Annotated in this window: 51 protein-coding genes (2 of these 51 cut by a window edge); 33 read left to right on the forward strand and 18 right to left on the reverse strand. The window is 55.5% G+C overall.

The genetic code is table 11. The features are described from left to right. From JQR90_RS14635 to pilG, 7 genes are all read right to left on the reverse strand, one after another. Positions 1 to 843: the 5' portion of a chemotaxis protein CheB gene (locus JQR90_RS14635; protein ID WP_010795383.1), read on the reverse strand. It extends 180 nt beyond the left edge of the window; only the first 843 of its 1,023 coding nucleotides appear in the window; its start codon is at positions 841 to 843; its stop codon lies beyond the left edge, outside the window. Beyond that, complete coding sequence (locus tag JQR90_RS14640; protein ID WP_434140081.1) at positions 836 to 7,957, reverse strand: Hpt domain-containing protein; 7,122 nt, start codon at positions 7,955 to 7,957, stop codon at positions 836 to 838. Before JQR90_RS14640 ends, JQR90_RS14635 begins: the two co-directional genes overlap by 8 nt. A 19-nt stretch (positions 7,958 to 7,976) precedes the next feature. Next, positions 7,977 to 8,861, reverse strand: a complete 885-nt coding sequence (locus JQR90_RS14645) for a CheR family methyltransferase (protein ID WP_010795385.1) — start codon at positions 8,859 to 8,861, stop codon at positions 7,977 to 7,979. A gap of 30 nt (positions 8,862 to 8,891) precedes the next feature. Beyond that, entirely contained in the window at positions 8,892 to 10,922 is a 2,031-nt protein-coding gene (locus JQR90_RS14650) for a methyl-accepting chemotaxis protein (RefSeq protein ID WP_010795386.1), read from the reverse strand. Positions 10,923 to 11,105: 183 nt separating this feature from the next. Next, on the reverse strand, positions 11,106 to 11,642 hold the full coding sequence (locus JQR90_RS14655; protein WP_010795387.1) for a chemotaxis protein CheW: 537 nt from the start codon (positions 11,640 to 11,642) through the stop codon (positions 11,106 to 11,108). A 24-nt stretch (positions 11,643 to 11,666) separates the two neighbouring features. Beyond that, the gene (gene pilH / locus JQR90_RS14660) at positions 11,667 to 12,032 is read right to left on the reverse strand and encodes a twitching motility response regulator PilH (protein ID WP_010795388.1); all 366 of its coding nucleotides are present in this window, start codon (positions 12,030 to 12,032) and stop codon (positions 11,667 to 11,669) included. Positions 12,033 to 12,071: 39 nt separating this feature from the next. Continuing rightward, positions 12,072 to 12,479 carry a twitching motility response regulator PilG gene (gene pilG, locus JQR90_RS14665; protein ID WP_010795389.1) on the reverse strand — a complete coding sequence of 136 codons (408 nt, stop codon included), beginning with the start codon at positions 12,477 to 12,479 and terminating at the stop codon, positions 12,072 to 12,074. A 229-nt stretch (positions 12,480 to 12,708) separates the two neighbouring features. On the opposite strand from pilG, the gene gshB reads away from it, so the two are divergent. The 7 genes from gshB to JQR90_RS14700 all read left to right on the forward strand — a co-directional run bounded on the left by gshB (position 12,709) and on the right by JQR90_RS14700 (position 18,554). Next, positions 12,709 to 13,671 (forward strand): glutathione synthase, encoded by a 963-nt coding sequence (gene gshB / locus JQR90_RS14670; RefSeq protein WP_010795390.1) that lies wholly within the window; start codon positions 12,709 to 12,711, stop codon positions 13,669 to 13,671. 108 nt (positions 13,672 to 13,779) lie between these two features. Continuing rightward, positions 13,780 to 14,673 carry an energy transducer TonB gene (locus JQR90_RS14675; protein ID WP_019364351.1) on the forward strand — a complete coding sequence of 298 codons (894 nt, stop codon included), beginning with the start codon at positions 13,780 to 13,782 and terminating at the stop codon, positions 14,671 to 14,673. Between the two features lie 51 nt (positions 14,674 to 14,724). Then, a complete protein-coding gene (locus JQR90_RS14680) occupies positions 14,725 to 15,294 on the forward strand; it encodes a YqgE/AlgH family protein (protein ID WP_010795392.1) in 570 nt (189 codons plus the stop codon). Then, positions 15,295 to 15,756 carry a Holliday junction resolvase RuvX gene (gene ruvX / locus JQR90_RS14685; RefSeq protein WP_019364349.1) on the forward strand — a complete coding sequence of 154 codons (462 nt, stop codon included), beginning with the start codon at positions 15,295 to 15,297 and terminating at the stop codon, positions 15,754 to 15,756. After that, complete coding sequence (gene pyrR / locus JQR90_RS14690; RefSeq protein WP_010795394.1) at positions 15,753 to 16,265, forward strand: bifunctional pyr operon transcriptional regulator/uracil phosphoribosyltransferase PyrR; 513 nt, start codon at positions 15,753 to 15,755, stop codon at positions 16,263 to 16,265. The genes ruvX and pyrR overlap by 4 nt, the downstream gene beginning before the upstream one ends. A gap of 18 nt (positions 16,266 to 16,283) precedes the next feature. Then, positions 16,284 to 17,282, forward strand: a complete 999-nt coding sequence (locus JQR90_RS14695) for an aspartate carbamoyltransferase catalytic subunit (protein ID WP_019364347.1) — start codon at positions 16,284 to 16,286, stop codon at positions 17,280 to 17,282. Then, positions 17,283 to 18,554 carry a dihydroorotase gene (locus tag JQR90_RS14700; protein WP_434140082.1) on the forward strand — a complete coding sequence of 424 codons (1,272 nt, stop codon included), beginning with the start codon at positions 17,283 to 17,285 and terminating at the stop codon, positions 18,552 to 18,554. Positions 18,555 to 18,593: 39 nt separating this feature from the next. On the opposite strand, the gene JQR90_RS14705 is transcribed toward JQR90_RS14700, so the two are convergent. Further along, complete coding sequence (locus JQR90_RS14705) at positions 18,594 to 19,010, reverse strand: NINE protein (RefSeq protein WP_010795397.1); 417 nt, start codon at positions 19,008 to 19,010, stop codon at positions 18,594 to 18,596. Positions 19,011 to 19,218: 208 nt separating this feature from the next. On the opposite strand from JQR90_RS14705, the gene JQR90_RS14710 reads away from it, so the two are divergent. The 3 genes from JQR90_RS14710 (at position 19,219) to JQR90_RS14720 (ending at position 22,617) form a co-directional block, all read left to right on the forward strand. Further along, on the forward strand, positions 19,219 to 19,887 hold the full coding sequence (locus JQR90_RS14710) for a C40 family peptidase (RefSeq protein ID WP_010795398.1): 669 nt from the start codon (positions 19,219 to 19,221) through the stop codon (positions 19,885 to 19,887). Between the two features lie 97 nt (positions 19,888 to 19,984). Continuing rightward, entirely contained in the window at positions 19,985 to 21,196 is a 1,212-nt protein-coding gene (locus JQR90_RS14715; protein ID WP_019364345.1) for a putative DNA modification/repair radical SAM protein, read from the forward strand. Positions 21,197 to 21,198: 2 nt separating this feature from the next. Continuing rightward, positions 21,199 to 22,617 (forward strand): UdgX family uracil-DNA binding protein, encoded by a 1,419-nt coding sequence (locus tag JQR90_RS14720; protein WP_434140785.1) that lies wholly within the window; start codon positions 21,199 to 21,201, stop codon positions 22,615 to 22,617. A 3-nt stretch (positions 22,618 to 22,620) separates the two neighbouring features. Here the strand turns inward: JQR90_RS14720 and JQR90_RS14725 are convergent, their stop codons facing one another. Then, entirely contained in the window at positions 22,621 to 23,760 is a 1,140-nt protein-coding gene (locus JQR90_RS14725; RefSeq protein WP_010795401.1) for a PilT/PilU family type 4a pilus ATPase, read from the reverse strand. Beyond that, positions 23,760 to 24,794: a type IV pilus twitching motility protein PilT gene (locus JQR90_RS14730; protein ID WP_010795402.1), complete on the reverse strand. Its 1,035-nt coding sequence runs from the start codon at positions 24,792 to 24,794 to the stop codon at positions 23,760 to 23,762. Before JQR90_RS14730 ends, JQR90_RS14725 begins: the two co-directional genes overlap by 1 nt. A 73-nt stretch (positions 24,795 to 24,867) precedes the next feature. Here JQR90_RS14730 and JQR90_RS14735 point away from each other — a divergent pair, with 73 nt between their 5' ends. From JQR90_RS14735 to JQR90_RS14775, 9 genes are all read left to right on the forward strand, one after another. After that, positions 24,868 to 25,572 carry a YggS family pyridoxal phosphate-dependent enzyme gene (locus JQR90_RS14735; protein WP_434140083.1) on the forward strand — a complete coding sequence of 235 codons (705 nt, stop codon included), beginning with the start codon at positions 24,868 to 24,870 and terminating at the stop codon, positions 25,570 to 25,572. Positions 25,573 to 25,583: 11 nt separating this feature from the next. Continuing rightward, entirely contained in the window at positions 25,584 to 26,402 is an 819-nt protein-coding gene (gene proC / locus JQR90_RS14740) for a pyrroline-5-carboxylate reductase (RefSeq protein WP_286787419.1), read from the forward strand. Positions 26,403 to 26,411: 9 nt separating this feature from the next. Next, the gene (locus JQR90_RS14745) at positions 26,412 to 27,044 is read left to right on the forward strand and encodes a YggT family protein (protein WP_010795405.1); all 633 of its coding nucleotides are present in this window, start codon (positions 26,412 to 26,414) and stop codon (positions 27,042 to 27,044) included. 158 nt (positions 27,045 to 27,202) lie between these two features. Then, complete coding sequence (locus JQR90_RS14750; protein WP_074824939.1) at positions 27,203 to 29,158, forward strand: dynamin family protein; 1,956 nt, start codon at positions 27,203 to 27,205, stop codon at positions 29,156 to 29,158. 106 nt (positions 29,159 to 29,264) lie between these two features. Further along, positions 29,265 to 30,404 (forward strand): homoserine O-succinyltransferase MetX, encoded by a 1,140-nt coding sequence (metX, locus tag JQR90_RS14755; protein ID WP_434140084.1) that lies wholly within the window; start codon positions 29,265 to 29,267, stop codon positions 30,402 to 30,404. A 10-nt stretch (positions 30,405 to 30,414) separates the two neighbouring features. After that, positions 30,415 to 31,014 carry a methionine biosynthesis protein MetW gene (gene metW / locus JQR90_RS14760; RefSeq protein WP_010795408.1) on the forward strand — a complete coding sequence of 200 codons (600 nt, stop codon included), beginning with the start codon at positions 30,415 to 30,417 and terminating at the stop codon, positions 31,012 to 31,014. Positions 31,015 to 31,144: 130 nt separating this feature from the next. Further along, a complete protein-coding gene (rdgB, locus tag JQR90_RS14765) occupies positions 31,145 to 31,738 on the forward strand; it encodes an RdgB/HAM1 family non-canonical purine NTP pyrophosphatase (protein WP_019364339.1) in 594 nt (197 codons plus the stop codon). Then, positions 31,735 to 32,892, forward strand: a complete 1,158-nt coding sequence (gene hemW, locus JQR90_RS14770) for a radical SAM family heme chaperone HemW (protein WP_434140085.1) — start codon at positions 31,735 to 31,737, stop codon at positions 32,890 to 32,892. The genes rdgB and hemW overlap by 4 nt, the downstream gene beginning before the upstream one ends. A 13-nt stretch (positions 32,893 to 32,905) precedes the next feature. Continuing rightward, positions 32,906 to 33,229 (forward strand): DUF3392 family protein, encoded by a 324-nt coding sequence (locus JQR90_RS14775; protein WP_122041877.1) that lies wholly within the window; start codon positions 32,906 to 32,908, stop codon positions 33,227 to 33,229. Between the two features lie 42 nt (positions 33,230 to 33,271). Here JQR90_RS14775 and trmB read toward each other — a convergent pair whose 3' ends face one another. The 4 genes from trmB to JQR90_RS14795 all read right to left on the reverse strand — a co-directional run bounded on the left by trmB (position 33,272) and on the right by JQR90_RS14795 (position 35,518). Beyond that, positions 33,272 to 33,943, reverse strand: coding sequence for a tRNA (guanosine(46)-N7)-methyltransferase TrmB (gene trmB / locus JQR90_RS14780; RefSeq protein ID WP_219653295.1), 672 nt, complete (start codon positions 33,941 to 33,943; stop codon positions 33,272 to 33,274). Positions 33,944 to 34,056: 113 nt separating this feature from the next. After that, a complete protein-coding gene (locus JQR90_RS14785; RefSeq protein WP_074824958.1) occupies positions 34,057 to 34,851 on the reverse strand; it encodes a thiazole synthase in 795 nt (264 codons plus the stop codon). 18 nt (positions 34,852 to 34,869) lie between these two features. Next, positions 34,870 to 35,070, reverse strand: a complete 201-nt coding sequence (gene thiS, locus JQR90_RS14790; RefSeq protein ID WP_010795414.1) for a sulfur carrier protein ThiS — start codon at positions 35,068 to 35,070, stop codon at positions 34,870 to 34,872. A 76-nt stretch (positions 35,071 to 35,146) separates the two neighbouring features. Continuing rightward, the gene (locus JQR90_RS14795) at positions 35,147 to 35,518 is read right to left on the reverse strand and encodes a DUF423 domain-containing protein (RefSeq protein WP_074824961.1); all 372 of its coding nucleotides are present in this window, start codon (positions 35,516 to 35,518) and stop codon (positions 35,147 to 35,149) included. Between the two features lie 67 nt (positions 35,519 to 35,585). Here JQR90_RS14795 and mtgA point away from each other — a divergent pair, with 67 nt between their 5' ends. Then, entirely contained in the window at positions 35,586 to 36,281 is a 696-nt protein-coding gene (mtgA, locus tag JQR90_RS14800; RefSeq protein WP_434140086.1) for a monofunctional biosynthetic peptidoglycan transglycosylase, read from the forward strand. Between the two features lie 34 nt (positions 36,282 to 36,315). On the opposite strand, the gene speA is transcribed toward mtgA, so the two are convergent. The 4 genes from speA to JQR90_RS14820 all read right to left on the reverse strand — a co-directional run bounded on the left by speA (position 36,316) and on the right by JQR90_RS14820 (position 41,066). Then, positions 36,316 to 38,229, reverse strand: a complete 1,914-nt coding sequence (gene speA / locus JQR90_RS14805) for an arginine decarboxylase (RefSeq protein ID WP_434140087.1) — start codon at positions 38,227 to 38,229, stop codon at positions 36,316 to 36,318. A gap of 94 nt (positions 38,230 to 38,323) precedes the next feature. Continuing rightward, positions 38,324 to 38,695 carry a translation initiation factor Sui1 gene (locus tag JQR90_RS14810; RefSeq protein ID WP_010795418.1) on the reverse strand — a complete coding sequence of 124 codons (372 nt, stop codon included), beginning with the start codon at positions 38,693 to 38,695 and terminating at the stop codon, positions 38,324 to 38,326. Positions 38,696 to 38,883: 188 nt separating this feature from the next. Beyond that, on the reverse strand, positions 38,884 to 39,873 hold the full coding sequence (locus JQR90_RS14815) for an aldo/keto reductase (protein WP_010795419.1): 990 nt from the start codon (positions 39,871 to 39,873) through the stop codon (positions 38,884 to 38,886). A 137-nt stretch (positions 39,874 to 40,010) separates the two neighbouring features. Next, the gene (locus JQR90_RS14820; protein ID WP_010795420.1) at positions 40,011 to 41,066 is read right to left on the reverse strand and encodes a DUF2333 family protein; all 1,056 of its coding nucleotides are present in this window, start codon (positions 41,064 to 41,066) and stop codon (positions 40,011 to 40,013) included. Between the two features lie 208 nt (positions 41,067 to 41,274). On the opposite strand from JQR90_RS14820, the gene JQR90_RS14825 reads away from it, so the two are divergent. From JQR90_RS14825 to urtA, 13 genes are all read left to right on the forward strand, one after another. Further along, on the forward strand, positions 41,275 to 42,903 hold the full coding sequence (locus JQR90_RS14825) for a response regulator (RefSeq protein ID WP_010795421.1): 1,629 nt from the start codon (positions 41,275 to 41,277) through the stop codon (positions 42,901 to 42,903). A gap of 90 nt (positions 42,904 to 42,993) precedes the next feature. Further along, a complete protein-coding gene (locus tag JQR90_RS14830; RefSeq protein WP_073449457.1) occupies positions 42,994 to 44,775 on the forward strand; it encodes a protein-disulfide reductase DsbD in 1,782 nt (593 codons plus the stop codon). Between the two features lie 124 nt (positions 44,776 to 44,899). Continuing rightward, positions 44,900 to 45,352 carry a type II 3-dehydroquinate dehydratase gene (aroQ, locus tag JQR90_RS14835; RefSeq protein WP_010795423.1) on the forward strand — a complete coding sequence of 151 codons (453 nt, stop codon included), beginning with the start codon at positions 44,900 to 44,902 and terminating at the stop codon, positions 45,350 to 45,352. A gap of 87 nt (positions 45,353 to 45,439) precedes the next feature. Continuing rightward, positions 45,440 to 45,895: an acetyl-CoA carboxylase biotin carboxyl carrier protein gene (gene accB, locus JQR90_RS14840; RefSeq protein ID WP_010795424.1), complete on the forward strand. Its 456-nt coding sequence runs from the start codon at positions 45,440 to 45,442 to the stop codon at positions 45,893 to 45,895. Positions 45,896 to 45,911: 16 nt separating this feature from the next. Beyond that, complete coding sequence (gene accC, locus JQR90_RS14845) at positions 45,912 to 47,258, forward strand: acetyl-CoA carboxylase biotin carboxylase subunit (RefSeq protein ID WP_010795425.1); 1,347 nt, start codon at positions 45,912 to 45,914, stop codon at positions 47,256 to 47,258. A gap of 80 nt (positions 47,259 to 47,338) precedes the next feature. Next, complete coding sequence (gene prmA, locus JQR90_RS14850; RefSeq protein ID WP_010795426.1) at positions 47,339 to 48,214, forward strand: 50S ribosomal protein L11 methyltransferase; 876 nt, start codon at positions 47,339 to 47,341, stop codon at positions 48,212 to 48,214. A 106-nt stretch (positions 48,215 to 48,320) separates the two neighbouring features. Continuing rightward, positions 48,321 to 49,598 (forward strand): DUF3426 domain-containing protein, encoded by a 1,278-nt coding sequence (locus tag JQR90_RS14855; protein ID WP_010795427.1) that lies wholly within the window; start codon positions 48,321 to 48,323, stop codon positions 49,596 to 49,598. A 178-nt stretch (positions 49,599 to 49,776) separates the two neighbouring features. Beyond that, positions 49,777 to 50,772, forward strand: coding sequence for a tRNA dihydrouridine synthase DusB (gene dusB / locus JQR90_RS14860; RefSeq protein ID WP_010795428.1), 996 nt, complete (start codon positions 49,777 to 49,779; stop codon positions 50,770 to 50,772). Next, positions 50,769 to 51,089, forward strand: a complete 321-nt coding sequence (fis, locus tag JQR90_RS14865) for a DNA-binding transcriptional regulator Fis (protein WP_010795429.1) — start codon at positions 50,769 to 50,771, stop codon at positions 51,087 to 51,089. Before dusB ends, fis begins: the two co-directional genes overlap by 4 nt. Before the next feature lie 79 nt (positions 51,090 to 51,168). After that, positions 51,169 to 52,776: a bifunctional phosphoribosylaminoimidazolecarboxamide formyltransferase/IMP cyclohydrolase gene (gene purH / locus JQR90_RS14870; protein ID WP_010795430.1), complete on the forward strand. Its 1,608-nt coding sequence runs from the start codon at positions 51,169 to 51,171 to the stop codon at positions 52,774 to 52,776. Positions 52,777 to 52,899: 123 nt separating this feature from the next. After that, positions 52,900 to 54,183, forward strand: a complete 1,284-nt coding sequence (gene purD / locus JQR90_RS14875; protein WP_286790144.1) for a phosphoribosylamine--glycine ligase — start codon at positions 52,900 to 52,902, stop codon at positions 54,181 to 54,183. 93 nt (positions 54,184 to 54,276) lie between these two features. Further along, on the forward strand, positions 54,277 to 57,030 hold the full coding sequence (locus JQR90_RS14880) for a hybrid sensor histidine kinase/response regulator (RefSeq protein WP_010795432.1): 2,754 nt from the start codon (positions 54,277 to 54,279) through the stop codon (positions 57,028 to 57,030). A 291-nt stretch (positions 57,031 to 57,321) separates the two neighbouring features. Beyond that, positions 57,322 to 57,671, forward strand: partial view of an urea ABC transporter substrate-binding protein gene (gene urtA / locus JQR90_RS14885; RefSeq protein ID WP_010795433.1) — the 5' end (the start) only. Its footprint extends 925 nt past the window's final position; 350 of the gene's 1,275 nt are visible here — the first part of the coding sequence; its start codon is at positions 57,322 to 57,324; its stop codon lies off the right edge, out of view.

Consider the following 57,671-nt stretch of genomic DNA (forward strand, 5'->3'; position numbering starts at 1 on the left):
GCTACCGTCATTACCCATGCCACTAAAAATGATCATGCCGCAACGCGAACCGAAATGTTGAGCCAGATTGAGCATCATCTGGTCGACCGAAGGCGTATAGGGCTCCGGCCATTTGCGGCTCAGGACATCCAGCTTGGAATCATTACGAAAGCTCAGCTCGTTCTGTGTTGGAACGACTATGACCTCACCACACCTGACTTCAAGTCCCGGCTGCGCAATTTGTACATGCCATTGACTGTGGCGACCTACCGCCATTGGAAGTGTCGCCTCAAAATTGGCATCGATATGCTGCGCATAAAGAAAGCCAATCGGCAGTCCGCCTGGCAAAGCGTCAAGAAAAGTCTTTACTGCATCCGGTCCGCCCAGCGATGCGGCCAACAGCCATACCTCTTTGGCAGACTCCCCCATCTGCAAGGGTGTTGAGGCCAGAGACGCTGGCAAACTCAGTCGCTCCGGACGCTCGGTATCAGCCAGAAGCGCCTGAAGGCTCGGACCAACTGCCTCGGTCGTATCACCCACCAAATGCTTCAGCTTGGTAATAAGACGGCGCTCCCAGCGCGGGAAAAGATCCGAGCTGAACTCAGGTGCCTGGCCTTCTCCAAAGAGGACAGGCGTAGAGGTATGTTCAAGCAGATCCTCCAGCACGTTGGAGTCTTCCGACTCAGCCAGATCCACCAGCCAAAGATCCGTCTCACAGGCTCGCAAGGCTTCCACATCAAGGCGCGTCGGATCGCTGTTGAATACCACCTGATAGCCGTTGCCAGCCAATACCTGTTGCAACACATACCGTTGCAACGAGGTATCAGCCAGAATGGCAACTCGAACTATTGCTTTCTCAGTCATTTACCTTGACCAACTGTTGGATGTGATTGAGAAGCTCATTTTCCTGGTACGGCTTGCCTAGGTAATGATTTACGCCAATAGTGAAAGCACGATCACGGTGCTTTTCGCCTGTGCGTGACGTAATCATGATGATAGGCAGGTCCTTGAGATGCTCATCGTGACGCACGAGTGAAGCCACCTCGAAGCCATCCATCCGCGGCATCTCGATATCAAGCAACAGGATATCGGGCTTGCGCTCCTGAAGTAGAGCAATCGCATCCACGCCATCCTTAGCGGTAATCACGTCCATCCCGCTCCGTTCAAGTAGACGGCTAGTCACCTTGCGAACCGTAACCGAGTCGTCAACCACCATAACCAGTGTCGGCCGCTCAACTTCGGTCTCCACGGCATAGTCGATCGCAATAGACAGGTCGGCCAGCGCGCCAACGGCACGAGCATAGCGGCTGCGAATCAAGGCCAGCAGGTCAAGAATCACGACTACTCGACCATCCCCTAGAATCGTAGCGCCAGAGATACCATGCACGCCGGTAAACTGTGGGCCTAGGCTCTTTACTACGATCTCTCGCGAACCGGCCAGGCTGTCGATCTGTATAGCCACGGCATGGTCATTCGAGCGCACCAAAATAACCGGCAAGGGAAGCGGTTGGTTGATCAGTTTAGGCCGTTGCCCATTTTCCAGCAGCTCACCCAAGTATTTCAGTTCATACGTCTGGCCTGCATACTCGAAGGAACGAGCACCGGCCTGATAGTAAGCCTCCAGCTCCGTCGCCGACACACGAACGATACCTTCGATTGTGTTCAGCGGAACTGCATACAGGTCCTCGCCAGAGTGCACCATCAGTGCCCGGTTGACCGACACCGTGAAGGGCAAACGGATCGAAAAGCTCGTTCCCTCTCCTGCAACCGAGTGAATGCCCATGGTTCCACCCAATTGTTTAACCTCTGAGTGGACCACGTCCATACCAACGCCGCGTCCGGAAATCTGAGTCACCTGTGCAGCGGTGGAGAAGCCCGACTCCAGGATGAACTGCATGACTTCCTGCTCGGAAAGCTCACTGCCCTCATCCATCAGGCCGCGCTCTATGGCTTTGCGACGTACTGCAGACAAATCGATACCACGGCCATCGTCAGAAAGCGTCAGCAGAATATCACCGCCCTCACGACTCAAGGAGAGGTGGATATTGCCCGTTTCGGGCTTGCCTGTTTCCTTACGTGCTTCACTGTTTTCGATGCCATGGTCTACCGCGTTACGCAGCATGTGCTCGAGCGGAGCGACAATGCGCTCCAGCACATTGCGATCCATTTCGCCTTCAGGGTTGTTTACCTCAAACTCAACCTGCTTTCCCAGCTCACCCGCCACCTGCCGAACAACGCGGCGCAGGCGTGGAACCATACGGTCGAAAGGCACCATGCGCGTACGCATCAGGCCTTCCTGAAGTTCCGTGTTGACGCGAGCCTGCTGTAATAGCAGGGTCTCCGCATCACGGTTACGGGATGCCAGTGTATTTTTCAGATCGAGCAAGTCAGACGCCGACTCGAACAAGGAGCGGGACAGCTGTTGCAGTTGCGAGTATCGGTCCATTTCCAGTGGATCGAACTCTTCATAGCCCGCACGCTCATGCTCATCCTGGTGACGGCTGAGGATCTGGGCCTGCGTTTCGGTATCCAAGCGACGTAACTGATCGCGGACCCGCTCAATGGTCGCTTCCATCTCACTGAGCGTGGCACCGATATCACTAACCTGCTGCTCGACACGACCTCGGAAAATGGAAGTCTCACCGGCCAGATTAACCAGGTTTTCGAGCAGATCAGCCGGAACGCGTACCAATTCCTGAGGAGCTCGACGGTTACTGTCTTTGCGCGCCGCTTCCTGCGCCCGTTGTACGAAAGGCAGCACCTGAACCTGATCATTGGACTCTTGCGGTGCGGCGGCCATGACAGGGGCAAGCACCTCCAGAGGTTGCTCGGGCTCGCTCACTGGTTCAGGTTCAATCGCTACAGCCAATGCAGGCATGGGCGCTGCGGTGAAATGTTCACGCAGGTCCGCAATTCGTGCCTCTAGATCAGCCAAGCCGTCACGGGCCTTGCCTTTCAACTCAACAATACGGTCCGAGGCAACGGGCCCGTTCAATGGGCTGGCGTCCCCCAGCTCCTGTTCAAGCAAGTGGGCCTGGTCACCCAGTGCGAACTGGCCTGCGAGACGAGCACCACCTTTCAAGGTATGCAGGCAGCGCAGCAGATCATCAACGGCCTCATTCGAGCCTTCGACTTCCTCCCAACGATGGAGCGCCAACTCCATATTGGTGAGCAAGTCCTCAGCCTCCTCGATAAAGATCTCCAGAATTTCGTCTTCATCGGAGTCTTCTACTTGAGCAGGCGGCAATGTAATGCTGACAGGCTGCTCCAACTGCTGATCCGTGCTGGTACGGAAAGCATGAATGGCCTCCACCAGACGCTGGCCAGACGGTACAGGTTGGCGATTACGGACACTTTCCAGCATCTCAAGCAACAGGTCGTGGCTTTGATGTAGAAGGCCAAACAAGTGCTCACTCGAACGGAGGCGTCCTGCACTCAATCCTTCGTATAGGAATTCAAGCTCATGGGCCAAATCGCTGACGGGTGTGATGTCAGCCATACGGGCACCGCCCTTGAGCGTATGCAGGTCACGCTGCAAGGCTTCCAGCTCAAAGCTGTTATGCGTATCCATCTGCCAACGTTGCAGAGAACCTGCCGCGCTTTGAAGAATATCGAAACCTTCCTCAAGGAAAATATCGATCAGTTCCTCGTCAGCCTCGTCCAGAGGCTCGAAAGGTTGAACCTCTGACGTTGACGTGTCCTCGGAATACGCAGCGTCTTCATCCTGCTCGACCTGCTGCGTCCGCTGTATACCCTGCCGATAGGCCTGAATCGCATCGACCAGGTCATCAGGCTGACTAAGCGCTTGATGATTCTGCAACTGGTCAAGCTGCTGAGCCAAGCGGTCATGACAACGCTGGAGCAGCGGTTTTAAGTCGTCACTTGGTTGGTAACGACCGTCAACAAGCCCCTCGTATAACGTCTCAAGTTCATGGGCCAAAAGGCTGATGGGCTCGATATCAGCCATCCGCGCCCCGCCCTTGAGGGTATGTAGGTCGCGCTGCAGAATCCAGAGATTGTTATGGTTGGTCGGCTCCTTGAACCAACGCTCAAGTGCCTGCCCAGCGCTATCAAGCAGGTCGACCGCCTCTTCCAGGAAGATGGCCACCATCTCGCTGTCAAGCTCATCGTCAACTGGAATAGCAGGAGCCTGTGCAACGGGCTCGGCCGTACTGATCGCAGAGGACTCGACTACCGGATCGACATCATCAGCCGACACTGCCTTAGCTTCAGTCTCAGTCTCAGTCTCAGTCTCAGTCTCAGTCTCAGTCTCAGTCTCAGTCTCAGTCTCAGTCTCAGGAGCATCCAGTTCAGCAAGAAGCAATTGCAACGCATTGATGCGCTCACCCTGAGGTGTGGCTCTAAGCCCCACGGCCAGTTGGTTAAGCATGCTGACCAAGGCTTCCTGGGAAGCCAGCACCTCCTCGAAGAACACGTCGCGATGAGGAATATGCGCACTAATGCAGGATTGATAGACCTCGCAAAGAGCTGAACTCAACGCCTCCACGTCTGAAAGCCCCGCGTTAGCGGCCCGATCAGAGAAATGAGTGAACTCAGCGGACAGCGAGGCAGCATGATGAGCATCGTCACCCGTTGCTTGCCAGCCCTCTAGCAGCCCATCGGCCTTGAGCAGGATATCCATGCTCTCGATAAGAAAATCGGAGAGGCGTTGACGATTGTGATGCGTATTCGACTCTGCCGCATCGATCGAAGCGGTCTGCTCGGATCTTTGCTCCAGCAGATCCTGCAATCGAGCCAACAAGGCATCATTATCGATAAGCTGAATATCGATATGGTCGTCACTCAATTGTCTGAGGCCGTCCTCTATCGAATACGCTGCATCCGCCAGTACCTGCTGCTCTTCAGAGCCAAACGGTGTATGGCTTGCCTTGTATTCCTTAACAACACGCTCCAACAACGAAGCAAGGTCAGCAATCGCTGAAATACCTGCCATATGAGCGCTACCCTTGAGGGTATGCAAGGCACGCAGCAGATTATCAGTAACCTGTTGAGGTACCTCAGGGTCCGCCTGTTCGAGGTATTCTGCAATTGTTGCAAGATGAGCCTCCGCCTCATTACGGAAGATATCCAGTAGCAACGGATCAACATTTTCACGCTCAGGCAGCTCTTCAAACACAGGCTCGCTTGTAACCTGTGCATCCAGCGACTTTTCGTCATCAGCTTCAAGGCTAAGCTCTGGCTCTGGCTCTGGCTCTGGCTCTGGCTCTGGCTCTGGCTCTGGCTCTGGCTCTGGCTCTTCAGCATGGTCTACAGACGTAACCGGAGCCTCGACGTCAGCATTTTCATCCTGAGAACTGGGCTCAACCTCAGAGGCAGGCTCTACCTGTTCAGAAGACTCAAACGCGTCTGGAATCGGAAGCCCGCGGGCCAGCGCATGAGCCGCCGCTGCAAGGTAATCGACATCGTTACGCTGACGCTGAGCATTCAGCTCGTACTCATCAATCAGCTGCGGCAGTAGCTGTAGGACCTCGTTTACTACATGCTGAATATCAGCAGAGGTTTCTACACTGTGGTCGATGACACGGTTGAGAAGGTTTTCAACCGCCCATGAGAGTTCGCCAATGATCAAGGCGCGCACCATGCGCCCGCTACCCTTCAGGGTATGGAAGGCTCGACGGCTCTCAGATAACGCTTCACGATCCGAGGCATTAGCCAACCAGCGGGGAATATACGTGTTAAGCGTTTCGAGCACTTCTTCTGCCTCTTCGATGAAGACTTCTCTCAAATCTTCATCGACAGGCTCCTCATCAACAGGAGGAGGAAGAATAGAGGGAGGAACTTCTTTTGCAGGCGGATTGATAGCCTGCACAGGGGAGGCCATGACATCCCCCAGATCCATATCAGTCTCTTCGCCATGACTGGGTGCAGGAGAGGTGTCAGTTGCTGTATCGATGTGTTCAGGCAACGCCTCAGCCTCAGCCTCAGCCTCAGTCGGCTGCGACGCATCCAGAGACGCGGTGGCTTCCTGCTTGTCATCCCTGGCTTCCAAGGCACCGGTAGCTGCGTCGGCAGGCAGTTCTGGCTCTGTCGAGGGCTCGTGAGAAAGCGCCTCCTCCGCTGTCGGCTCAAGTGATGTAGCGTCCTGCTGTTGGCCGTCAACACCAGAAGCGGTGCTGGCTTCAGGAGAGCTGCTTTCGAGCGAATCAACCGCTCCAGCGTGGGCAGGCTCTTCAACCTCTGCATCAGCATCGCTCATAGCGCTGTCAGCGCTTGCGTCCGGCGTCGGCTCTGTAGCGATTTCCTCTATAACCAGAGGCACATCAGTCGAACTGGATACCAAGGGATAGCCCAAGGTTTCCATGCTCTCCTCTGCTACATCAAGAATCAGCTCCTGCTGTGCATTGGAGTCGTCAGCGAGACGTTCAAGGTAATATTCGACACTGGTAATAGCATCTGCCAGCGTGTCCAAGCTCTGCCAGTCTGGAACGACCTGGCGAGCCAGGAGCTCTTGCTGAATATAGCGATTACATGCCTCAACCAGGCCTGCTGCACGCTCCAGAGGAATCATGCCCAGGCCGCCTCGAACCTGGGTCAGCAACTGGGGAATCGGCAACAAATGCTCATGATTCCATTGAGAGGCTATGAATTCGATAATGGCATCTTTGGTCTGCTCAAGACCGTTACGCGCCTCTCTAATGACAAGCTGATGTACCTGGGCAACATCTGTCGTGGGAAGATGAGACTCCTCATCATCGCCATGATCCGTCACGCCAATCATGCCCGCCAGTGTTGCCTCGACATAAAGCAACGCACCTGCGATATCCATGAGCGCAGAATCGGTACTGGGCACATCCCCAGCGGCCAGCGCCGAGACCTGATCAATCTGATCCAGAATAACGCGACGCGGCTGGCCAAAGCCCAGGACAGCCAACGTGTCTGCAATTTGCTTCAAGGGAAGCAGCAGTGCGCCCAGCTCGCTAGACTGCTGACGGTCGCTACGTACATACAAATCAAGGCTGTCCTTGATGCGCACCAGCTCTTCGCATAGAGCTGTCACCACGGAGCGCATCGCATCGCGATCCGGACCAATGCTTCCATTGTTTCCAGTATCACCCTGCCCTGAAATCTGCAGCGCTTCTTCGAGCTTGTAGAGAGCCTTTACTTCCTTGATTCGGGGCGTATCGCTTGTAGCTTGGCCCAGATAGAAAAGCAGATCGCGTGTCAGATCATAAGAAGCTGGCACATTAAGTGCCGCTGTTCCGCTTGCCAGCAGCCGCTTCAGCTCATTATCGATGCGACGCAGAAATACACGTACGCGGCTATCGTTCTCGAAGACGCCAGCGCTGAGTCCTTCAATCAGAGCAGAAGCCATCGGCCACAACTCGCCAAGCGGACTGCCTGCGCATAACTGCTCAAGACGCTCGAACACCTTCGTCAGATAATTGAGGTGACTGGCAACACCTTGGTTACGGAACAGGCTGACTTGTGCAACCTGTAAAACCTGACGGAGTTTGCGTACGACTACCGGCCAATCGGTTGCTTGTCTGCGAGCCAGCTCTTCGGGCTCGAGAAGCGGTACAAGGGGCGGAGAAGCTGGCGAGAAGAAGTTAACCTCGGATAAAGGCTTCTCGCCTCTGACTGCACGCAGTTCGTTCAGAAGCGGCAGCACCATCATCGGCAGGTCGCGACGGGCACCGAGAATGCGATCCAGATAGGATGGAAGTTGCAAGATGGCTCGCATCAGAACTTCAAGGGCATCACTCTGGGCTGCTGCCGGATCGTTCTGAAGCACCTCGGCCAGCCGCTCCATTTCTTCGGCAAGCAGCGCCGCGCCATAGAACTCGACCATCTGCAGGGTGCCGTGGACCTGGTGAATGTAGGTCAGGCAGAAGCGAATCCGGGTAGTGTCCTGAGGATTCTCAACGAAAGCTTCAAGTGCATGCTGGGCTTGCTTCAGCGTTTCGGCAATCTCACCCTTCACCCACTCCAGAGCGACATAATCGTGCCGATCTGCCATATTCACTCCATTCATACCGTTAAGCTACCCTGCGGGTAAAAGCCAAAACACGCTCATCAGCGACCGGGATCAGGTCTGGATGACTCCAGCCAGTGACCTCTCCCACGCCAATTACTAAAAGTCCGCCGGGGTTCAGCTTGCTGACAAGCTGATTGAGAATGTCCTTACGAAGCCACCGACGAAAATAAATGAGCAGGTTTTGACAGAAAATGACATCCATGCCAGATATGGGTGTTCTACCAAGCTCGAGCACATTCAATCGCGCGCAACACAGGCGAGCTTTCAAAGCGGAAGCTATGGAAAACGTTCCATCTGCATGATTTGAAAAATAGCGATCAAGCAGCGAACTATCTAAATGCTTAACTTTCTCAGAGGCATATATTCCAAGACGAGCGTTGCTCAAAGCATGTGAACTAATGTCTGTAGCAAAGACACCGTAGCGCTCGGATAAACCCGCCTTGCGAAAGGTCTCTGAGGCCGTTATTGCCATTGAGTAAGCTTCTTCTCCACTGGAGCAACCCACACTCCACAAAGACAAGGTTGCCTCGCTGTCCAATTGGATACGCTGACTCAAATAAGCCTCCAACGTCTCGAAGGAAGGAAGGTGGCGAAAAAACTGAGTGAACTGCGTGGTTAAGTGATTCAGCAGATCAGCCCATTCCCTTGCGCCCGTCACTCCCCGTGTTACATATCGATAGTAGTCTGCGTAATCGTTGATACCCAGCGCTCGCATACGGCTCGTCAAATGGGTCTGAAAAAATGGGCGCCTCGCGATGTCGATAACAATCCCGACACGACTCTCAAGCAAATGCTGCCAAGCGATGAATTCGCTTGGCAGCATTTCCATCGAGGGCTGGAAGCTCCAGCCCTGGGGATGCTCGACATTCGTTGCGATAGCGTCCATACCTCTCGCCGCTCCGTACGAGCTATGCACTTAGCTAGGAGACTGATCTTCTGGCAGCTTGAAGCCCGAAACCGAACGTCTCATTTCATTCGCCATCTTCGCCAGGTCTCCAATGCTACGAGCGGTAGCGGTAGTACCGGCAGAGGTTTGCGAAGTAATTTCCTGAATGACATTCATAGTATTCGAGATGTGACCTGCAGATGACGCCTGCTGACGCGCAGCATTGGAGATGTTCTGGATCAGACCTGCCAACGCTCTGGAAACCTTTTCAATTTCCTCGAGCGCCACACCCGCGTCCTGGGCCAGAGAGGCACCGCGAACTACTTCAGAGGTCGTTTGCTCCATGGAAATAACAGCTTCGTTGGTATCGGTCTGAATCGCTTTTACAAGGGCTTCGATCTGCTTGGTTGCGCCAGAGGAACGCTCAGCAAGACGTTGAACTTCATCGGCTACCACGGCGAAGCCGCGACCCGCATCACCGGCCATCGAAGCCTGGATGGCCGCATTAAGGGCCAGAATGTTTGTCTGGTCGGCAATGTCGTTAATCAAGCTAACGATGTCACCGATCTCTTGGGAGGATTCACCCAGTCGCTTGATCCGCTTGGAGGTGTCCTGAATCTGCTCACGGATGTTATCCATGCCCACGATCGTATTATGTACGACCTGGTTGCCCTTGTTTGCAATGGATACAGAGCGCTCTGCTACCGCAGTCGACTCGGAGGCGTTGGCCGATACCTGGTCAATAGAAACTGCCATTTCGTTAACAGCGGCAGAAGCCCCGGCGATTTCCTGCGCCTGGTGCTCGGAAGCCTCCGCTAGATGAATAGCGGTTGACTGAGTTTCCTGAGCAGCTGCCGATACCTGAACCGCTGTCTGGTTAATGGTTTTAACCAGGTCACGCAACTGGTCGATCGAGTAGTTGATCGAGTCAGCAATCGCCCCTGTAAAGTCTTCGGTAACGGTTGCTTCTACGGTCAGGTCACCGTCGGCAAGGTCTGCAATTTCGTCAAGCAAGCGAAGAATCGCAGCCTGGTTACGCTGGTTCTTTTCATTGGTTTCAGCCAGACGCTGACGTGCTTCTTTTACAATGATAAGACCGATTGAAATAATCGATACCAACGCGATAAGGCCCAGAACGTAATTACCGAGGACGTTGATACGTCGCTCAGCCGTTACGTTGCCATAACCTTGCGCCAGATCCGACGCTTTGGTCAAAAGCTGCTGTGAACTGGCAAAAATCTGGTTGGCTGCTTCACGAACGACAAGCAGTTCAGAAGACGTACCGAGAATTTCGTCCACGTTGCCGGAAACGAATTCAAACAGCTCGTTAACCTCATTCAAACGGCTAACAGCTTCGGGGTCAGTCACTTTTGCGATGTTCATCGAAGCGTTGCCTTCAAGCATCGCGTTCAAGACACGGCCAAACATACTGGCATCACGACCGAAACTATCGGCGGCCTGAACAGCAGACTGATCGCCAGCCAGCACCTTGTTAACCGAACCGAGAATACGCTCAGCCAGGAGTGACTGACGTTGCGCGACCGCTACTTGTTCAGCGGGTGCCTTACGCTCCAGCAGGATGTTAACGATCTCATCGTACTCTACCTGCAACTGGGGAATCGTCTGGGCAAGCGTAGTCGCAAGCTGATGCAATGATAGTACGGTCTGCTCACTGGCCGTAATGTCATCCGCACTTTTCCGGACACGATCCCATTCAGCCTGTACCGCTTCCATTTGTGGGGCAACAGACAATGAAGAAGGCGGCAAACCTGCTAGCTCATTACCGTTACGCAAGATATCCCAGCGTCTTTCGAACTCGTTACGAGCCGCCTTAAGCTGATTGAATGCCTCGGGCTTACCTGTTGCAGCCTCACTTGCGTTGGTGGAAATACGCTGTGAGAGAACACGCAACTCACCCGCATGCTCAAGATATTGCTTATCGTGGTTGGCTTGCGTACTGAGATACGCGAAGTTTGCGAAAAGCAGAACAATTGAAATGATCAGCGCGACAAAAAGGCCGGCGACCAAAGGACTCGTTTTCCCCGTACTCGTTTTCTTCATTGCTGGCCCCCGCCTGGACCGGTTTATTGCATATTCCTTTGTGATAAAGCCAATTCATTTGGCCCCACAATCCATTGCCCATGCAATTAGATGGCCAGCTTGACTGGCTCTCGTTCAGCATGGATGTGTCCGCCTGCATGTCTTATACAGAGAAGCGTGGCGATACTGATGTTACGTTGTGCGCTAAGCGGCAACGTTTAAAAACTGCTGGTGTTGAACCAGTGCGTGTGGACTGAAAACCAACCACTCCGATTCCCGGGTAAAAACCCCGTGAATAAAAGCCTCTAGCTTTTCTATCGGCGCAGCGGACTTTTCACTGAAGGAAGTGATTGAAAAATGTTGCATACCAAACACTTCATCGACGATCAGTCCAGCATAAATGTCCTGGTGATCAACAACCAGAACACGGCGCTGAGCACGAACAGACGATGACTCGCCGCCCAGAAATCCATTGAGATCCATCAAGGGAAGCAAGCGTCCGCGAACATTGGCTACACCCTTCACCCAGTTTTTTACGCCAGGTAAAAGGGTATAACGAGGCTCATGGAGAATTTCACTTACCTCCCCCATTGGAGCAACAAACAGACGGCCTCCCATACGGAACCCGACCCCGCTCCATGAGCGCACCACCTCCTGCTGAGCAGGCAATCCCGCCGCCAGGTCCCGGCATCGCTGATCGATCTGAGCGAAAAGGGTATAAGGAGTATGGCTTCCATTCATATGAAGATCCTGCCTTGAATGACCTTAAGCGCTGAGTACACCAGCCAAGGTTTTCAACAATGTGTCTTCATCAATCGGCTTCGTCAGATAATCACGCGCACCTTGACGCTTGCCCCAGACCTTGTCGGTCTCCTGATCCTTGGTCGTCACGATAACGACAGGGATCTGGCTGGTTTCGCTGTCCTTGGTTAACTGACGGGTTGCCTGAAAACCGTTCAGACCGGGCATCACGATGTCCATCAGAACGACATCGGGCTTTTCCTGACGAGCCAAGGCAACGCCATCAGCACCGTTTTCAGCCTTGAGAACCTGATGGCCGTGCTTTTCCAGCATGGCGGTCAGCTTGTACATTTCAGTCGGTGAATCATCGACTATCAAAATTCTAGCCATTTTCGAATCCTACTTGGTCAGTACCACGAACCAGACGCCTCAGGACGTATGCTCGACTGGGGTAAAATTAGGCACATGGTTTTTTATTGCGCCGATCAGCTCTTCTTTGCTGAACGGTTTGGTCAGGTATTGATCGGACCCAACGATCCGACCCTTAGCCTTGTCAAAGAGGCCGTCACGCGAAGAAAGCATGATGACCGGCGTCGATTTGAATGCGCTATTGTTCTTGATAAGCGCACAGGTCTGATAACCGTCCAAACGAGGCATCATGATATCAACGAAAATGATGTTGGGATGGTTATCCGCAATTTTTGCGAGCGCATCGAATCCATCGACGGCAGTAATAACTTCGCAGCCTACTTTCTTGAGAAGCGTCTCGGCGGTTCGACGAATCGTTTTCGAATCATCGATTACCATTACCTTCAGACCTTCGGAGTACTGTTCCATGTTTGCTTTACCACCACATAGGCGAGTTATGACGCCTTTATCAATGCATTCCAGCCCTTTTAAGCTATCGGCTGGAAATCGAATCTTTTTAGCACAGTCTACAGGGTCTATCTATTAACCACCGGACTACCGGTTTTTCTTGATAACTAAGCGCGCTATCGCCACTCTGAGCATTCATCAGTGTCGGCCGATCAGAGCCGTCAAACCGTTTGCTTTGGAGAATCGATCAATGAGCATACGCATCGGGATAGTTATGGATCCCATTGCCCATATTGCCTACAAAAAAGACAGTTCCCTTGCCATGTTGTGGGCTGCTCAGGCGCGTGGATGGACACTACATTACATGGAGATGCAGGACCTGTACCACCTTGACGGCAAATCTCGTGCGCGCTGCCGTTTATTGAAGGTACATCAAAATTCTGAACACTGGTACGACCTGCATGATGAGCTGGACATTCCTCTTGCAGACTTAGACGTCATTCTGATGCGCAAGGATCCACCCTTCGACAATGAGTATGTCTATGCTACTTATATGTTGGAACAGGCAGAGCGGGAAGGATCGTTGATTGTTAACAAGCCCTCCAGCCTTCGCGACTGCAATGAGAAATTTTTTGCCACTTTATTCCCAGAATTGACACCCCCTACACTGGTCAGTCGCCGTGCCGACTTGATTCGGGAATTTGCCCAAACCCATCAGGACGTCATCCTCAAGCCGCTCGATGGAATGGGTGGCTCGTCCATCTTCAGACACCGCGAAGGCGACCCGAACCTGTCAGTCATACTGGAAACGCTGACACAGCACGGAACACAACAGATCATTGCGCAGCGCTACCTACCGGCTATCAAGAGTGGCGACAAGCGTGTACTCATGATCGATGGCGAACCCGTGGAGTACTGCCTTGCCAGAATACCGGCTCAAGGCGAAACCCGAGGCAATCTGGCGGCGGGTGGCCGAGGTGTCGCGCAGCCCTTGTCTGACAGGGACAGAGAAATCGCGGCCAAGGTAGGACCTGAGCTTCGCAAGCGTGGCCTACTGTTTGTAGGGCTGGATGTAATTGGCGAGCATCTGACGGAAATCAACGTGACCAGCCCTACCTGTATTCGGGAAATTGATAACGCCTACGATACCCGCATCGCTGAGCGGCTGATGGATGTCATCGAAAAGAAGGTGGCGATGAGACCTGGACGATAGACATTTGTCCCAACTCTCTTCAGACTTCCTCAAATAGTCATCAACCGGCACGACAGGATCGTCCTGCCGGTTAGCAGTTTTCTCATAGCGTACTCTCAACTACTCATCATGAATGCCGCTATCCCAAATACGCTGCCTGCCGCCTCTGCCGTTCGTCCTGCAGACCGTCTTGGCTTTACCCTCTTTATAGCGGCACTGGTTCATGTCGTTCTGATTTTGGGTTTGGGCTTTTCTATGCCGGAACCTAGTGAAGTTAGCAAGTCCCTTGAGATTACACTCGCCTCATTCAAGAGCGACAAGGCGCCGGAGAAAGCGGATTTTCTGGCCCAGGAAAATCAGCAGGGCAGCGGCACGCTTGATAAGGCACTGGCCCCCAGCACTACAGAAGAGGTGCCATTCAAGGACAGCGAGATAAAGCCTGCCATCAAGCCGACTTCCCCTCGGCAAACCACTGAACCCAAGACCCCCAAGGCCGCCGTCACGACCAAGTCGGCACGTCAGGACAAAGCACCTACTCGGAAAGAAAAACCCGAGCCAGAAGCTGTCGCCCGAGAAACACCTCACTTTGATAATTCTCAGATCTCAAGCGAAATAGCCAGCCTTGAGGCCCAGCTTTCCCAGGAGCGTCAGCAGTACGCCAAGCGGCCAAAGATCTACCGGATCAATGCAGCCTCTACCATGAAGGACAAAGGCGCCTGGTACAAGGAAGACTGGCGCAAGAAGATCGAGCGAGTCGGCAACCTGAACTATCCAGAACAAGCCCGCCGCGAACGACTTTACGGAAGTCTTCGCCTGCTGGTTTCTATCAACCGAGACGGCTCGCTTTACGAGGTTCAAATCCTCGAGTCCTCTGGACAGACCGTGCTTGATCAGGCCGCCCTGCGCATTGTGCGCCTGGCTGCGCCATTTGCACCGTTTAGCGGAGACCTTAGCGATATCGACAGGCTTGAAATCATACGGACATGGCGCTTTGAGCGTGGAGACCGACTCGCCAGCCAATAATGTTGTTGAGTTAGGCTTGAAGCTTCCTACGTGAAGCTAGAAACTAGCAGCATGAACGCTAGCACTCCGCAATACCTCAAAAACCATCTTTTGATCGCCATGCCGCACATGGCGGACTCCAACTTTGCCCAGACGCTCATCTATCTGGTTGAGCACGGCGAGGATGGTGCCATGGGCATTATCATCAACAAGCCCAGCGCATTAAATCTGGAAGATGTTCTGGAACAGCTGCGCCCTGATGAAGCGCCGCCGCTTTCCTCGAGAAGCACTGCCATTTATAACGGCGGACCAGTGCAAGTCGAGCGCGGCTTTGTTCTTCATCCATCCGGCCCGCAATTCCAGGCAACACTGGAGCTGGGTGAGCTGGCACTTTCCACCTCTCAGGACATCTTGTTTTCCATAGCCGATGGCCACGGGCCCGAGCAGCACCTGATTGCCCTGGGCTACGCCGGGTGGGAAGCAGGCCAGCTTGAAGTCGAGCTGGCTGAAAATGCCTGGCTTACCTGCGAGGCCGATCCATCCATTCTGTTCGATGTTCCCAGTGAGCTTCGTTTGAAAGCAGCAGCGGCCCAGCTAGGTATCAACCTATCCTTATTGACCAGCCAATCGGGTCATGCCTGAATGATTTCCTCATTTAAGCTGGTACTGGGATTTGACTACGGCACGCGCCAGATAGGCGTTGCGGTGGGCCAGCCTGTAACAGGCCAAGCTCGAGAGCTATGCATTCTCAAAGCACAAAATGGTGTGCCGGACTGGTCGAAGGTTGAGAGCCTGCTTAAAGAGTGGCAACCCGATGCGCTGGTAGTGGGCCTTCCATTGAATATGGACGGTACGTCTAGCGAGATGAGTACACGTGCGGAGAAATTCGCACGACGCCTCAATGGTCGATTCAATCTACCTGTTTACACCCACGATGAGCGCCTGACCACATACGAAGCCAAGGGTGTACGTCTTGCCCAAGGCCAGCGTGATGGTTACCGTGAACGCCCTGTCGACGCCTTGGCCGCTGCCATGCTCCTTGAAGGCTGGCTTACTGCCCAAGCCGAGACGGTCAAACCCGAGCCTCCGCAGGAGAATGCATGAGCACCCCGAATCCTACCGATCTAATTCCGCAAATGGCGGATCAATTGACTCGCCACCTTGAGCGCAAGGGTATTAGCGAACCCTGCTTGGTGGGAATCCGAACCGGAGGTGTCTGGGTTGCTCAAGCGCTACTGGATGCTCTTCAAAATGAATGGCCTCTAGGCACCCTGGATGTTTCATTCTATCGGGATGACTTTACTCAGAATGGGTTGCATCCACAGGTACAACCCTCTGCCCTCCCCTTTGAAATAGAAGGCAGGCACCTTGTTCTGGTTGACGATGTGCTTATGACCGGGCGCACCATTCGTGCGGCATTGAATGAATTGTTCGATTATGGCCGCCCAGCCAGCGTGACCCTCGTCTGCCTATTGGATCTGGAGGCGCGCGAACTTCCTATTCGCCCCGACATCGTTGGTCAAACGCTTCCCTTGGGTCCGGATGAGCGCATCAAGCTGACAGGGCCTACTCCCCTGGCCTTTGAACGAAAAGCCCTTTCTTCTGCTATTTGACACTCAAGGCTTACCGCCATGACCAACGCTACGCGTTCCTTGCAACTGAATGCCAATGGTCAGTTGCGCCATTTTCTTTCCCTGGATGACTTACCTCGCCCTCTGCTGACCGAACTGCTTGATACGGCAGACTCCTTTCTTGAGGTAGGCGCACGCGCAGTCAAGAAAGTACCCTTGTTGCGCGGCAAAACGGTATGCAATGTTTTCTTTGAAAACTCAACCCGGACTCGAACCACTTTCGAGCTGGCGGCCAAGCGGCTTTCTGCCGATGTCATCACACTGAACGTTTCGACTTCCTCGACCAGCAAAGGCGAAACACTGTTCGATACCTTACGAAACCTGGAAGCTATGGCGGCGGACATGTTCGTAGTCAGACATGCCGACTCCGGCGCTGCACATTTTATTGCTGAGCATGTTTGTCCACAGGTAGCAATCATCAATGGCGGTGACGGCCGTCATGCACACCCCACACAGGGCATGCTCGATATGCTCACCATTCGCCGTCACAAAGGTGATTTCGAAAAACTGTCTGTAGCGATTGTTGGCGACATCCTGCACTCTCGCGTGGCGCGCTCGAATATGCTGGCGCTACGGACTCTGGGATGCCAGGACATCCGCGTCGTCGCACCACGCACACTCCTGCCCATCGGCCTTGAAGATAGTTATGGCGTAAAAACATTTACGGACATGACGGCCGGACTGAAAGATGTGGATGTAGTCATCATGCTGCGTCTTCAACGCGAACGGATGCAGGGTGGGCTACTGCCCAGCGAAGGCGAGTATTACAAGCTATTCGGACTGACCACACAACGCCTGGCTCAGGCTAAACCAGACGCAATTGTCATGCACCCCGGACCGATCAACCGTGGAGTGGAAATAGAGTCGGCCGTCGCTGACGGGAGTCAATCTGTGATTCTCAATCAGGTGACCTACGGCATTGCCGTACGTATGGCTGTTCTATCCATGGCAATGAGCGGGCAAACGGCCCAGCGTCAACTTGAGCAGGAGAATATCTAAGTGACTCTGAGCATTATCAAGGCACGAGTAATAGATCCCGCCACCCGCCTCGATCAAATAACCGATATTCACGTTTCCCAAGGCAATATCATTGCCTTGGGTGAAGCCCCTGTTGGTTTCAAGGCAGAAACTGTAATTGATGCCTCTGGACTGATAGCAGCTCCCGGCCTTGTTGATCTGAATGTGTCGCTCCGCGAACCAGGCCATACCCGAAAAGGCACTATAGAAAGCGAAACGCAGGCAGCGGCAGCAGGTGGTACAACCAGCCTGTGTTGTCCGCCGTCTACCAAGCCCGTACTGGATACTACTGCGGTCACCGAACTCATTTTGGATCGTGCGCAAGCGGCAGGCAAAGCGCGTGTCTTTCCTGTTGGTGCCCTGACAAAAGGGTTGGCCGGAGAGCAACTTGCCGAACTCGTTACCTTGCACAGTGCAGGCTGTGTAGCCTTTACCAATGGGCTGGCCCCCATGGCAGGCATGCGCACGCTTCGGCGAGCACTGGAGTACGCAGCGACCTTTGATTTGAAGGTTATCTTTACGTCTCAGGATGCTGATCTAGCAGAAGGCGGGCTGGCTCATGAGGGCCCTACCGCTAGCTTCCTAGGTCTTGCTGGCATACCAGAGACAGCTGAAACCGTTGCCCTATCCCAAAACCTTCTTCTGGTTGAGCAAAGCGGCGTACGAGCACACTTTAGCCAGCTGACCAGCGCCCGTGGAATCGAGATGATCGCTGAAGCGCAGGCACGGGGGCTCCCTGTCACCGCCGATGTAGCGTTGTATCAACTGTTTCTTACTGATGAACGGCTTGAAGGGTTTTCCAGTTTTTACCATGTGCAGCCGCCTCTTCGCACTGAGCGAGACAGGCAGGCGTTGCGTGAAGCAGTACGAAGCGGCGTAGTACAGGCCATTGCCAGTCATCACCAGCCGCATGAAGAAGATGCGAAGCTTGCGCCTTTCGCAGCCACCGAGCCCGGTATCAGCAGTGCAGAATTGTTGTTACCTCTGACCTTGAAGCTTGTAGAAGAAGGGTTAGTGGATTTATCGACTGCCCTTCACAGGCTAACAAGTGGCCCTGCCTCTGTATTGGATCTGCCTGCCGGTCAGTTATCAGTAGGTACCCCAGCCGATATCGTCCTTTTCTCGCTCGAAGAGCGTACCACCGTAGGCAAGCCCTGGCTTTCACGCGGGCGCAATACGCCATTCATGGACGTAGAGCTGCCAGGAAGGGTTCGCCACACACTGGTTGCAGGCAAGACAACGTATCAGGCCTGAAACCAGCGAACCCGCTGTGTACAGCGGGTTCGCTCATCCCTACCCTAGAATACCGCCTCCTTTCTGCCGATTCTCGATGGAGACCTGATCGTTCAGCGTCCAGAAATCGTACAGCACACCCAACAGGAAAAATCCGCCGGTAAAGAAGTACAGAATGGCCGTAATCCATTTACCCATGTACAACCGATGGACGCCAAAAATGCCTAGAAACGTCAACAGTATCCACGCAATGCTGTAATTGACGCGACCGCCCTGGAACCGCATATCTGCCTCACGATCCATGCTGGGGATCAGGAACAGGTCGATCAGCCAACCAACCCCTAGAAGGCCTAGCGTAAAAAACCAAATGGTGCCGGTAACCGGCTTTCCGTAATAAAAGCGATGAGCACCCAGAAAGCCAAAAATCCACAACAGGTATCCAAGCACTTTGCTATGCGTATCGTTTTGGTACTTCATGACAACCTCAGTCACAGAGCGGTAATGTCTGCTTCATAAGCAAGATTTTTTGATTTCACTGGTCATTCTGCCAGTGATTCCAACTGGTATAGAAACCTTTTGCGACATGAACCGCTGATTTTTGATAAATATCTCGACCGGCGGAGCGGAAATAAAACTATCGATCTGATATAAAGTTGCGCGATTTTGATTATCAGGTCCGTCGACAATGCGCTCTTTACTCATTACCTGGCTATCAGCCTGTTTGGTACTGCCTGTGACGGCAGTCCAGGCCAAAGAAGCCGTTAGTGCTCGCGCTGCCGCTCCGGCTCATGCCAAGTCAGCACCACGTGCCAATAAACCCAAGGCACGTACACAACATGTTTATGCTCCTGCCAAGCCCAAGGCGGGAACCATTGTGCAAGCACATGCTGCCGCTCAGCATGCTGCGGCCAAGGAAAGCACCAAAGTAGTCAACCGCGCAATCGATGTACTAGGGACACCCTACCGTTGGGGCGGCACAACACCTAAGCATGGTTTTGACTGCAGCGGACTCGTGAATTATGTATACCGTGACGTCCAGAATCTTGAGCTACCTCGTACCTCTCAGGAGCTGGCTCGCATGGATGGCATGAAGGTTGGAAAAAAAGATCTAAAACCTGGCGATTTGATCTTTTTCAAGATCCACGGCCGTAACGTTGATCACGTTGCAATCTATATGGGCCATGACCGCTTTATCCATGCACCACGTCGCGGAGAAAGCGTACGGATTGATCATCTTAGCCGCCCCTACTGGAAAACGCGTTTCGCCTCAGCCAAGCGTGTTCTTCCCCAGATGGTCGCCACGAGTGAACAGCAGGTCCGCCCACGTAGTGCGCCTAATCCCCACAAGTCCTAACGATAGCGCTACCGTAAGCCCACCGTTGAGCAGAAGCGGTTGAAGACTTTCTGCAGCCCTTTATACTGTGCACATATACAGTAAAAAGGGCTGCTTCATGGAGTTGACCGACAAACTCATCGTTTTGGCTGACGCCGCCAAATATGACGTGTCATGTGCCAGTAGTGGAGCACCCAAGCGCTCATCCAAGGGTAAGGATGGTCTAGGCGCCACAGATGGCATGGGTATTTGCCACAGCTTTACGCCCGATGGCCGTTGCGTCTCCCTGCTTAAAATCTTACTGACCAACTTTTGCCTCTACGACTGCCAATACTGTGTCAATCGTAGGTCCAGCAATGTCCCCCGCGCCCGTTTCACGCCGGAAGAAGTTGTAAAACTTACGCTCGATTTTTATCGGCGCAATACCATCAGCGGTCTCTTCTTGAGCTCAGGAATTATCCGCTCGGCAGACTATACGATGGAGCAGCTAATCCGAGTGGCCCAGTTACTGCGCGAAGAGCATCAGTTTCGAGGTTATATTCATCTAAAGACTATTCCTGACGCAGATCCCTTACTGATCGCCAAGGCCGGGCTTTATGCCGATAGACTTTCAGTCAATATCGAACTGCCTACCGAATCGGGCCTGACACGTCTTGCCCCTGAAAAGGAGGTTCGCAGCATCAAAAAAGCCATGGGCACGATCCGTCTTGGTCTGGAGGAAACCGCCGCCGAAAAGAATGCGCCACGCTTTGCGCCGGCTGGGCAAAGCACGCAGATGATCGTAGGCGCTGATGCTACTGATGACCGAACCATACTGGATACCGCGCAAACCCTGTACGGCGCCTATCAGCTGAAACGCGTGTACTATTCGGCGTTCAGCCCCATCCCGGATAGTCCGAACTCCGTACCTCTCATACCTCCGCCTTTATTGCGCGAACATCGGCTTTATCAAGCAGATTTTCTTATTAGAGGTTACGGTTTTACGGCTACGGAATTACCAACGGAAGGTGGAAATCTCCCGCTGGATATCGATCCGAAGCTTGCTTGGGCTCTGAGTAACCGTGACACCTTTCCCCTCGATCTCAATCAGGCGGAGCCTGCATTAATTGCCCGGGTTCCAGGCATTGGGATGCTGTCAGCCAAGCGCCTCGTGACATTAAGACAGCAACGGCGTATCCGCTATGCAGATCTCATTCGTCTTCGTTGCAGCCTGGAAAAAGCCAGGCCGTTCATCATTGTTCACGATTACCGTCCCAGCTCCATGCTTGCGGAATCCTTGCACCTTCGTACCCAGCTCAGTGAAAAGTCTGCCCAATTGGCGCTCTGGTGACCATGCTCACTGTTTCCTTTGACGGCTCGTTTGCAGGTTGGCGGCGCGTAGCCAGACAGTTGCTAGAGCAGGACGTAGCGCCCCATGAAATCAGTTGGCAAACCGAGCCTCTATCAAATGATTTGTTTGCTACTGCAGATGCACAGCCATTGGAAACGGCCTCATCAACTATCCGAGTACCCAGGCAACTTGCAGACTTATTGAACTTGGCAGCCTGTTATCGACATCCCCAGCGTTGGGCACTGCTATACCGTGTCCTGTGGCGAGTCGTACGGGGTGATCAAGCAGCGATGCTGGCCGGTGACGAGGATGGTAGCGAATTGCACCGTTGGGCCAAGGCAGTCAGACGAGAAATTCATCATTTACATGCTTTCCTACGCTTTAAACAGCGGGGCGAGCATGTGGGTAACCCCCAATACGTTGCCTGGCATGAACCGGCTCATGATGTGTTGGCGCTGGCCGCTCCACATTTCTGCAACCGGATGGGGAATACCTCCTGGCTGATCGCCACACCGGAGGCAGCCGCATTATGGGATGGAAAGACATTAACGCTCGAGGCCCCCTGCCCTACAGGACTGGAAGCGCTTGCTAAACAGCAACGTGATGATGGCGAGCGCCTCTGGATGGCTTATTACGCAAGCACATTCAATCCCGCCCGAGCCAACCCCAAGGTTATGACGGGACATATGCCCAGGCGATTCTGGAAAGACCTGCCGGAGGGACCGTTGATCCCCACACTGCTTAGCGAGGCGCGCACCGGTACGCAGCGAACGGCCCAAGCGAAAAGCGTAAGCGAACAGACAGGAAAAACGGTACCCGTATCAGCTGCTGAGGTATTACCGGTACGCGAACAACCAAGCACCCTGGAAACCTGCCGTCGCTGTCCGCTCTGGCAGCGCGCCACTCAAGCCGTTCCAGGCGAGGGGCCTCTCAATGCGAGGCTTTTCCTGATAGGCGAGCAGCCCGGCGATCAGGAAGATCTGCAAGGCCGCCCTTTCATGGGGCCGGCTGGGCAGGTGCTTGATCGAGCTATTCGAGAGGCAGGCCTGCAGAGGGAATCGCTCTATCTGACCAATGCCGTCAAGCATTTCAAGTGGACGCCACAGGGACGTCGACGCAAACACGTTACCCCTACCGTTGAGATCGCCCCGTGCCGCCATTGGCTCGAGAACGAGCTGGATACCATCAAGCCGGACGTCATTATTGCATTAGGCGCTACCGCACTGGAGTCCCTGATGCACAGAAAACCAGGCTCATTGAGTGAGTATATGGGTCGTGTTACACAGTGGCAGGGGCGGGGGCTGATCGTCACGTATCACCCATCCTATGTTCTGCGCGTACCCGAGGAGGCCAGGCAGAGACAGGCCCAAGCAGCGCTTACCGCAGCCCTGGTACAGGCCAGGCAGCTACTTGAGCCTTAAAGGTTATCGGAAACGCTTGCTGTCCTCGCCCATATCCAGGGAGAGTCCTTGAGTAATGTTCGTCAAATGATCCGCATCGGTTTCGGAGCCCAGCTTGATCATCAAGCGCAGATCGTTGGCAGAGTCCGCATGCGCTAACGCATCTTCGTAGCTGATCTCACCGTCGCGATACAACTGATACAAGGCCTGATCGAACGTTTGCATGCCCAACTCTGTCGAGCGCTTCATGAGCGGCTTGAGCTCATGCACCTCTCCCTTCCGAATCAGGTCTGCCGCCAACGGCGTGTTGATCAACACTTCGATAACCGCCCTACGGCCTTTACCATCAACCGTGGGAACCAGCTGTTGCGCCACAATGGCCTTGAGGTTCAGCGAAAGGTCCATCCATATCTGCTGATGCCGATCAGCCGGGAAAAAGTGGATGATCCGCTCCAACGCCTGGTTCGCATTGTTAGCGTGTAACGTTGCCAAACACAGATGGCCGGTCTCGGCGAATGCCACCGCATACTCCATGGTTTCCCGAGTACGCACCTCGCCGATCATGATGACATCAGGTGCCTGACGAAGCGTGTTCTTCAGCGCGACCTCAAAAGACTCCGTATCCAGGCCCACTTCCCGCTGCGTCACAATGCAGTTCTGGTGCTGATGAATGTATTCGATAGGATCTTCAATCGAGATGATATGGCCAGTGGAGTTCTTGTTGCGGTGACCAATCATGGCAGCTAGCGACGTGGATTTGCCCGTGCCGGTTGCCCCGACAAACAACACCAGGCCACGCTTAGTCATGGACAGCTTCTTCAATGCCTCGGGCAGACGCAACTGATCAAGCGTAGGGATGTTTACCTCGATACGCCGAAGCACCATGCCCACCAGGTTACGCTGATAGAACGCACTTACCCGAAAACGCCCCACGCCTCTGGAGCTGATCGCAAAATTGCATTCATGCTTTTCGGCGAACTCCGCTCTCTGCTGTTCATTCATGACGCCAAGGACCACTTCCCGAGCCTGATCAGGCGAAAGCGGCTCCTTGGTTACCGGCAGAACACGACCGTTCACCTTCATAGACGGTGGAACACCGGTTGTAATGAACAGATCGGAGCCGCCCTTTTCGACCATCAGCCGCAGCAGCTTTTCGAATTCCATCAGAAGTTCTCCGGAATCTTGGCTTTCTCACGAGCGCTGTCGCGACTGATCAACCCCTTCGCCAGCAGGTTTTTCAGGCACATATCCAGCGTTTGCATTCCAAGACCACCACCTGTCTGGATGGCAGAGTACATCTGCGCCACTTTGTCTTCACGAATGAGATTACGGATCGCAGGCGTCCCGATCATGATTTCATGGGCAGCCACACGGCCCCCGCCGACCTTCTTGACAAGGGTCTGAGAGATAACGGCCTGTAGCGACTCGGACAACATCGAGCGAACCATGGATTTTTCTTCGGCCGGGAAAACGTCCACGATACGGTCGATCGTTTTGGCGGCCGATGTGGTGTGCAGCGTACCAAATACCAAGTGTCCGGTTTCCGCAGCGGTCAACGCCAGCCGGATCGTTTCAAGGTCACGCAACTCACCGACCAGAATGATATCCGGGTCCTCACGCAGAGCAGAGCGCAATGCCTCCGAGAAGCCTAGAGTATCGCGGTGCACTTCCCGCTGGTTGACCAGGCATTTCTTGGACTCGTGAACGAATTCGATCGGGTCTTCGATAGTCAGGATATGGTGATACTTGGTGTTATTCAGGTAATCCAGCATGGCCGCCAGCGTCGTTGACTTGCCGGAGCCTGTAGGACCGGTGACCAACACCAGACCGCGAGGAACATCGGTTATCTTGCGAAACACATCGCCCATTCCCAGCTCTTCCATCGAAAGCACTTTAGAGGGAATAGTACGGAATACGGCGCCTGGCCCACGGTTCTGATTGAAGGCGTTGACACGGAAGCGTGCAATGCCCGGCACCTCGAACGAAAAGTCGGTCTCAAGGAATTCTTCATAATCCTTGCGCTGCTTGTCATTCATGATGTCGTAGATGAGCGCATGCACCTGCTTATCGTTGAAAGCGGGCAGGTTGATGCGTCGAACATCGCCGTCGACACGGATCATGGGTGGCAAACCGGAGGAAAGGTGTAGGTCGGATGCACCCTGTCTGGCACAAAACGCCAGCAGTTCCGTGATATCCATGAAGACTCCCTTAATACAAACAAGCAGGTAGAATGCCGCCTTATCAGCAGCGGTATTTAGAGAACGAGGTTGAATGTCAACGATAGCTGAAAATATCGCAACAGTACGCACCCGTATCCAAGCCGCAGCGCAGGCTTGTGGTCGTGACCCTGAGACCGTTGGTCTACTTGCCGTCAGCAAGACCAAACCGGCATCGGATCTACGCGAAGCGTACAACTGCGGGTTACAACATTTTGGCGAGAACTACCTGCAAGAAGCGATCCAGAAGCAGGAGATGCTGAAAGATCTGCCCTTGACCTGGCATTTCATCGGCCCGATTCAATCCAATAAGACACGCTCGATCGCTAGCCATTTCGATTGGGTGCATTCCGTTGATCGCCTGAAAATCGCCCAGCGGCTTTCCGAGCAACGCCCAGAGGACATGCTCCCGCTCAATATTTGCCTACAGGTCAATATCAGTGGTGAGGCCAGCAAGTCAGGATGTTTGCCAGAAGAACTGCCTGAGCTGGCCCGTGCCGTTGCTCAGCTGCCCAACCTCGTCTTACGTGGGCTGATGGCTATACCAGAAGCCGCTACGGAACCTGAGGCGCAGCATGCTGCCTTTTCATCCCTACGAAAACTCAGCGAGGCGCTGAACCTGAATCTTGATACCCTGTCCATGGGCATGAGCCACGACTTGGAAGCAGCGATTGCCGAGGGCGCGACCTGGGTTCGAATCGGTACAGCACTGTTTGGTGCCAGACATTACAGCGCAACCCCTTCGCCTGCTTCTCATTAAGGAATTTACCTATGAGCGATACCCGCATCGCCTTTATCGGCGCCGGAAATATGGCGGCCAGTCTGATTGGAGGTCTTCTCGCACAGGGACTGCCGGCCAGCTGCATTACTGCAAGCAATCCTGACGCTGCACAACGCTCAGCGCTTGAGTCTGACCATGGGATTCAGACATTCACGTCTAACCTTGAGGCTGCCCAACAGGCTGATGTAATTGTCCTGTCGGTCAAGCCACAGGTCATGAAAAGCGTCTGTGAGGAGCTCTCCAGCGCACTTAACGGCACTCAGCTGATCGTTTCTGTTGCAGCTGGAATCACCTGTGCCAGCCTGACTCAATGGCTAGGCGAGCGTGCCCTGGTGCGCTGCATGCCTAACACCCCGGCACTGCTTCGCCAGGGTGCCAGCGGCCTGTATGCCAACGAGCATGTGTCATCAACCCAGCGCGATCAGGCTGAGCAGTTACTGTCTGCCGTAGGCCTTACCGTCTGGGTAGAAGACGAAAAGCAACTGGATGCCGTAACGGCAGTATCAGGCAGCGGCCCAGCGTATTTCTTCCTGATGATGGAAGCCATGACCCAGGCCGGTGAAGCACTTGGCCTGGACAGGGAGACATCAGCACGGCTGACCCTGCAGACAGCCCTTGGCGCTGCCCAGATGGCCTTGAACAGCGAGGCGTCACCGGCCGAACTGCGCCGCCGCGTCACTTCACTTGGCGGCACTACCGAACAGGCCATCAAGACCTTTCAGGAGGGCGGCTTCGAAGCCCTCGTTCAACAAGCACTTTCAGCGGCTGCACGCCGCTCGGCCGAGCTGGCGGAAGAGCTCGGTAAATAAGGAGTAGTCATGTACGGATTGAATACCGCCCTGATTCTTATTCTGCAAACGCTTGGCAGTCTTTATCTGCTCATTGTTTTGCTGCGCTTCATTCTACAACTCGTGAAGGCAGATTTTTATAATCCCCTGAGTCAATTCATCGTCAAAGCCACACAACCCTTGCTGCGCCCGCTACGCAGAGTCATTCCAGGCTTTGGCGGCATCGATCTGGCATCGCTGGCGCTTGCGGTACTGGTACAGCTGGTTCTCATGGTTCTGCTGCTTCTCCTGACCAACGTTGAAGGCATAAACGGCCTCACCCTGATCACCATGCAATATGGCGTCGGCGGAGCAATTGCCCATCTGTTCATCTGGTCGTTGATTGCCGTGGCGTCCCTGTTTCTCAAGGTCTTTTTCTTCGCCATGATCATCAGCGTGATTCTCTCCTGGGTCGCGCCGGGCAGTTACAACCCCAGTGCCCAGCTTGTAAACCAGATCTGCGAACCTGTGCTGGCGCCTTTCCGCCGCCTTCTGCCCAACCTGGGCGGGCTGGATATCTCGCCCATTTTCGCGTTCATTGCGATCAAATTGATCGACATGCTGGTCATCAACAACCTGGCCATGATGTCAGGTATGCCGTCGGTCCTCGCACCGTTCCTGTAAGCGATGGCCCCATCTGTTCGGTGGGGCCTTTATCGTTAACCATTCACACACTTTGCGTGACCGCCTAGAGAATCCCGTCGGGTCTTGATTGACGCAAGACCCGCCTTACGGCACCGTACCGCCCTTTATTACGCTCATGATGATGACAGGGATGGGGTATGGAGCGTCTGTCTCAGCAAGTCGATGCCTACGCGACTTGGAAGCTTGAACTCATACAGCAGATCAATCGCTACAGCGGCTGGCTTGTTCGTAATCGCCTCAATTCGCAAAGCCTTGATGAAACCCTGGCACGCTGTGTTCAGATCCTGCGCGACGATCACATTACGCTAGCTTTCGCTGGTGAGTTTTCCCGTGGAAAAACCGAACTGATCAATGCCTTGTTCTTTGCCGACTACGGGCAGCGCATGCTGCCGTCCCAGGCTGGCAGAACAACCATGTGCCCTACCGAGCTCTTCTATGATATCAAGGCAGAAGCCCCGTATATTCGGCTTCTACCTATCGAATCACGGCTGGATGACCTCAGTATTGCAGATCTGAGAAGCGATACGGCCCGTTGGCAACAGATTGCACTGGATTACGAACAGCCGGACCTCATGGCAGCTGCGCTCGGAAAGGTCGCCGAAACGCGCCTAGTGCCGGTTGAGCAGGCCATATCCCTTGGATTCGATGCCGAGCAGCTGGACAAGCCCAGCAAGGACGGAATGGTCGAAATCCCGACCTGGCGCCATGCGATCATCAACTTCGATCATCCCTTGCTGCGTCAGGGCCTACGCATACTCGATACGCCAGGCCTCAACGCGCTTGGCAGTGAGCCTGAACTGACACTTTCGATGCTTCCAGCCGCTCAGGCCGTACTGTTTCTGCTCGCGGCCGATACGGGGGTTACAGCCTCCGACCTTCAGCTGTGGGAGCATCACATCAAGCCAACCAGTGACGACGCGGAAGGCTCGCTGTTCGCGGTACTCAACAAGATCGATACCCTCTGGGGCGACCTGAATGGTGACGAATCCGTCGATCAGTCCATCCAGCGCATTCGTGAGGTCAGCGCTCGTCATCTGGGCATTCCCATGACGGATGTACTGCCCTTGTCTGCCAAGCAAGCCTTGCTTGCCAAGGTACGCCATGACACAGCGCTGCTTGAGCGCAGCCAGCTGGCCGCCCTCGAACGCCTGCTCTGTGACCGTATCGTTGGACACAGAGAGCGTTTGCTACAAAGCCGAGTGGTCAATCAGGTGATTTCACTTCTGGCGAGCAGCCATGCGCTTCTGGGCGAACGCTTCGAGGATATGAAGCGGCAACATGCATTACTGGAAAATGCCGCTACCGGCTCGACGCTGGCAGAGCAGATAGAAAAAACACGTGAGGAGCATGCGCTTTATCACAAGCGGCTACTTAACCTGCGCACCACGCAGCGGATGCTTCAGGGGCAGGCCGTCCTACTCAACGATGCCTTGAACCCGGCACGTCTTGAAAGGCACCTGACCGACGTACGCAATAACCTTGCAGGAAGCTGGACCACGCTAGGCATCAGCGAAGCGATCCATCGCTTCTTCCAAAGCGTCGAACACGACATGTTATCCCTTTACTACGAGGGTGAGCGTGCGAACAAGGTTCTTCAGTCGATTTACCAGCGTCACAACGAAGAAAATCCTGGCCATCGCCTGGATGCTCCCCGTCTGCGTGTCAAGGCGCAGATCCGTGCGCTTCGCCAGCTACAGCAGAAGTCGGATCGTTTCCGTCGTCAGATGAAAACGCTGTTTACTGAACAGCGTGTGCTGACTCGCCGGTTCTTTGCAACGCTGGTAAAGGAAGCGGTCTTCGTGCATGAGCAGGCCTGTCGGGAAGCCAAACGCTGGAACGAGGTTGCCCTGCTGCCTCTCATTCAGTTTACCCGCGAGCACAAGCAGTTGCTGGAATCCAATATGCTGGAGCTCAAGGCGCTGACCCAGCAGGCGCTGGATACCCAGCAACAGAAGAGTCGTCTGCAAACCTACTGCGAAACACTGGCAGGTCAGCTTGATGAGGCCAACGATATCTTGCGACAGTTGCGCCGCCCTGCTCCGGCCCAACGCCATGCCAAGGTCGTCGCTCTCCCCGGGGTAAGTGTCGCCTAGCCACATCGGGCCTTTATCCGATGCGGCAAGCACCCTGCTTGCAGGATGCTTGCCGCTTGCGATGGCGCTCTTTAGACTGGCGCCCTCTCACGTATAAGAGCCTTAAATGCCCAGCGTCATACCCCCTGATTCCGTAGGCCTGGTTACGCCTCAGGTCCTTCACTTCTCCGAGCCGCTCCCCTTGGCTTGCGGCAGGTCTTTGGCCGAGTACGATCTGGTCATCGAGACGTATGGAGAGCTCAACGAAAACCGTAGCAATGCCGTGCTCATTTGCCATGCCCTGTCCGGCCATCACCATGCAGCGGGCTACCACAGCATGGACGATCGCAAGCCGGGCTGGTGGGACAGCTGTATCGGTCCAGGAAAGCCCATCGATACCCGCCGGTTCTTTGTCGTCGCACTGAACAACCTGGGCGGCTGTAACGGATCAACAGGCCCAGGCAGCGCCAATCCTGCTACAGGAAAGCCCTACGGCGCCGACTTTCCCGTCATTACCGTGGAAGACTGGGTCAATAGCCAGGCACGTCTGGCTGATGCGCTAGGCATTCAACAATGGGCGGCCGTCGTAGGCGGCAGCATGGGAGGCATGCAGGCCCTGCAATGGACCATCAGCTACCCTGATCGTGTACGTCACTGCATGGCTATCGCCTCGGCGCCCAAACTGTCAGCTCAGAACATTGCGTTTAATGAAGTGGCACGCCAAGCCATTCTGACTGATGAAGAATTCCATGGCGGTCGCTTCTATGAGCAGAACGTCGTACCCAAGCGAGGACTGATGCTGGCCCGCATGGTAGGTCACATCACCTATCTGTCCGATGACGCAATGGGGCAGAAGTTTGGCCGCGAACTCAAGACAGACAAGTTGAACTACGACTTCCACAGTGTGGAATTTCAAGTCGAAAGCTACCTGCGCTATCAGGGCGAAGAATTTTCAGGCCGCTTCGATGCCAATACCTACCTGCTGATGACCAAAGCGCTGGATTACTTTGATCCCGCCAGTGCACACGATGGTGATCTAGCCAGAACGTTTGTGGATGCAAAGGCCGATTTTTGCATCATGTCCTTCACGACAGACTGGCGCTTCTCACCGGCCCGCTCACGCGAGATCGTGGATGCTTTGATTGCAGCGAAAAAGAATGTCAGCTATCTCGACATCGACGCGCCACAAGGGCATGACGCTTTTCTTCTACCGATCCCCCGGTACCTGGAAGCCTTCGTTAGTTATATGAATCGCATTGCTGTATGAGGGCCTGAACGTGCGTGCCGATCTGGATATCATCAAAGACTGGATTCCCGCCGGTAGCCGGGTCCTTGACCTGGGATGTGGTAATGGCGAGCTGCTTGCCTATCTGCAGACAAACAAGCAGGTCACTGGCTATGGCCTTGAGATCAACGACGAAAATATCAAGCAGTGCATTCGCAGAGGCGTAAACGTCCTTGAGCAAGACTTGGATAAGGGGCTAGGGAATTTTGCCAGCAACAGTTTTGACATTGTTGTCATGAGCCAAGCCCTGCAAGCGGTGCATTATCCTGATCGTATTCTCGAGGAAATGCTGCGCGTAGGCAGAGAATGCATCATTACCTTCCCGAATTTTGGTCACTGGCGCTGCCGCTGGTATCTGGCCCGTAACGGGCGAATGCCGGTATCGGAGTTCTTGCCTTATACCTGGTACAACACGCCGAACATCCACTTCTGTACGTTTGAGGATTTCGAGCGTCTGTGCCATGAACTCAAGGTCAAGGTGCTTGACCGGCTGGCCGTTGACCGTCAGCACCGCCACGGCATTGGTAGCCGCCTGTGGCCCAACCTCCTGGGCGAGATCGGTATTTATCGCGTGACGGGCCAGTCGTTGTAAGACAGGTTCGTCACACTGATTCAGATGACGTCATGACCCGCCATCTGAATCACGTACATCGACTTTCCAGATTTCATATCATGCGAACAGGCATTTGCCTGTCTCCGCCTCAAACCAGAGATGACACGACATGATTCAATTGTCCGAGCTGGTGCTGGCCAGCCACAACGCCGGTAAGCTTAAAGAACTTCAAGCCATGCTGGGTAACGCCGTCAAGGTGCGCTCCGTCGGTGAATTCAGTCAGGTCGAACCGGAAGAGACTGGACTTTCCTTTATTGAAAACGCCATTCTCAAAGCGCGTAATGCAGCGCGTGTATCCGGCCTGCCCGCCCTGGCCGATGACTCCGGCCTTGCTGTCGACGCCTTGGGTGGCGCGCCCGGTATCTACTCGGCACGCTATGCAGAAGGACGCGGCGATGCCGCGAACAATGCAAAGCTGCTCAAAGCTCTTGAAAACACTCCTGAAGCCGAGCGTGGCGCTCAGTTTGTCAGTGTGCTGGCCCTGGTTCGCCACGCTGATGACCCACTTCCTATCGTTTGTGAAGGGATCTGGGAGGGACGAATCCTCTTCGAAGCCCGAGGTGAGCATGGCTTTGGGTATGACCCTCTCTTCTGGGTGCCCGAGCGGGACTGCTCGAGCGCAGAGCTGGCACCTGAGGAAAAGAACCGTATCAGCCACCGTGCCCGTGCCATGACTATTCTTCGTGAGCGGCTCGGACTTTGATTCGATCAGCCTCGTTTGAACTGCCGCCCCTGTCGGCCTATATCCATATTCCGTGGTGCGTGCGTAAATGTCCTTATTGCGACTTCAACTCGCACGCAGCGGGGCCTGAGCTACCTGAAGAGGCCTATGTCGATGCCTTGCTGGCAGACTTGGATGCGGACCTTGTCCATGTGCATGGCCGACCACTGACCTCCATCTTTTTTGGAGGTGGCACTCCCAGTCTGTTTTCCGCCAGGGCGCTGGGGCGCTTGCTTGAAGGCGTCGAACGCCGCGTTGCCTTTGCTTCCAATATCGAAATTACCCTTGAGGCTAACCCAGGGACATTCGAACAGGACAAGTTTGCCGCCTACCGGCAGCTCGGCATCAACCGGCTTTCAATTGGCATCCAGAGCTTTCAGGACGCCAAGTTAAAAGCCTTGGGCCGGATCCACGGGCAGAACGAGGCGGTTCGAGCCGCTGAAATGGCACGTCGGGCGGGGTTCGATAACTTCAATTTGGACCTTATGCACGGGTTGCCAGACCAGAGCGTTGCCGATGCGATGGCGGATCTTGAACAGGCGATTGCCCTCGCGCCTACGCATATTTCCTGGTATCAGCTCACCATGGAACCCAATACCGTCTTTTGGAGCCAGCCGCCTGAGCTACCTGAAGACGATATCCTCTGGGATATTCAGGAAGCGGGACAGGCTCGACTTGCCGAAATGGGTTATCGGCAATACGAGACCTCGGCCTATGCCCAGCCTGGATGCCAGGCACGTCACAACCTGAATTACTGGACATTCGGTGATTTCCTTGGAATTGGCGCGGGCGCCCACGCCAAGCTGAGCGCACCTAATGGTCAGATTATTCGCACCTGGAAGACGCGCCTTCCCAAGGACTATCTGGATTCTGCCAAGCACTTCCAGGCCGGTGAGCGTGTACTGACGCCAGCAGAGCTGCCCTTTGAATTCATGATGAATGCCCTGCGTCTGGTAGAAGGCGTTTCAAGTGAGCGGTATACACAGCGAACCGGTCAGCCCTTGGAAAGCCTATCTGGGGCACTGGAAGCGCTACGCGGCAAAGGTCTGCTTGAGAAGGATTCGACCAGGTTGGCCCCCACGTCCCGAGGGCAGCTTTTTTTGAATGATGTGCTGCAGCATTTTCTGTCTGACTAAGGAGACATGACGCTTGGACTACCTACTTAGCCTTATTGCAGAGGCTTCTCGCTGGTGCCGCGGTCATCTGGCCGAGATCGCCTTGGCTCTGATTTCAACCCTGCTGGTAATGTTCGGCACTGAAATCAACAACTGGATGAAGCAGCGCCTGGGCAGTTTGCCTACCTTTGTACGGGTTCCGGTTCTGGCTTCGGCTTCAGTAAGTCTTTACGGCGCGGCAACTACCCACCTGACCCCCTGGGTTGTGAAAGGCTTAGGACAGTTCAACAATTACAGCCTGGCACCCGCCTTGCTGGTCGGTGCTTGTCTGCTGGGTGTTCTAGCCGAGCGACGCTAAGATACGCAGAAAAAAGGCCTGACATCTGTCAGGCCTTTTTTATTATTCGGTACGCTCGAACTTCAAATCCCAGACACCGTGCCCAAGTCGCTCACCTCTACGCTCGAACTTGGTGATGGGTCGCTCTTCGGGACGCGGAACATAGCGCTCATCTGAAGCCTGATTCCGATACCCCGGCGCGACACTCATGACTTCCAGCATGTATTCCGCATAGGGCTCCCAGTCAGTTGCCATATGCAGCACCCCCCCAACCTTGAGCTTGCTACGAATCAGCTCGGCAAACTCAGGCTGAACGATACGACGCTTATGGTGGCGGGCCTTGTGCCATGGGTCCGGGAAAAACAGTAGGACCCGATCCAGGCTTGCATCAGCCACGCACTGGCGAAGCACTTCCAAGGCATCGCAGCTATAGACACGCACATTGGACAATTGCTGTGTCAGAAGGCCGTTCAGCAACGCGCCGACCCCAGGACGGTGGACCTCAACACCAATGAAGTCCTGCTCCGGCGCTGCGGCTGCCATTTCCAGTAGAGAGTGTCCCATACCAAAGCCGATTTCAAAGGTACGAGGCGCTTGGCGACCAAACACAGCGTCGAAATCCTGTAGCCCCGCATCCAGGTCGAGACCGAAGCGGGGCCAGCCTTGGTCAAGCCCCTTTTTTTGACCTTCCGTCATACGTCCCGCACGCATGACAAAACTTTTGATGGTACGCATTGGGCGTGCGGGTGCGTTATCGAATTCCTGATCGCTCATGGCTATTCACAAAGACAGCACGACCCGGCCTGGAGGCCGGGTCGTTAAGGTTAAGGTGGAATGAAACGTCGTGATCAGCTGATCAGACCTTCCAGAGGTGACGAGGCGGAGGCATATAGCTTGCGTGGCATGCGACCTGCCAGATAAGCCATGCGCCCTGCCAGGATGGCGTGCTTCATGGCTTCGCCCATCAGGACAGGATCCTTGGCGTGGGCAATGGCGGTGTTCATCAGGACGGCATCACATCCCAGCTCCATTGCAATGGTGGCATCCGAAGCAGTACCTACACCGGCATCGACCAGAACCGGCACCTTGGCCTCTTCCAGAATGATGCGCAGGTTGTACGGATTGCAGATACCCAGACCGGAACCGATCAGACCGGCCAGCGGCATAACCGCAATACAGCCAATCTCCGCCAACTGACGGGCAATGATAGGGTCATCACTGGTATACACCATGACATCGAACCCATCCTTTACCAAGGTTTCGGCGGCCTTCAAGGTTTCGATGACGTTTGGGAACAACGTTTTCTGATCCGCCAGTACCTCAAGCTTGACCAGTGAGTGCCCATCAAGAAGCTCGCGCGCCAGACGGCAGGTACGCACAGCTTCAACAGCGTCATAGCAGCCAGCCGTATTGGGCAGAATGGTATAGCGATCCGGTGGAATAACATCCAACAGATTAGGCTCACCGGGATTCTGACCGATATTGGTCCGGCGAACCGCAACGGTCACGATTTCGGCCCCCGACGCCTCGATGGCCAGACGGGTTTCTTCCAGGTCCTTATATTTACCGGTGCCCACCAGCAGACGCGACTGGTAAGTGCGTCCGGCCAGGGTAAGCGGTGTATCTTGACGATTGCTGTTCATGGCAGATTCTCCGGCGGTCTAGCCGCCACCAATAGCATGAACCACTTCCAGCTGATCGCCGTCCACAAGCGTGGTATCGGCGTGCTGGCTGCGGGGTACGATATCGAGGTTTCGTTCCACGGCTACCCGTTTTCCGGTCAGTTCAAGCCGGACGAGCAAGTCCGCCACGGTGGCACCGTCAGGAAGTTCGAAAGATTCGCCGTTCAATTGAATGCGCATGGCAGAAGCGGTCTGAAATGTATGAAGGGCTGCATTCTAGCCCCTTCTGCCACGATGACCAACGTTGTATCGTCATCTAGGCCAGACGCCAGGCCACCAATCCAAGACAAACCCACCCTGCCAGGAAGGCGAGCCCGCCAAAAGGCGTGACGATGCCCAGCTTGCTGATACCGGACAATGTCAGAACATAAAGGCTGCCAGAGAACAGAATAATCCCTATGGCGAAGAAGGCGCCGGCCAAGCTAACCAAACGCCCCTGCAGATGCGTAGCCAGCAGGGCAACGCCCAGCAATGCCAGGGCATGTATGAGCTGATATAACACGCCGGTCTGGAATACAGCCAGGTGCTCCGGCGACAGTCGCCCTTTCAAACCATGGGCGGCGAATGCACCAAGGCCGACGCCAGTAAAGCCAAACACGGCGGCCAGCATGAGAAACGTACGAAGCATGGATAACTCCCAGACAGAATCGAAGCGATCGTTATAATGGACCGCTCATAACTAAAGACCAAGTCGCATGGTGCGCTCTCTTCTACGCCGTCTATTTCGCTACATACTCATCTCCATGGCTGCGAGCGTACTGCTCGTGTTGCTCTTTCGCTGGGTGCCCCCACCCGGCTCGATGGTCATGGTCGAACGAAAGATAGAATCCTGGATCGATGGCAAGCCCATCGATCTGCAGCGGGACTGGCGGCCATGGCGTGAACTACCAGACAACCTGAAGATGTCGGTGGTGGCAGGAGAGGATCAACACTTTAGTGAGCACTGGGGCTTCGACATGGACGCCATTCGTCAGGCCTTCAGCCATAACGAAGCCGGTGGCTCCCTACGTGGAGCTAGCACGATCAGTCAGCAGGTTGCCAAGAATCTATTTCTCTGGACGGGCCGTAGCTGGGTACGTAAAGGCCTGGAAGCCTGGTTTACCGTGCTGATTGAAACCCTTTGGCCCAAGCAGCGCATCCTGGAGGTTTACCTCAACAGCGTTGAATGGGATTCTGGCGTCTTCGGCGCTGAAGCCGCTGCGCAGCACCATTTCGGTATTGGCGCACCGTACCTGTCGGATCGACAGGCCAGCCTGCTGGCTGCCATTCTGCCCAACCCTAGGGAATGGAGTCCAAGTCATCCTAGCGCTTACGTCAGCCGTCGTGCCAACTGGATACGGCAGCAGGTCCGGCAGTTGGGCGGTAGTGACTACCTGTTGCACATGAAATAAAAAAGGCCCTGGTAATAACCAGGGCCTTTTTTGATCAACCAGCGAGATAGGACGAGCGGGTCAATCCCAGACGCAAGGCATCCAGATACTGCGTACGCTCGCGTGCAGTCAGCTTTGCCCCGGCTACCTTGTCGCGGTAGTAGGTCATCAGCTCCTCTGGCGAGAGGTGCACATAGCGAAGCATGTCTTCAATGGTGTCATGAGTCTCGATGCCACCATGACGCACAGTGCCATCCGCATCCTGATAGACGTTGACCGAGTCCGTATCGCCAAACAGGTTATGCATATCGCCCAGGATTTCCTGATAGGCACCTACCAGGAATACACCCAACATGTAATCTTCATTCGAACGCACATCGTGAACCGGCAAACTGGTCTCGATACTCTGCTCATCTACGTAATGGTTGATTTTGCCGTCCGAGTCACAGGTCAGATCCTGTAACACCGCGCGGCGCATCGGCTCTTCATCCAGACGCGTCAGCGGTACGATAGGCAGGATCTGCCCTATCGCCCAGGTATCCGGCAAGCTCTGGAAAACTGAGAAATTGCAGATGTACTTGTCTGCCAGCTTATCGTTCAGTTCGTCCAACACCTGGCGATGCGAACGCTGGCGTGCCTTGAGCTGATTGTAGAGTCGACGGCAGATCGCAAAGTAGCATTGCTCTGCAAGCGCCTTGTCACTCAGGCTCAGGCGACCTGACGCATACTGCGCAGAGGCTTCGCTCACGTACTGGGTTGCACGCCAATAGGTCTCGGTCACCATTTCCGGATCGGTATCACCCAGCAGCTCAACCAGCCACTGCACGACTTCAGGCTTGTCGGAGAAATTCTCGATATCAGGCATGGCGTCGTTGTTGCGCTCGACATCGGTTACCTGCATGACCAGCACGGCATGGTGCGCAGTCATGGCACGGCCACTTTCCGAGAAAATGTTTGGATGTGGAAGGCCCTGACGATCGCAGAACTCCTTGAGCATCCCCACGACCGTCGCGGCATAGTCATCCATGTCGTAATTGATGGAACTGGCGTTACGCGAGTGCGTACCGTCGTAGTCCACACCCAGGCCACCGCCCACATCGACATGATCGACCGGCAATCCAAGCGCGCGCAGTTCGGCGTAATACCGAATGGCCTCACGGAAACCCTGACGATAGTCAGCCAGATTGGCAATCTGCGAACCCATATGGAAATGTAGCAGGCGAACCCCCTGCTCGAGTCCTGCCTTGCGGAAACGCTCGATCACGGACAGCAGCTGTGCCGCCGACAGGCCAAACTTGGACTTTTCGCCCCCGGTATCGGCCCATTTGCTGGAAGCCAGCGATGACAGGCGAACGCGGAGACCTACCTGCGGAGTCACCTTGAGATCGGCCGCCTCTTCAATCACCAGCGGGACTTCGGACTCCTTCTCGATCACGATGAAGACGTTGTGACCAAGCTTGAGCCCCATCAAGGCCAGGCGTATGAATTCGCGATCCTTGTAACCGTTGCAAACGATGGTGCCCCCCTTGGGCGCCAGCGCCAGCACAGCCATCAGCTCAGGTTTGGAGCCAGCCTCGAGCCCGATCGACACATTACGCGTGGCAATAATGTTCTCGACGACCGCTTCCTGCTGATTGACCTTGATCGGATACAGGGCCGTGTACTGACCACCATATTCCATTCGCTCGATATTGGCATCGAACGCACCGGTCAGTGCCCGCACGCGACCTTGCAGAATGTCAGGGAAGCGCACCAATAGAGGCAGCGAAAGGCCCGCCTCGCACAGTTGCCCCACCAGTAGATGAAGGTCGATGGGCTCTCCATCGGGACCATGAGGACGGACTTCGACATTGCCGATGTCATTGATAGCGAAGTAGCCAGCGCCCCAGTGGCGAATGCCGTACACACTACGGCTATCGGCTACGGTCCATTGGCTGCCGTCATCTTTGCGCGTACGTCGTGGGGACATCCGCCAGATTCTCCTGTTGAAAGGTAATAAGGTGTTGACCGCAGATCGCTGCGGTAAGTTTGGATAGATATGGCCTGAACGTGGAACCGTTCGTTTAACCGCCGGACTTCTTGGCTTTGAAACCGCGTTTGGTCAGCTCGTCAATCAGCAGGTCGACATGATCGCCCTGAATCTCGATGACGCCATCCTTCAACGCACCACCAGTACCGCACCGCCGCTTCAGTGTGCTCGCCAATTCTTTCAATTCATCGGCCGTCACAGGCACACCACTGACCGTGGTCACGGTCTTGCCGCCACGACCTTTGGTTTCGCGGCGAACACGTGCAATACCGTCTCCAGCCTGCACGGGGGCCTGCTTACAGAGGCAGTCAGCGAGAGGTTTGTTACAAGCCGGGCAATGACGACCACTATCGGTGGAATACACCAGGCCGCCGAGACCGGCAAAGGAAGAGGCTTTCTTGACCACCGGGCATTCCTCACAGGGTCAGGATAGCGACAGGCTGGAGAACCAACCAAGAGCGCCCCACTCTGGCAGGGGCTGCGCATCAAAAGGTCGCGCAATTTACCAGCATTGAACGCAAATGCTAAGTACAAATTTGCGTCAATGCTGGATATTTTCATGACAGGCTCACAGAAAACCTGCTGCTGGGCTCATTACCCTTTTCGTGTCGGTGGCGCCATGAATTCCGGCCCTACCGGATCAGTCACATGTCGGGTCAGAATTTTATCGATTTCGTCTAGCTCCTCCTGGCTCAGGGACCAGCCGAATGCCTCGTCTACTCCCTCGATCTGCTCGGGCTTTCGTGCGCCCCACAGCGCAATCGTTGGGCCCTTATCAAGAATCCAGCGGATAGCCAGCGCCAGGACCGTCTTGTCATGGCGAGCACGGGCGTAATCCTCCAGCGCGGCCACTGCTGCAAGGTACTGCTCAAAACGCGGTGACTGAAACTTTGGATCGACCTTGCGCAAATCGTCCCCATCAAACCGTGTCGAGGGTGACATTTTACCGGCCAGCAGGCCGCGGCACAGTGCCCCGTAAGCCAACACCGCCAGCCCGTGATCCTTGGCATAAGACAGTACGTCCTTTTCGATATCGCGCTCGAACAGGTTATAGGGAGGCTGTACCGCTGCCAGAGGGGCAACATCGCGAAAGGCATCCATCTGCTCAGGCGAGAAGTTGCTGACGCCCAGGGCCAGCACTTTTCCTTCCTGGCGCAGCTTTTCCAACTCGCGGGCAGTCTCGTCAATGGGCGTCAAGGGGTCTGGCCAATGTACCTGGTAAAGGTCGATGTGATCGGTCTTGAGGCGACGCAGGGAGTCTTCGATTTCCTGACGGATACGGGCCGGAGTAGCGTTACGGAATGGGCCGTCATCATTCCAGTCCAGTGCAACCTTGGTAGCAATCACTGCTTTATCGCGTATTCCTTCCAGCGCCTTGCCCACGATCTCTTCGGAATTGCCGAAACCATAGACGGGCGCAGTATCAATCAGATTGATACCACGCTCTACTGCACTGCGGATCGTGGCGATGGCCTTGGATTCATCACTACCGCCCCACATCCAGCCGCCAATCGCCCAGGTACCCAGGGCGATGCGGCTGACGGGACGGGATATACCTTGAATAGTCAATGTTTCAACTGACATGAGACCTCCTGTATGGCTCAGGGGTGGATAGGCTGATAACGCCTGATAAGCGCAAGACATGCGTATGGAGAGGTATTGAACAGGCCGTTCAATGAAAGTTGCCTGGCTGCAGCGCAACACTGCAGCCAGGCGAGGTATCAACCCTGCTCCATCAGCTGGCGCAAGTCGATAATTGCCGCATTGGCGCGGGAGATGTAATTGGCAATCACCAGGGAATGGTTAGCCAGAATACCGAAGCCACTGCCATTGAGAATCATCGGGCTCCAGACCGGCTGCTGAGCGGCCTCCAGCTCACGAATGATTTCGCGCACGTTTACCGTTGCGTTCTTCTTGGCCAGCACATCGGCAAAATCTACTTCGATAGCGCGCAGGATATGAGACAGCGCCCAGGCCTGCCCGCGTGCCTCGTAGAAAACGTTATCTATCTGAAGCCAGGGCGTTTTAACGATACGCTCGTGAACTTCAGGCACCTGTCCGGGGAGCAGATCCTGATTGGGATTGATGTCAGCATCCAGACGAGAGCGGCCCACACTGGCGGAGAGCCGTTGTGACAGGGACCCCAGGCGAGTCTCTACGTCGCCCAGCCAGTTACGCAGGTTATCGGCACGCGCGTAAAAGAGCGCACGCTGCTGCTCCTGCCCACCCAGACGCGCCAAGTAAAGGTCAAGGGAGCGAATACCCGCACGATATTCAGACTCCGAAGACGGCATCGCCCAGCTACGGTTGTCAAAGTTGAAGTGTGGCTCGGCCTTGGCCAAATCAACATCTTCCGTTGACTGAGACTGAGAGCGGGCAAAGTCCTTGCGCAGCGCACGGGAAAGATCACGTACCTGCACCAGGACGCCGTATTCCCAGGAAGGCATGTTGTCGAGCCAGAGACCAGGGGGCGCAACATCGTTGGACAGATAGCCGCCTGGCTTGTCGAGCAAAGTGCCCGCCACCATCTTGAGTGTCTCTACCGTGGTATAACCCAGGGCCAGTTTGCGTTGAGCGGCAGCCGCCGCTTCCTGGGCATGCTGCTGGACAGGAAAGCGGTCCGGCTCGCGGCTCCAGTACCAACTCAGGATAAACATCACGAGCAGATAAAGGCCGATGATGATAGCCACGGCGCGCAGCCAGGGGCGGCCGCCAACAGCCGAAGCGCCGTCTGTCCGCCGCCTCCAACTGCTTGTACGATTCTTCCAGTCCAGCATGATGTTATTCCTTATAGTCGACTCCAGCGTTCGACCACGTCTATGACAAGGGGTTGCCGATTAAGTACGCTCGGTAGTGTACATAAGCCGTTCAGCTCTTGGTCCTAATGTTGCTCGATCCTGAGCCGATGACCTAGCAAGGCGATGCTGGTAGGCTTTAGTGATGGCCTATCGCCACCGATCTTTACTCAGGACGAGCCGGACTACCATGAGCGAGCATGACGATCCTTCACTGGACCGTATCAAGAACCATTTTGCCCAAAGGGTCATCACCCAGGCCAGACATGTTCTGGAAATCTGGCAACGCCTGCATCGTGTGGAGTGGAGTACGGCAAGCCTGGAAGAGCTGACCGAGGCCAACAATCGCCTCCTGCGCTATGCCCAGCGATTCGATCAGCAGGAGCACAACCAGCTGGCAGAACGGATTGCTGGCTGTCTTTTGGCCGTCGAGGCCAACCGGGGACGCCTGACCAGTACAACGATTTCAGAACTGAGCCAGCTCATGCAAAGCTTGTCTCGCACTGGCTTACGCCATGGCGATCAGCTGGAAAGCACCAACCTGCCCCCGTTGCGCAAGCCTATTTATATTGCCCTGCAGGATCGGGAGCGCTCTGAGCGCCTGGCCCTGCAAATGGAGTACTTTGGCGTCACGATTCATATCTTCGAAGACGCAGTCACATTCCGCCAGGCTATTTCCGAGCGCCACCCGGCAGTGCTCATCATGGAAGTGGATTTCAACGGCCCGGGCGCAGGTCTTCAGCTGACAGCCGAAATCCAGGCGAACCTGACTATCAAGCTGCCAGTGCTGTTCTTCAGCCATGAGGAAGCCGATACCGCCATGCGTCTGGCAGCCGTACGCGCGGGTGGCCACGAGTTCTATACCGGCACCCTGGATGCCTCGCACCTGCTTGAAAAGGTCGAAACGCTGACCCGCGTCGCCTATTACGACCCGATCCGCGCCCTGATCGTCGACGACTCGCGCGCTCAGGCGATGCACACGGAAATGTCCCTGAATAGCGCTGGTATTGTGACGCGCACCCTGCTCAACCCGACTGCCGTGATGCCGCATCTTGCCGAGTTCAACCCGGACCTGATCATTCTGGACATGTATATGCCGGAATGCATGGGGACGGAGCTGGCCAAGGTCATCCGTCAGCATGAGCGCTATGTAAGCGTCCCGATTATCTACCTTTCGGCTGAAGGTGATCTGGACAAGCAGCTGGATGCCATGAGCGAAGGCGGCGATGATTTTTTGACCAAGCCGATCAAACCCCGCCACTTGATCGCCACCGTGCGTACACGCGCCGCCAGGGCACGTAACCTCAAAGCGCGCATCGTTCAGGACAGTCTGACAGGTCTGTATAACCATACCCACATTTTGCAGCTCCTGGAGGACGCGAGTTTTCTGGCTCGCCGACGCAGCAAAAGCCTGTCGTTTGTCATGCTCGATATCGATCACTTCAAAAAAGTGAACGATCAATATGGCCATCCTATGGGGGATCGCGTAATCAAGAGCCTGGCCCTGTTTCTGAAACAGCGCCTGCGCAAGACCGATCATATCGGCCGTTACGGTGGCGAGGAGTTCGCCGTGGTGCTGCAGGACACCGATAGCCAGAATGCCCTGCGACTGATCGATGAAATCCGCAAACGGTTTTCAGAAATTTGCTATCCAGCCCAGCAGGAAAGCCTCTTCTGCACGTTCAGCGCAGGGGTTGCACAGTTGCAGCCCGACCAGGACATCAAGAGCCTGGCCAGGCAGGCTGATGAGGCGCTTTATCAGGCCAAGCGCGGTGGGCGTAACCGCGTGGAAATCTATCAGCCCCAGCCGTCAGCCTGACAATCCATCACGCATATGGAGACAATTCCTGAGGGCTAGCGGCGAACGCTTTCGGTATCATGGCCGGGAGTTTCACCTGCCGAGAGTGTCATGCGCCGCCTGTTATTTCTGCTTTTGCTGATTATCGCCCCGCCCGTCTCTGCCGGCCTGTTTGACGGTAACCGTCCTGCATCGACTCTTGGCGCTTCAAGTAACGCCAGCGACTTTCTACCTGTTGACCAGGCGTTCCGGCTGGAGCAGCTCGAATCCACTCCTGATAAACAGGTGCTGCGTTTCATTATTGCAGACGGCTATTACCTGTATCGGCATCGCTTTCAATTCAGCACACAACCAGAGGGCCTGACACAGGACATTGTCTTACCGGCTGGAGAACCCAAGCATGATGAGTGGTTCGGCGATGTACAGGTTTATCATCATGTAGTGGATATCGAGGTCCCGCTGGCCCAGGCAGGAGCATCCGGACAGCTGTTCATTACCTACCAGGGCTGCGCGGACAAGGGGCTGTGTTACCCGCCGGAAACCAAGCAGATCGCATTGGGTGATGCCTCTGCCTTACCCGCTACCGTGCCCTCTTCAACGACAGTCGAAACCGCATGGCACTGGCGTGACATGCTCCTGTTTTTCCTGGCAGGCCTGGGGTTGACCTTTACCCCTTGCGTACTGCCCATGCTGCCTATCATGTCTTCAGTCCTGCTTCACGGTCGGGACAGAAGCTCTCATACAGCAGGCCGCGGGTTATTTCTTTCTCTGGTGTATGTCGTGCACATGGCAGGGTGCTTTGCCCTCCTGGGCTCGCTGATGGGGCTTTTTGGCGCAAGCCTCAATCTGCAGGCACGTCTGCAGTCGGCCTGGGTGCTCGTTCCCTTTGCTGCATTCTTCGTAGCCTTTGCACTGGCCATGTTTGGACTGTTCGAGCTTCGCCTGCCCGCCTTTATCCGAAACCCAGTCGACCGCCTGGCCAGTGGCGCGAAGGGCGGCTCCGTACTAGGTGCAGCCACGCTGGGCGTTCTTTCCAGCCTGTTGGTATCGCCGTGTGTCTCGGCGCCACTGGCGGGTGCATTGCTCTACATCAGCAGCAGTGGTGATGCGTTAGGCGGTGGACTCAAGCTGTTTGCTCTGGGCTTGGGGATGGGTACTCCACTTATTCTTTTTGCTACAGGCGGTGGGGCTCTCCTACCCAAATCCGGTGCCTGGATGGTGGGTGTACGAAACGCCTTTGGCGTTCTGCTCCTCGGAGTAGCCGTCTGGATGCTGGAACGCTTGCTGCCCGGCCCTGTGGCATTGGCCCTATGGGGCTTGCTGGCCGGCGGAACCGGGCTGTTCCTTGGAGCCTTGGAGTTGACACCCAAGACTCCCCGTCAAAAGCTGGCTCAGCTTTTGGGACTGGCCTTGCTGGTCTATGCCGTAGCGGCATGGATTGGTGCGCTGCAAGGCCGCTCAGATCCGCTTCGCCCGCTCACAATGACCTCATCTCCTGCCACCCTGTCTAGCAGTACCAGCGCCTCGAATTGGCAGACGGTCAGTACGCCCGCCGAACTGGATGCTGCCTTGAAGGCCGCAAAGGATGCGGGGCAACCCCTTCTGCTCGACTGGTATGCCGACTGGTGCATCAGCTGCAAGGTAATCGAGCGTGAAGTGTTCAACGATCCTGCCATCATGGCCCGGCTGACTGCCTTTCGTCTGATACGCTTCGACATTACGGCCAGCAACGCACAACAGCGTGCTCTTCTGGATCGTTACCACCTCTTTGGCCCGCCCGCGATCCAGTTTTTTGATCGCAAGGGACAGGAAGCCCAAGACCTGAGGGTCATTGGTGAAATCGGCGCAGATGCGTTTGCCAAACACCTCGAACGCGCTCAAGAAACCTTATAACCCCCAATTAGATAAAATTTCGCCCAACGTGCTGGCATTTACAGCAAACATCGGGCGACTGGACAGTCAGCGAGCAATGCGGCATAGTCCGCGGCCATCGCTTTGCCTGTTGAAGGATGTCGTCATGGCTACGCTGCTGGTCCTGCATGGACCCAACCTGAATCTGCTGGGCACCCGCGAGCCGGGCGTCTACGGCGCGGTCACGCTGGATGAAATCAACCAGGATCTCAAGTGTCGCGCGGAAGCGGCCGGACATACACTGGACTATTTCCAGAGCAATGCCGAGCACCAACTGATCGAACGAATCCATGCCGCTCGTCATGAAGGCGTGGATTTTATTGTGATCAATCCTGCTGCCTTCACTCACACCAGCGTTGCGCTACGTGACGCATTGCTGGCTGTGAGCATCCCATTCATCGAGGTGCATCTTTCAAACGTGCACAAGCGAGAACCCTTTCGTCATCACTCCTACTTTTCAGACGTTGCCGTAGGGGTGATCTGCGGTCTCGGTGCCAGCGGTTATCGCATGGCGCTTGACGCTGCAATCGAAATGACAGGCAAGGCACAGAACGCCTAGCCGCTGCATAACCGGGCATTGAATCGACACCTCGATGTGCCCGACAAAAACTTAAACGTAACAGACCTTAGGGGAGTGCCAACGTTAATGGACATTCGTAAAGTCAAGAAGCTGATCGAACTGCTGGAAGAATCCGGAATCGACGAACTGGAGATCCGTGAAGGCGAAGAATCCGTTCGCATCAGCCGTCAGAGTCAGCGTGCTGTACAGACTGCTGTCTACGCTGCTCCGCCCGTCGCTGCCCCGGCTGCTGCACCCGCTCCGGTTGCTGCCCCGGCTGCCGAAGCACCCGCTGCGCAACAACTGACAGGCAACGTGGTTCGCTCGCCCATGGTAGGCACTTTCTATCGCGCCTCCTCTCCTACCTCCGCGCCTTTCGCCGAAGTGGGTCAGGCCGTGAAAAAAGGCGATATCGTCTGCATCGTTGAAGCCATGAAAATGATGAACCACATCGAAGCCGAAACCAGCGGTACCATCGGCGCTGTCCTGGTCGAAAACGGCCAGCCGGTTGAGTTTGACCAGCCGCTGTTCACCATTGTCTGATCGACAGGAGTCCGCGATGCTGGAAAAAGTCCTGATCGCCAACCGCGGGGAAATTGCCCTGCGTGTGGTTCGTGCCTGCAAGGAGTTGGGCATCAAGACGGTGGCCGTACACTCCACCGCTGATCGTGAGTTGATGCACTTGTCCCTGGCCGACGAATCGGTCTGCATCGGCCCCGCCCCGTCTCCTCAGTCTTACCTGAACATCCCGGCCATCATCAGCGCAGCTGAAGTTACCGGCGCCACCGCTATTCACCCTGGCTACGGCTTCCTGGCAGAAAATGCCGACTTTGCCGAGCAGGTCGAGCGCTCCGGCTTTACCTTTGTCGGTCCGACCGCAGACGTGATCCGCCTAATGGGCGACAAGGTCTCCGCGAAGGATGCGATGAAAAAGGCAGGCGTACCCACGGTTCCCGGCTCCGATGGCGCGATGCCAACCGACGAAGCCGAGTGCCTGCGTATTGCACGCGAAGTGGGCTACCCGGTCATCATCAAGGCGGCTGGCGGCGGCGGTGGCCGTGGCATGCGCGTTGTTTACGAAGAGTCCGAGCTGATCAAGTCCATCAGCATGACTCAGACCGAAGCAGGCGCTGCGTTTGGCAACTCTACGGTTTATTTGGAAAAGTTTCTGGGCAACCCGCGTCACGTGGAAGTTCAGGTTCTGTCCGATGGCCAGGGCAATGCCGTTCACCTGTTCGACCGCGACTGCTCGCTGCAACGTCGTCACCAGAAAGTCATTGAAGAAGCACCTGCCCCGCAGATCGACGAAAAGGCACGTGCCGAAGTACTCGCCCGCTGCGTTCAGGCCTGCGTTGAGATCGGTTACCGCGGTGCCGGTACGTTCGAGTTCCTCTATGAGGACGGCCGTTTCTACTTCATCGAAATGAACACACGTGTTCAGGTGGAGCACCCGGTTACCGAGATGATTACCGGTGTCGACATCGTCAAGGAGATGCTGAGCATCGCCGCTGGCAACAAGCTGTCGATCAAACAGGAAGACATCAAGATCACCGGACACGCCATCGAGTGCCGGATCAACGCGGAAGACCCCAAGACCTTCATGCCCTCGCCTGGTTTGGTCAAGCACTTCCACGCGCCGGGCGGCAATGGCGTACGGGTCGATTCGCACCTGTACAGCGGTTACAAGGTTCCGCCGAACTACGACTCGCTGATCGCTAAGCTGATCACCTGGGGACGTGACCGTGACGAGGCCATGGCCCGCATGCGTAACGCGCTGGATGAACTGATTGTCGATGGCATCAAAACCAATGCCGACCTGCATCGCATGCTTACACGCGATGAAGCCTTTAGCAAAGGCGGTGTGAACATCCATTATCTGGAGAAGAAGCTAGGCTTGAAACACTAATAGCCTTGCTTGAAGCCCGGGCCGCACATGCGGCCCGTTGCTTTTTAAACTACCCATTTACGTATTTGAAAGGTTTCGCCATGCCGTGGCTGCAAGTCCGACTCGCCATTACCCCTGATCAGGCAGAGCCCTATGAAGACGCCCTGCTCGGCCTGGGTGCTGTTTCCGTGACATTCATGGATGCAGAAGACCAGCCCATTTTCGAGCCGGACCTGGGCACAACGCCTCTTTGGAGCAAGACGCATCTGCTGGCCCTGTTCGAGTCAGATATCAATGAGCAGGACCTGGCGAAACACCTGACACTTATTGCAGGTACCGGCGCTGATTTTCATATCGAGCATATCGAGGATCAGGACTGGGAACGCAGCTGGATGGATAACTTCCACCCCATGCGCTTTGGTCAGCGCCTCTGGATCGTACCCAGCTGGCATGAAGCGCCCGAGCCGGGTGCAGTCAACCTGCATCTGGATCCCGGGCTTGCTTTCGGTACGGGGACGCACCCCACCACTGCACTGTGCCTCGAATGGCTGGATGGACAGCCACTTGAAGGCTATCAGGTTATCGATTTTGGCTGCGGCTCGGGCATTCTGGCCATCGCGGCACTGCTGCTGGGCGCAACGCGTGCCGTAGGAACGGATATCGACGTACAGGCGCTTGAGGCCTCTCGCGACAATGCCAATCGAAACGGCGTTGACCCAGCCCGCTTCCCGGTCTACCTGCCAGCCGACATGCCGGACGAACCGGCTGATGTCGTTGTTGCCAATATCCTGGCCGGCCCGCTTGTAAGCCTCGCGCCACAATTGAGCCGCCTGGTAAAATCGGGCGGCCGACTGGCCTTGTCCGGCATTCTGGCGGAGCAGGCGGAAGAGGTACGCGCCGCCTACAGTGCCGATTTCGAGCTGGATCCTACGGCCGAGCGCGAAGGCTGGATCAGAATTACGGGCATAAAACGCTAAGATGAACGACGTGCGGCAAAAAAGTGGCTTCAACGAGCCACTTTTCAGCCTTGAGCGTTAGAGTAAACTAGTCGGCTTTTCCGCAGGACCAGACCAGATCGCCATAATGACTGAAACCTACGTCACTCAATGCCCGCATTGCAGTACTCGCTTTCGAGTCAAGCAGGAGCATTTGGCGATTGCCCAAGGCAACGTGCGTTGCGGCGCCTGCCTTGAAATCTTCGATGCCACTCAGCATCTCGAAGGATTGCCGACACCGCTCAAGCCCGTCATCGAGTCGACAGCCGTCGTCATTCAGCCTGCGCCCCCTATGGCTCAGTCACCTTCGACGCAGCCCCAGTCTATCAGCCATGTTTCAGATGCCGCCGAAGCACTGCCCAAGCACCCTTCGGACACTCTATTGATCCATGATGACCTGGATCTGGACGGGCTTGACCTGGATGAAGAGCTGGCCAAGCTGGACGCCATGGAGTCGGCGCAACGCCTTCCTCCCCTGCCAACATTTGGACAGCAGAAACCCGCCTCGAAAACCACACCGGTTTATGATGAAAGCTGGGCTGAGGCCCTGCTGCGCGAGGAAAGTGCAGAATCTGACAACGAGCAGCGCCAGGAACCGACTTTAACGCTCGACACCATCGAGGAAGATCATGCTCATGAAGAGCCCTCGCTAGGGCTGCATGCCTCGAATGAGGCAGACGAGCCCGAGCTTGAATCATCCCTGAGGGCTGACGAGAAGGACAATCACGATCAGTCTATCGAAGCGGCCGAACCTCATGTGGGCGACACGGCGCCCTCTGACCGGGAAGCCACGCCTGTACGTGCCGAGCCCGCTCTGCGTAACGACACGTTGCTCGACCTTCATGACGAGCCATTGCAGCTCGACTGGCAACCGCCGAAGAAGCAGTGGGCCAAGCGGCTCGGCTGGGTGCTGTTGAATCTGGTTGCCCTGTTTGGTCTATTTGCTCAGTACGTTGGCTTTCATTTCGACGAGCTGGCGCGTCAAGACCAGTATCGCCCCTGGTTTGTTCAGTTCTGCGCGTGGGCGGACTGCAAGGTTCCGTCCAAGGTCGATGTAAAACAGATCCGTAGCAGCAACCTGGTTGTACGCAGTCACCCAGAATTTTCAGGCGCGCTACAGGTCGATGCGATCCTGTATAACCGGGCAACGTTCTCACAGCCCTTCCCGCTTCTGGAACTGCGCTTTGCCGACCTGAATGGGCAGCTCATTGCCAGCCGTCGGTTCAAGCCGTGGGAATACCTGGGCGGCGAATTGAAAGGACAGACCGAGATGCCACCGCAGACACCTATTCATATCTCGCTGGACATTCTTGATCCAGGCAGCCGAGCTGTAAATTACAGCCTCAGCTTTCATTCGCCCGAGTAAAAAACACTCCAACATGGCAAAGGTGTCCGGGCCAGGCTGAACTGTTCAGTTTTTGTTCAATTCAGCCTTTATCCGGACACGGCGAGCGGGTATCATTGCCGACCCTTTTCCAGTACACCCGTACCTCCAAAGCGCCTGCAGTTGCTATTGGATAAGGTAATTTCGGCCAGGGAAACTCATGTCGATGGTACGCATCGGCCCATATACATTGCCCAACCCACTGATCCTCGCGCCAATGGCCGGGGTGACTGATCGCCCATTCCGCCAGCTGTGTCGTCAGCTTGGTGCAGGTCTGGTCGTATCGGAAATGGTAACCAGCGACGTTCGTCTGTATAACAGCCGCAAGTCACGGCTACGCCTGATTCACGACGGTGAGGCCGAGCCGCGCTCGGTGCAGATTGCCGGCGGCGATCCAGCCATGCTGGCTGAAGCGGCACAGCGCAATGTCGAGCTGGGTGCACAGATCATCGACATCAATATGGGTTGCCCGGCTAAAAAGGTCTGCAACAAGGCAGCCGGTTCGGCGCTGATGAAAGATGAAGCGCTGGTAGCCGATATCCTGGATGCCGTCGTAGCCGCCGTTGACGTGCCCGTCACGCTCAAGATCCGTACAGGTTGGGACCGTGAACACCGCAATGGCGTGACGATTGCCCGCATTGCAGAGCAGGCCGGTATTGCGGCACTCTCCGTGCACGGACGGACGCGGGCCGATCTGTATACCGGGACAGCGGAATACGACACCATCGCTGAAATCAAGCAGGCGGTTTCCATTCCGATTTTTGCCAACGGTGACATCGACTCACCGGAAAAGGCTCGCTACGTGCTGGACCATACCGGTGCCGATGCCCTGCTGATTGGCCGTGCGGCGCAAGGGAGACCCTGGATCTTCCGAGAGATCGATAATTACCTGCGTACAGGCCAGCATCTGCCGGCACCGACCCTTGGCGAAGTGGAACAGATCCTGCTGGGCCATTTGTCCGAGTTGCATGGTTTCTACGGCCCCGAAATGGGCGTACGGATCGCTCGCAAGCACGTAGGCTGGTATCTTTCAGCTCTTCCTGGCGCTCAGGACTTTCGCGCTCAGTTCAACCGTCTCCAAGATATGGACGCACAACACGCCAGCATTTGCGCCTTTTTCGCGCAGTGCCCATCTGATGGGAAGGAAGTGGCATGACTTCGTTGACCGATAACTCTATGACTGGAATCACGCCTGTGAGCGACAATGCCAATCTGAAGCAGCACCTGACGGCACCGCTGCAGGAAGGCCAGACCCTGCGAGACAGCGTTGAAAAGGCGCTTCGCAACTATTTCGCTCACCTGGACGGCCAGCCGGTTACCGATGTCTACAACATGGTGTTGTGTGAAGTCGAAGCCCCCTTGCTGGAAAGCGTAATGAATTACGTCAAGGGCAACCAGACCAAGGCGTCTGAGATGCTCGGCTTGAATCGCGGCACCCTGCGCAAAAAGCTCAAGCAATACGATCTGCTCTGATTCTCATGATGTCCAGAGCCGGTCGAGCAAGGTCCGGTTCTGGACAGCCCTTCCTCTCGCCTGACCGATGGACTTTGTGATGACAGACCAAACCGCCCGCCTTCCCGTTCGCCGTGCGCTGATCAGCGTCTCCGACAAGACTGGCGTCGTTGATTTTGCCCGAGAGCTTGCAGCATTAGGTGTCGAGATTCTTTCGACTGGCGGCACCTATAAATTGCTGCGCGACAATAATGTCCCGGCAGTGGAGGTGGCGGATTACACCGGCTTTCCAGAAATGATGGACGGTCGCGTCAAGACGCTGCATCCCAAGATTCATGGTGGCATTCTGGGTCGCCGCGGTACGGATGATGGCGTCATGGGTCAGCGCGGCATCCAGCCGATTGATCTGGTAGCCGTTAACCTCTACCCCTTCGAGGCAACTGTAGCCAAGCCAGACTGCGACCTGCCGACTGCCATCGAGAATATCGATATTGGCGGTCCGACCATGGTTCGCTCAGCCGCGAAAAATCATAAGGACGTTGCTATCGTCGTCAATGCCGGCGATTACGCTCAGATCATCGAAAGCCTCAAGCATGGCGGCATGACCTATGCACAGCGTTTCGATCTGGCCCTCAAAGCGTTCGAACATACATCAGCCTATGACGGCATGATTGCCAATTACCTGGGCACGATTGACCAGACGGCTGAAGTATTATCCACCCAGGGCCGCGGCAGCTTTCCCCGTACCTTCAATACCCAGTTCATCAAGGCGCAAGAGATGCGCTACGGCGAAAATCCGCATCAGAGCGCTGCTTTCTATGTAGAAGGCAAGCCCCAGGAGGCGAGTGTCGCCACGGCGACCCAGCTTCAAGGCAAGGAGCTTTCCTTTAATAATGTGGCTGACACCGATGCAGCCCTGGAGTGCGTAAAGAGCTTTGATGCTCCAGCCTGTGTTATCGTCAAACATGCCAATCCCTGTGGCGTTGCGGTAGCCTCCGAAGAGGATGGCGGCATTCGCAAGGCCTATGACCTGGCATATGCCACTGATAGCGAGTCTGCCTTTGGCGGCATCATCGCTTTCAACCGCGAGCTGGATGGCGAAACGGCCAAGGCGATTGTCGAGCGCCAGTTCGTCGAAGTCATCATTGCACCCAAGGTATCAGCTGCCGCTCGCGAGATCATCGCAGCCAAAGCCAATGTTCGACTGCTGGAATGCGGCGAATGGAGCACCGAACGCGTGGGCGGCTGGGACTTCAAGCGAGTAAACGGTGGCCTGCTGGTACAGAGCCGCGACATCGGTATGATCACTCAGGCCGATCTCAAAATCGTTACTCAGCGCGCGCCCAGTGAGCAGGAAATCCAAGACCTGCTGTTCGCCTGGAAAGTCGCCAAATTTGTGAAGTCCAACGCCATCGTTTATGCCAAGCATCGTCAGACCGTAGGCGTAGGAGCTGGCCAGATGAGCCGCGTCAACTCTGCCCGCATCGCTGCCATCAAGGCCGAACATGCCGGACTGGCCGTACAAGGAGCCGTCATGGCATCCGATGCCTTCTTCCCCTTCCGTGACGGCATCGACAATGCTGCCAAGGCCGGCATTACCGCCGTGATTCAACCCGGCGGCTCGATGCGTGACGCGGAAGTCATTGCGGCTGCCGATGAAGCAGGCATGGCCATGGTCTTTACCGGCATGCGTCATTTCCGTCACTAATCAAACCGGCTTTGCCGTATTGTCCGGAGCCTTGATCTGCCACTGCGCAGACGAGAGGCTCTGGACATCTTGCATCACTGCGGGCTCATGCCCTGGCCGGCATGAGCCCTAGAAGGAGCGAACATGAATGTATTGATCATTGGCAGCGGCGGACGAGAACACGCGCTGGCCTGGAAGGCGGCACAGGATCCTCGCGTTGAAAAGGTATTCGTTGCGCCGGGTAATGCGGGTACGGCCATCGAAGATAAATGTGAAAACGTCGCTATTGATGTTCTGGCCCTAGAGCAACTGGCGGACTTTGCCGAAAAAAACGTTGCCCTGACAATCGTCGGACCAGAAGCCCCTCTGGTAAAAGGCGTCGTAGACCTGTTTCACTCACGTGGCCTGAAGTGCTTCGGCCCTACGGCAGGCGCTGCCCAGCTGGAAGGATCCAAGGCCTTCACCAAGGATTTCCTGGCCCGCCACCAGATTCCTACAGCGGCATACCAGAACTTTACTGAAATTGAGCCTGCCCTTGCCTACCTGCGTGAAAAGGGCGCACCTATCGTAGTCAAGGCCGACGGCCTTGCTGCAGGCAAGGGTGTAATCGTCGCCATGACGCTTGAAGAAGCTGAGGCTGCCGTACGTGACATGCTGTCAGGCAATGCCTTTGGCGATGCGGGTGCTCGTGTTGTTATCGAGGAGTTCCTGGAGGGCGAAGAGGCCAGCTTTATCGTCATGGTCGACGGCCATAACGTACTGCCCATGGCGACCAGTCAGGATCACAAGCGTGTAGGCGATGCAGACACCGGCCCGAATACCGGCGGCATGGGTGCGTACTCACCCGCTCCGGTGGTCACTACTGATATCCATCAGCGCATCATGGATGAAGTAATCTATCCCACGGTACAGGGTATGGCGGCTGAAGGTCATGTCTATACCGGTTTTCTGTACGCTGGCCTGATGATCGACAAGAACGGCGCTCCCAAGGTCATCGAGTTCAACTGCCGCTTTGGCGATCCTGAAACGCAGCCGATCATGCTGCGCCTGCAATCCAGTCTGGTAGCACTGGTCGAGGCAGCGCTGGCTGAGCAGCTGGATACGGCTGATGCCCAGTGGGATCCTCGACCCAGCCTGGGTGTCGTACTGGCAGCAGGTGGCTACCCTGGAGATTACGCCAAGGGAGACGTCATTTCCGGCCTGGAACAGGCAGTCACTGCCGACGGCAAGGTCTTTCATGCTGGCACAGCATTAGCCCAAGATCAGGTCGTGACCAGTGGTGGCCGCGTCCTGTGCGCCACGGCACTAGGTGACTCCGTGGCTCAGGCACAGCAGAATGCCTATGCCCTAGCCAGACAGATCAACTGGAACGGCTGCTTCTACCGCAACGACATCGGTTATCGTGCGATAGCTCGCGAACGCAGCTAATACCACTGCCGGACGTCATGAAGATGTCCGGCAGCATTTATCCCTGCTGGTCGGCTCGCTATACTCTGAATTCAACTTACGAAGGGAATTTTCGTGCGCCGGCTCAGGACCGCCATCTGTTTGCTTGCCAGCGTTGTGCTGGCTTTCCTGTATGCCTCGTTTCCTGTGGCTGCCGACGAAATGGCGGCATGGTCACGCCTGGATGATCCAGAGGGTAGCCTGCAGCTGAGCGATGTGCGTGAGCGGCTTTCTGAGTTCAGATCGCTCCCGGGCCAGGAAACCCATCGTCCGGCTGATGAAGGAGCAATCTGGCTCTATACTCGCCTGCCCGCCTCGGATGCCTCACGCGTTCTACGGGCCATTGCACCAAACGTGGCGTATATCGATTTTTATGCCTTGAGTGATGGCAGGACCCTGTCCCTCAATCGAACCGGCATCGCACGCCCCGGTAACTACCGTGAGCAGCCCAGCCGCGACTTTCTGTTTACCCTGCCGAGTACCGCCGGCCCGCTGGACGTTTTTGTCCGCATGGAAAGCCGAAGTCCGATTCGTGCCTTTCTGAAGATTGCGCCCAATGCCGAGATCACCATCGCCTTCCGGCTACTGATGTTCGGCACGCTGCTGGGCTGCCTGTGCATGCTCATGATCTTCAACATGATGCAGCTCTTCTACCGGCGCAGCAGTACCGGTATTGCCCTAACCATTCTGCTCGGCCTGCAGATGGTGGCCGCCTTTAACATCTTCGGCCTGGCCAGCATGATTCTGGTCGAAAAGCTCTACCTGACGCCGTTGCTGATGGATCTCTCTACCCTGGCAACGATGGCGTGTGCGCTCTATTTTACCAGCGCCTTCTTTAACGGCCAGCAGCTGCCATTACGCCTGCAGCTGGTGCTTTATGTCGAGTTCATCGCGCTTGTACTGGCGGCCGCGTTCCTGATTCTGACCAAGGACGTATACATCGGCGAGGTGCTTTACAGCCTCATCGGCCTAAGTGTTTTCACCCTTTTCGCCATCAGTGTCAAATACTGGCAACAGGGCTTCAAGCCCGCACGCTGGCTGGCACTGGCCTATCTGCTGGCCATCATTGCGGGTGGTTTGGCCCTGCCCCGCATGATGGGTTACTGGTCCTCACCAGAATGGCTGGGACGCGCACTGGTTATGGTCAGCGTGATTACCGGCTTTCTGTTTACGGTGGCTGTAGGCGAGCGCCAGCGTTATCTGCTTGAAAAGCACTTCCTGATGAGCCGTGACCAAGCCGCCAACACGGCTGAAATCAAGGGCAAGGCAGACTTCCTGGCACGCATGAGCCACGAAATACGCACCCCTATGAACGGTGTATTGGGCATGACCGAGCTGCTTTTAGGCACCGCTATGTCACCCAAGCAACGGGATTATGTCCAGACCATTCACAGCGCAGGTAATGAGCTGCTTAGCCTGATCAATGAAATTCTGGATATATCAAGGCTCGAGTCTGGCCAGATCGAACTGGAAGATGTCCAATTCGACTTCAATGCGCTGATCGAGGATAGTCTTGATATTTTCAGAGCCAAGGCCGAGCATCGACAGGTTGAACTGATCAGCTTTATCCAGCCCCAGGTGCCGCGCATGATGACGGGTGACCCGACGCGTCTGCGCCAGGTGTTGCTAAGCCTGCTGGATAATGCCTTCCAGCGGACTGAAATAGGCGAGATCCTGCTGGTGGTGGCTCTGGAAGGCCAAGGAACGCCAAACCCTCGCCTGCGTATCGCCGTTCAGGACAGCGGTACGCCCCTGGAGCCTGAGGCCCGCAACCGACTAGTTTCCAGCACGTTGGACAGCCGGGAATTTCTGGCAGCTGGTGTGTCGGGTGCTCATCGAGGTCTTGCCATCACGCAACGTCTGATCATGCTGATGAAGGGTGAGCTGGGTATTGAAAGCGGCGCTGAAGCTGGCTCGACCGTCTGGCTTACCCTTCCCGTTCCACAAGGCCTTCTGGATAATCCCGGCGCTGATCTCGACCGGCCCCTGCATGGCGTCCGCCTGCTGGTGGTCGACGATAACGAAACCTGCCGCAAGGTTCTCCAGCTGCAATGCAGTGCCTGGGGCATGAACGTCACCCTGGCGGCTTCCGGGCGGGAAGCCCTGGCACTCCTGCGTACCAAGGCGAACCTGCAAGAATATTTCGATGTCGTGCTGCTGGATCAGGAGATGCCAGGCATGACCGGCATGCAACTGGCCGCACGGATCAACGAAGATCCCAACCTGAGCCATGATCTGCTACTGATCATGCTGACCGGTATCACTAACGCGCCCAGCAAGATCATTGCACGCAACGCGGGTATCAAGCGTGTCCTGACCAAGCCTGTAGCAGGCTACACGCTGAAGGCCACACTGGCCGATGAACTCTCCCGACGCAGCCAGCCGCTGGGCGAGACGCCTCGAGAGACCCAGTCGGCGCCTCTGCCAAACGACCTCAAGGTTCTGGTTGCCGAGGACAACATCATCTCAACCAAGGTTATTCGCGGCATGTTGAAAAAGATCAACATCGAGCCGGATACAGCCACAAATGGCCTCGAAGCCCTGGCAGCCATGCAACAGACCCAGTATGACCTCGTATTGATGGACTGCGAGATGCCGGAAATGGACGGCTTTACGGCAACCGAACGCATGCGTGCGTGGGAGGCGCGCGAGAACCGCCCACGAACACCCATTGTGGCGCTGACGGCGCATATCCTTTCCGAACACAAGGAGCGCGCCCAGGAAGCCGGAATGGATGGTCATATGGCCAAGCCTGTGGAGTTGTCTCAATTGCGTGACCTTGTGCAGTTCTGGGCTGGCGAACGTGAGCGAGGCGAAACAAAGAAGTAAGGTGGCAGCTACGTGACTTCTTCACCATGTAGCTGCCTGACTCGTCCAATAGGCTGCTTATAATTTATTCAAATAACGGCCCAAGCCAGGCGCCCCAAAAAAGGGCCGCCTGGTTTTTCGTATTTACCCAGAGCACCAAAAGAAGGCACCACGTCTACTACGCCGCCAGCGTTTGAGTATGAAAGCTTAGTCAAATCAAAGGCTGTGGCAGTTTGGCATGGATAGTGAAATGCATCGATTAAAGCCGAAAAGGCTTACCCACAATCGAGCACGATCATCCAGGAGCCATGCATGAAGCGCCGTCCCCTACTCAAGACAACGTTGGCCGCTAGCGCCCTGCTGTTCAGCGGACTTTTCCCTTTCAGCGCTGCGCACGCCGCCGACACCATTAAGGTCGGTATTCTGCACTCCCTGTCCGGCACCATGGCGATCTCCGAAACATCGCTCAAAGACATGGCGCTAATGACCATCGATGAAATCAATGCCAAGGGCGGCATAAACGGTAAAAAGCTTGAGCCGGTGGTGGTTGACCCTGCTTCCAACTGGCCATTGTTTGCAGAAAAAGCACGCCAACTACTGACTCAGGACAAGGTAGCCGTGGTATTTGGCTGCTGGACCTCCGTCTCTCGCAAATCCGTATT

The organism is Pseudomonas sp. JZ114, from assembly GCF_051027705.1.
GTDB classification, from domain to species: Bacteria; Pseudomonadota; Gammaproteobacteria; order Pseudomonadales; family Pseudomonadaceae; genus Chryseomonas; species Chryseomonas luteola.

Excerpts from the sequence above, each read along its gene's own strand:
- JQR90_RS14640 (WP_434140081.1), bottom strand. The coding sequence starts at position 7,957 with ATGGCAGATCGGCACGATTATGTCGCTCTGGAGTGGGTGAAGGGTGAG.
- JQR90_RS14645 (WP_010795385.1), bottom strand. The coding sequence starts at position 8,861 with ATGGACGCTATCGCAACGAATGTCGAGCATCCCCAGGGCTGGAGCTTC.
- JQR90_RS14650 (WP_010795386.1), bottom strand. The coding sequence starts at position 10,922 with ATGAAGAAAACGAGTACGGGGAAAACGAGTCCTTTGGTCGCCGGCCTT.
- JQR90_RS14655 (WP_010795387.1), bottom strand. The coding sequence starts at position 11,642 with ATGAATGGAAGCCATACTCCTTATACCCTTTTCGCTCAGATCGATCAG.
- pilH (WP_010795388.1), bottom strand. The coding sequence starts at position 12,032 with ATGGCTAGAATTTTGATAGTCGATGATTCACCGACTGAAATGTACAAG.
- pilG (WP_010795389.1), bottom strand. The coding sequence starts at position 12,479 with ATGGAACAGTACTCCGAAGGTCTGAAGGTAATGGTAATCGATGATTCG.
- gshB (WP_010795390.1), top strand. The coding sequence starts at position 12,709 with ATGAGCATACGCATCGGGATAGTTATGGATCCCATTGCCCATATTGCC.
- JQR90_RS14675 (WP_019364351.1), top strand. The coding sequence starts at position 13,780 with ATGAATGCCGCTATCCCAAATACGCTGCCTGCCGCCTCTGCCGTTCGT.
- JQR90_RS14680 (WP_010795392.1), top strand. The coding sequence starts at position 14,725 with ATGAACGCTAGCACTCCGCAATACCTCAAAAACCATCTTTTGATCGCC.
- ruvX (WP_019364349.1), top strand. The coding sequence starts at position 15,295 with ATGATTTCCTCATTTAAGCTGGTACTGGGATTTGACTACGGCACGCGC.
- pyrR (WP_010795394.1), top strand. The coding sequence starts at position 15,753 with ATGAGCACCCCGAATCCTACCGATCTAATTCCGCAAATGGCGGATCAA.
- JQR90_RS14695 (WP_019364347.1), top strand. The coding sequence starts at position 16,284 with ATGACCAACGCTACGCGTTCCTTGCAACTGAATGCCAATGGTCAGTTG.
- JQR90_RS14705 (WP_010795397.1), bottom strand. The coding sequence starts at position 19,010 with ATGAAGTACCAAAACGATACGCATAGCAAAGTGCTTGGATACCTGTTG.
- JQR90_RS14710 (WP_010795398.1), top strand. The coding sequence starts at position 19,219 with ATGCGCTCTTTACTCATTACCTGGCTATCAGCCTGTTTGGTACTGCCT.
- JQR90_RS14715 (WP_019364345.1), top strand. The coding sequence starts at position 19,985 with ATGGAGTTGACCGACAAACTCATCGTTTTGGCTGACGCCGCCAAATAT.
- JQR90_RS14720 (WP_434140785.1), top strand. The coding sequence starts at position 21,199 with ATGCTCACTGTTTCCTTTGACGGCTCGTTTGCAGGTTGGCGGCGCGTA.
- JQR90_RS14725 (WP_010795401.1), bottom strand. The coding sequence starts at position 23,760 with ATGGAATTCGAAAAGCTGCTGCGGCTGATGGTCGAAAAGGGCGGCTCC.
- JQR90_RS14730 (WP_010795402.1), bottom strand. The coding sequence starts at position 24,794 with ATGGATATCACGGAACTGCTGGCGTTTTGTGCCAGACAGGGTGCATCC.
- JQR90_RS14735 (WP_434140083.1), top strand. The coding sequence starts at position 24,868 with ATGTCAACGATAGCTGAAAATATCGCAACAGTACGCACCCGTATCCAA.
- proC (WP_286787419.1), top strand. The coding sequence starts at position 25,584 with ATGAGCGATACCCGCATCGCCTTTATCGGCGCCGGAAATATGGCGGCC.
- JQR90_RS14745 (WP_010795405.1), top strand. The coding sequence starts at position 26,412 with ATGTACGGATTGAATACCGCCCTGATTCTTATTCTGCAAACGCTTGGC.
- JQR90_RS14750 (WP_074824939.1), top strand. The coding sequence starts at position 27,203 with ATGGAGCGTCTGTCTCAGCAAGTCGATGCCTACGCGACTTGGAAGCTT.
- metX (WP_434140084.1), top strand. The coding sequence starts at position 29,265 with ATGCCCAGCGTCATACCCCCTGATTCCGTAGGCCTGGTTACGCCTCAG.
- rdgB (WP_019364339.1), top strand. The coding sequence starts at position 31,145 with ATGATTCAATTGTCCGAGCTGGTGCTGGCCAGCCACAACGCCGGTAAG.
- trmB (WP_219653295.1), bottom strand. The coding sequence starts at position 33,943 with ATGCGTACCATCAAAAGTTTTGTCATGCGTGCGGGACGTATGACGGAA.
- JQR90_RS14785 (WP_074824958.1), bottom strand. The coding sequence starts at position 34,851 with ATGAACAGCAATCGTCAAGATACACCGCTTACCCTGGCCGGACGCACT.
- thiS (WP_010795414.1), bottom strand. The coding sequence starts at position 35,070 with ATGCGCATTCAATTGAACGGCGAATCTTTCGAACTTCCTGACGGTGCC.
- JQR90_RS14795 (WP_074824961.1), bottom strand. The coding sequence starts at position 35,518 with ATGCTTCGTACGTTTCTCATGCTGGCCGCCGTGTTTGGCTTTACTGGC.
- mtgA (WP_434140086.1), top strand. The coding sequence starts at position 35,586 with ATGGTGCGCTCTCTTCTACGCCGTCTATTTCGCTACATACTCATCTCC.
- speA (WP_434140087.1), bottom strand. The coding sequence starts at position 38,229 with ATGTCCCCACGACGTACGCGCAAAGATGACGGCAGCCAATGGACCGTA.
- JQR90_RS14815 (WP_010795419.1), bottom strand. The coding sequence starts at position 39,873 with ATGTCAGTTGAAACATTGACTATTCAAGGTATATCCCGTCCCGTCAGC.
- JQR90_RS14820 (WP_010795420.1), bottom strand. The coding sequence starts at position 41,066 with ATGCTGGACTGGAAGAATCGTACAAGCAGTTGGAGGCGGCGGACAGAC.
- JQR90_RS14825 (WP_010795421.1), top strand. The coding sequence starts at position 41,275 with ATGAGCGAGCATGACGATCCTTCACTGGACCGTATCAAGAACCATTTT.
- JQR90_RS14830 (WP_073449457.1), top strand. The coding sequence starts at position 42,994 with ATGCGCCGCCTGTTATTTCTGCTTTTGCTGATTATCGCCCCGCCCGTC.
- aroQ (WP_010795423.1), top strand. The coding sequence starts at position 44,900 with ATGGCTACGCTGCTGGTCCTGCATGGACCCAACCTGAATCTGCTGGGC.
- accB (WP_010795424.1), top strand. The coding sequence starts at position 45,440 with ATGGACATTCGTAAAGTCAAGAAGCTGATCGAACTGCTGGAAGAATCC.
- accC (WP_010795425.1), top strand. The coding sequence starts at position 45,912 with ATGCTGGAAAAAGTCCTGATCGCCAACCGCGGGGAAATTGCCCTGCGT.
- prmA (WP_010795426.1), top strand. The coding sequence starts at position 47,339 with ATGCCGTGGCTGCAAGTCCGACTCGCCATTACCCCTGATCAGGCAGAG.
- JQR90_RS14855 (WP_010795427.1), top strand. The coding sequence starts at position 48,321 with ATGACTGAAACCTACGTCACTCAATGCCCGCATTGCAGTACTCGCTTT.
- dusB (WP_010795428.1), top strand. The coding sequence starts at position 49,777 with ATGTCGATGGTACGCATCGGCCCATATACATTGCCCAACCCACTGATC.
- fis (WP_010795429.1), top strand. The coding sequence starts at position 50,769 with ATGACTTCGTTGACCGATAACTCTATGACTGGAATCACGCCTGTGAGC.
- purH (WP_010795430.1), top strand. The coding sequence starts at position 51,169 with ATGACAGACCAAACCGCCCGCCTTCCCGTTCGCCGTGCGCTGATCAGC.
- purD (WP_286790144.1), top strand. The coding sequence starts at position 52,900 with ATGAATGTATTGATCATTGGCAGCGGCGGACGAGAACACGCGCTGGCC.